Here is a 57,671-nt window from a genome sequence, read left to right as displayed (position 1 = left end):
ATACAAAATAGTCTAGTCCGACTCGCGCCGTCTCCGTTCAAAAGAGGGTCGGGTGGCTTTCCAAACCTGAACGGACGTGGCCACTTACTCGAGACTTACCGACCTTTCTCCCCTACCGAATCGTCAAAGGAAGACTCGGGCAAGGTGAACTCACCCGTCTCAGGATCGACGAAGTCCCGGCCAAAGAAAGACCGAAGCGCCAACTTTGCGCCGATATACGTGCCGATTACGACAATGAGAAACCCCATCGATAGTGTCAGGATCATATTTAGTTGTTAGTTTGATACAATATAAGCGTGCATAAGAAACCCGGTCACCCGGTTACGACGGCGACAGGATCATCGAGATGATTTTGCGTTCTGCCGCGCGTAGATGATACTGGAACGTCGACGGAGCGATGTCTTTGGTCGCGGCAAGTTCCTCGTTCGTACTCCGTCGTGGCCACTCATATCCACCACCGTAGTACGCCGATTGCAACGCATCGAATTGTTTTTCGGTCAGTTCGTTTAGTAGCTGTTCACGGAACGTCTCACGCGTCCCGACAGGAACTTCCTTTTCGCGCCGGGCGACGAGCTCGGTCTGTGAATAGGCACCCTGAAGCTGTTCGATTATCGACCGAACGTCGACCGTCTGGATGAGCGCGATAGTAGCGGTCGTCGTAGTTCCGGCACTCTCGAGTGACTGAATACGTCCACTACCCTGTACAATCGAGAACAGCTGTGGAGTGGTGATGGTGAGGTGACAAAGGTGCGTCCCGTCTTCGGCAAAGAGCTGCCGACTTTCGGATACAGCCTCCAGTTCGGAGAGTCGGTCTGTGATCGCGCCGCCATCGAAGCCCTGAAATTGGACGAAAACTCGAGCCGCGTCGCTTTCGACATCGACGGCGCCGACAAATTCGACAGTTGCATCCAACCGCTGAGCGAGTCGATTCGTGAACAAGCGTTCGTCGGTGATTTCGATCTCGATCTCGGTGTGTTCGTTCGTCTGCAACCCGTGCAATCGCTCGACGTTACCGAAGGCGTAACCGATCGTTTCACCAAGTTCTTCGAGGACCCGGACCTCCTCGTCGTCGAAGATATCGTCCGCAGTCGCGTGAATAACGATGACGCCGTCGGTACGCCCATTTCTCGAGATCGGAATCGCCGCCACAGCACGGAATCCCTGATTCAGCGCGTCTCGGCGATAAAGCTCCCACTCGGGTTGTCCCAGAACTTGCTTGGCGATGACGCTTTCGGCCGAACGAAACGCCTGATCGATCAGTTCTGCTAACGGCGTTTCGGGTGCTGTCTCCTCGAGATGGGCAATGTATTCGGAATCCACACCGCTCCAGGCCACTGGCTCGAATCCTTCACCGGCAGTGTCACGGGTACACAGCCAGGCGAATGCGTACTCGTCAGCGCCGGACAGACCCTTACAGACACGTTCGCTGATCTGTGCCCGTGATGCGGATCGGATGAGCGCCTGATTGATGTCTCGAATCAGTTCGTTGAGCCGATTCAGTTGCTCGAGCGATTCGTTCTGTCGTTGTAGCTGCCTGTCACGTCTTCCGAGGTCACGTTCCCGTTTGGCGTGGTCGAACGCCGCCGCCAAATTCTCTTTCATCAGGTGTGCAAACTCACGTTGTGTCCGATCGAGTGACAACTCGTCAGCCGATCCGATCACGAACACGCCGTGATTTCCGACCGGAAGAACCAGCGCAGTTTCGATCGAAAAAGTCTGTAATACGGTCCCTTCGGTTTCCTCGAGAAAGCGCGATTCTCCATCGGCGAAGGCTTCCCACAGGTCACTCTCGTTTGTATCTACGGCAGGACGGTCAGACTGTGTCCCGTCGAGTGGCGTCGGCCCTGCGAGCGGAACGAGCGAGTTGCCGCCGTCGAATTCGAAAACCACTGCCTGTTCCAGATCGAGCAGGTCGTCAGTCGCCTCCACAGCAATGTCGGCAATCGTGTCCGTCTGGTCCGCTCGAGTCATCTCCCGTGTTCGCTCGTGCAGCGTCTTCAACATCACTTCGTACCGTCGTCGTTCGGTGATATCCCGGCCGACCCCAACGAGTCCATCGGTCGCCCCTTCAGAATCAGTCAACCTCGCGCCGGTGAACTCGTAGGGAATGCTGTCACCATCAGCGGTACATAACGCCGACTCGATGACGGCAGAACCCGTTTCCAGTGCATCACTGAAGGCAGACAGTATCCGTTCCTGTTCCTCCGGCGGAACGAAATCCGCGACCGACATCTCGTCTATATCCTCGTCACGATACCCGGTGACAGACGAAAGCTTCGAGTTCCATCGACGTATCTCCCCATCCCTGTCGAACACGTAAAACACGTCATCGAGCGCATCGAGAGCCTGGTCGATGAATACGCGCTCTTCCCGGAGTTCGTCGGTAATACGCTTTCGTTCGGTGATGTCCGTAATAAACCCCTCAATGGCTTCGATTTCTCCAGCGGACGAATAGATTCCCTGCCCCTGTTCCCAGACCCATTTTAACTTCCCGTCCTTCGTTCTGATTCGGTACGTGAGCTCGAACGATTCACGCTCCTGGAGAGCACTTTGAACCGTTTCCCACACCATATCTCGATCAGCCTCGTGGATAAGTTCCTTGCCGTACAGTCCACTATTACTCGTCAGTTCTGACGCGGTATACCCCGTTAACGTCTCGACCTCGCCGCCCACATTTTCCATCGCCCATCCTCTCTCGTTCAGTGACCGATAAGCGATACCTGGGAGATTATCGACAAGCGTCTCGAGTTGTCGGAGATACTGCTTTCGCTCGCTGATATTTCGACCCTCCGGGATGAGTAAGGTAACTTCTCCCTCGTCGTTCGTCACCGGCCGTACGGAAAAGTCGATAACGATTTCGCGGTCAGCACCCCGTACCGTGATTTCGTCGCGGTACATCGTCCCGTTTCTCGCCTGCTGTATCGCCGCTCGAGCAGCCCGCTGTGTCGCCTCCGTCCCCCTGAACCAGTAGGTCTCCCAGAGCGGCCGATCGACGACCGATTCCCGATCGACGCCGCCGAACGACAGGGCTGCTTCGTTCGCTTCGAGCAACGTTCCATCGGGCTCCATCAGCCCGACGAACGTATAGGTGTTATTGAAAATGGCTTCGAACCGTCGCTTTCGCTGTTTCGTATCGGAAACATCCTGCACCGTACACACGTACCCGTCTTCGCTCTTCTCAATCGTTTGTGCGCCAACGAACGTCGTGCCGTCTGCTCGGAGCCCGGTCGTCTCCCCCTGCCAGTCACCGTTCGCCTCGACAGTCGGGAGGATCGATTCGTGCAGTTCCTCGGTATCGGCTTCCGGATGAACCAGTCCCCAGGATTCGCCGACCATCGATTCAGCTTCGTATCGGTACAGATCAGCGTACGCCTCGTTAACGTAGGCGAACTCGTCCGATTCGTCGACGAGACAAATGCCCTCGTTGGCCGCCTCGAGTGCATCGAGCAGGTGCTGTTTCTTACGTTGTTGACGCGATTGTACGACGATTGCTTCGATGGTCGCTGTGACCCTTTCGGGAGCCTCGAGGAGGCGATTTCTGGGAACGTACTCGGAGATATTAGCCGAGACGGCATCGCGGAGGGGTTGTTTCGTTCCTTCTTTCGCATAGAGGATAAATGGCATCGATTCGTCCTCTCGACAAATATCCGAATATAAATCGAGACCGTTGCGTTCGGAAAGTTCGGCAGCCGAAAGTACACAGTGAATAGTACGTTCGGAGACGGCTGAGAGACCTTCTTCCACGCTGCCCGCCGTTTCGACAGTGAGTGCCTCGTGTGCCTGCTCGAGGGTAGTCGAAACCCTATCGGCGAATTCGGTCTCCGTCTGGACATGTAAAACACGGATAGGGTTACCCATGAATCTAACAAACACGATTCCAGTACATAATCGTTGACCCAAACTCGAGAGGTGATTGTGGAAACGTCGTGTCCGAACCGACATTCGGCTACAACCGAAACGGCGCTTGCAGCTTACTCCTCGAGTCGTTCCCGTTCGCGATCCTCGTATTTTGTGGCAACGTCGATCCGGAAATCCGCGAGAACGTCCCGTCCAAGCAACAGTGGATATCTACTACCGGGCCGATCTTCGACGGTGGCACTGATCGTCCGTTCGATGCCGGCAATGCCGATAACGACGTCGACGACTGGCTGACGTTTCTCGCTCTCGTCAACACTCTGCCCACCCGCCTGAATCGGCCCAGCACCGATTGCTGCCGCAAGTTGAAGATCGATTCGGGTCCTCGCGCTTGTCGGGTCGGCGCGACCGATGACGGCTCTCGTGTCTGTCGTCCCGCTGACGACGACACGCTCAGTCCGACCGACGACAGGTGATTCGAGGTCGATCGGTTCCACACGACTCGGTGCACTCGAAGGAACCGAATCATCAAACGTCGCTGCTAGCGCGCTGACGCGCTCGTGGTCGACTGACCCGCCGGCGCGCTCTATTGCGAGTTTTGCGATGTAGGGTGCCGGACTGCGCCCCGTCGCCGCGAACAGCCCCTTAAATCCCGCCGTGGGATTGACCTCGAGAACAACCCATCCGTCAGGCCCTTCGATGAGGTCGACACCGGCACAGTCGAGACCGACCGCCTCTGTTGCCTGGAGAGCAATAGACTCCACACCTGTGGGAAGTTCGTCAGTCACGTCTTCGACCTCGCCCCCGCGTGCGACGTTCGTTCGCCAGTCGTCGTCAGCCGCGTATCGATACATTGCCCCGACGACCGACCTGTCGACGACGTAGACGCGAAGGTCCCTCGGTCGCTCACGGCAGGCCCCCACGAGCACCTGGAGAAACGCGCGACGTCTGCCGACCGTTCCGGTGAGTAAATCGTGCTGGTGAACCTTCCAGGCCCCGCCTCCGTGCGTGCCGACGATCGTTTTGTAGACAAATTGGTCACCGAACTCCGGGCGGATCCGAGAAAGCGTCGTCGCGCCGAGTGGAAGCGCCGTTTCCGGAATCGGGACACCCTGTTCGACCAACGCAGCCGCAGCACCGATTTTGTGTGACGCGAGTGCAGCAGCGTCGGGATGGTTCACGATCGGGCGAAACTGGGCAATAGCGTTGGCAATGCCGACGGCTTCGACGGGTTGTTTCGTCGTCGAGAGTAGCAGACGGTTGATAACGACGTCGACGTCCGGTTCCATGACGAACGCGTCCTCGAGAAAATGGAGTAAGACGTTGTGTTCGCGAAGCCAGACTGGCTCGTGACCGAGGTTTTCGACAGCGTTGAGAATCGCCTTCGATTCTTTGCTGTCGTGAAAACTCAGGACACCAACACGAAGCGGGGGTTCGGACATGGCCTCCAAAACCACGTACAGCGCATTTAAACGTGCACCTCGAGCGGCGGCGAAGACGATCGTCGTCGAGTATTGTAAAATGCAGGTCAACGCGCTTCTGGCGCTTTACCTGTCTACAACAGTTCGGGTTTGGGAAGCCACTAGAGACCGTACTGCTCACGAACGAGATGGTCGATGTTTCTCGCTTCGAGCCGGTCCATCGGTGCCAGCATATCGAGTTGCACGACGCCAGGAAGCCGTCCGATCTGGACGCCACCGGTGAAGGTACACCGTGCTCTCACTTCGCCCTCTGTCATGTCCAGCAGTGACCCTGCACGCTCGAATGCGTTGTCAGTCGCATCGTTGATCGTCCCACCCGAGCCGATCACCTGAATCGGGCCCATGTCCGCCTCGAGGTCGACACCGTGAGTTGCAGCCAGGTCTCGACCCGCCTGGCGTTCCTCCTCGCTGTAGGGCTTGCTAATGAAGGGCAGGTCTTCCTCGTTCGGGAGCAATACCGGCCCGTCGATATCGAGTCCCTTGATCACTTCGACATCCATCGTCACCGTCCCACTGACGTCCGTCGTGTGCAGCGATAGCTCGCCATCGCCCTGATTGGCGTGGAGGTCGCCAACGTACACCCCGCCACCGTCGACCTTGACTGGGCAGAGCAACGTGGCACCGGCGCGCACCTCCGGAACGTCCATGTGCCCATCAGTTCGTTCTTCGAGTTCTGCCTCACTCGAGAGACCCCACTCGTGGTCGGCACCGATGAGGAACTGACCGAAGTCACCAGCGTTGTGGGAGTCCGGAAGCTCGATGGGCGGGGTCGTCCCCACGTTGCCGATGAACGGGCGGAGTCGCCCGAGCGTGCCGGGCATCTCCGATGGCTCGTACAGGAGGATTGGATGTTGCCTCGAGTTCGGGGGAATATCCATCACAGACCGGGCTTCCGTCGCGAGTTCGTGAGCGCCGTCGGCATCCATCGTGAGGCCAACGCTTCGTTCGTCATCGAAGACAACGGTGTAACCGTACTCGAAGCCGAATGCGGAGGCGTTCTCGCCACATTCACGGCAGCGAATCGCACCTTCTCCAGTTCCTTCGACGACAGAGTCGGGCCATTCGGTGCCACAGCCGGGACACCGGTGGTCGACGAACGGGTCATCGCCGAACGCGCCCTCACGCTCGCGCATGGTGCCAGTACTCGTCGCCATGCTCGTCACCTCGACGTCCCTGATTTTCAGGGCTATCGCGTCCCCGACTGCTGCGTTTTCGACGCGGATTGGTCGAGTGACCTCGTGACCGCCGCGGAACTCCGGCGTGATCATCGGTCCCCAGCACGCCGGTGGCGTGTACGTCTCTATCGTACCGCCGTCTGCGACGGTCCCCGCCCAGTCCTGATCCGGTCCGACGAGGCCTAGCGTATACTGGTCGACGGACAAGCGTTGTTGAATTTCGTGTTGTGCCATACCATGGCAGGGTACGATGCTGCAGAACGTAAAACGGCTTCTCAGGCCAACGTGATTGTCAATCACTGGAGAGCGTTTCTCAAGTGGATTCCCAAATCTGAACGCCTGCGTGGAATCGATTGTGTGTATCGGGTTTCAGGCATGGGTCGACGTGTGGGCGGGGCCAGTGATTCGTCACGCCTCAACTGTAAAACGAGCCGATAGCGATTGTCGGGTTCGGCTCACACGTTCGGGCTTGCGGAGCCACTATTCGGGTTGGAAGCCTCGAGATCGCGCTCGAGCGACCGGTACCGAGGCTGGATGAAAACATGTCTTCGCACCGGAGGTTTAAGTCAATATGCGCCGGAACTTGTTCCATGGTATCATCCACCAAGATGATCGGTCATCCACTCGATCCGCTACAGCCATCGGAGATCGAAGCCGCGTATGACGTCCTCGTCACCGAACACGACCTTGGCAAGGCGAGCCTCTGCATCAAAGTCGAACTCGATGAGCCGTCGAAAGAAGCCATGCAGGCCTACGATGACGGAGGTGAAAGCCCAACCCGGCGCGCCAGAATCGTCATCCGGAAAAGCGCCGACCGGGAAACCATCTCTGCCATCGTTGACCTCGATGCCGAGTCGGTCGTCACCCTCGAGCACGTCGACGGACAGCCCTCGATTGCCATCGAGGAGTTCATCGAGTGCGAGGAAACCGTCAAAGCCCACGAAGAATGGCAACAGGCAGTAAAAGCCCGTGGTGTCGAGAACACTGATCGGGCGATGGTCGATCCCTGGTCGGTCGGCCACGAGTTTATCCCTGAAAGCGTCGATCGGTCGAAACGGTTGGCCCACGGCTTGACGTTCCTCCGACCCAGTGAGGACGTCGGGGACGAGGGATATGCTCACCCCATCTCAGGACTACACACGTTCGTCGACCTCGACCGCATGGAGGTCGTCGAAATCGTCGACTACGGCCCACCGGATGCGGAGAATCCCATCCCACCAAAGGGAATGGCCTATCGCGAGGGGGAGGTCGATCTCCGGGACGATCTGGCTCCGTACAACGTCGATCAGCCCGACGGTCCGAGTTGGAGCGTCGAGGGACGCAAACTCGAGTGGCAAAACTGGCACATGCGCGTCGGCTGGACCCAGCGCGAAGGGCTCGTCCTCCACGAAATCGGCTACGAAGACGACGGCGAGGTTCGCTCAATCATCGACCGGGCCTCCTGCGTCGAGATGTCGGTTCCCTACGGCGACCAGAACATCAACGACCGGTTCAAAAACGCCATGGACGTCGGCGAGTACAACATCGGTCGACTCGCCAAGTCCCTGACAAACGGCTGTGACTGTCTGGGCCACATGCATTACTGGGACGCCGTGATGAACACGGCCGAGGGAGAGGTTAACCGCCTCGAGAACGCCATCTGTCTCCACGAGGAAGACAACGGCACGCTCTGGGAGCGAAGCGACTGGCGTACCCAGTCCGACGAAGTTCGACGACGACGCCGACTCGTCGTCTCGTTCGTCGCAGCCGTCGGAAACTACGATTATATCTTCAACTGGTATTTCTACCAGGATGCGTCCATGGAGGTCGAGGTCCGGCTAACTGGGATCGACAGCGTCTCCGCCGTCGGCCCGGACGAGGATCCCGAAGGCTACGGCGAACTGCTCGCACCGCAACTCAACGGCCCCATCCACCAGCACTTCTTCAATTTCCGGCTCGATATGAACGTCGACGACGGGCCAAATTCACTCTATCGCGTGCAGAACCAGCAGGTGCCCGTTGGACCGGGCGGACTCGATCCGATGGGTGATGCTGACGAGCGGACGACGAACCCCGGCGGGCAAGCGTTCTATGCCGACCGGACGAAACTCTCAAGTGAATCACAGGCCAAAGACCTCATCGACCCGCTCAAGGGCCGATACTGGCAGGTCGTCAACCCCAGCGCCGAAAATTCGCTCGGGAAGTCGACGGGCTACCGACTGCTGCCCGGTGGCAACGTCGAAGCGGCGATGCAACCGGGTTCGAGCGTCCTCGAGCGTTCCGGCTTCATCAAATACCACCTCTGGGCGACCCCCTATCGGGAGAACGAACGGTTCCCGGCCGGCACGTTCCCGAATCAGCATCCCGGCGGTGCCGGTCTACCTGCCTGGACCGAAGCGGATCGAAATCTCGAGGAAGAAGACCTCGTGCTCTGGTACACCCTCGGGGTCAATCACGTGACTCGACCGGAGGATTGGCCAATCCTCCCCGCACAGGTCTACAGCTTCAAGCTTCAGCCCGTGAACTTCTTCGACGAGAGTCCGGCTATAGACGTCCCGCCACAGCACGCCATCGACGGGCAGGACGTGCCGGGGCATGGAAGTTGTCACGTGGACGCTGAGGACGACTGATAGGGATTCCTGCGCAATACGTCCTCGAGTTGACGGATTTTTCGTGACTGAACGATCATCCCACTCGAGAACGCCATTTCGGTATGTAGTATCCGTGCGTTTTCGCACATGCGTTTCGAATGCGAAGGGAGGTCCTCGAGATAGCGGATAGGGTGTGTTTGGTACTATGACACAAAGCTAAATCGAGAGTAGAGGTTCTGAGACAGCCGCTCACGCAATACTTCACAGACCAATCACATTGTTCCTTTAATCTTATAGTAAGAATATTTTAAATAATATAATAACAATCGCGCTCCCAGGTCACGATATGTCCCAAACGGACACCTCAAAGACGGCAGAATTCCTCAAGAACCACCCCCGGCTCATTGGCATGATGTTCGCAGCGATGATCCTGCTCTCACAGGTGGGGACAGTTGTCGCTGGCGGTCGATCTGGTACAACAGGCGGTATCTAATACCGAATCGTTCACAAACGCTCGAGTAACGTCGAACTCCATAGAAGTTCACCGGCATATTTCACAGGCATATCGCTCATTGTTAGATAGTTTTGTAAATCAGATTTGTCTATAACAATATCTTTGATGCTCCCCGAGGTTAGATATCTTTTATTCACACCAGGTATATACGGTGTGAAGAGACAACCCATATCCAGCGTATTATTGGGGTACGTTTCAATCTCAATGTCATAGAGGCCATCACCACGCTCCATGATTGAACAAACGTTTGGTGTGGCGTCCTCTCCATCCACAATCCGTACCTCACCATCTCCGATCACCAGATACTGATTGCCGATTAATCGCTCTTCAGTGGCGATGTTTGTCGCTGCTCGAAGCGAAAAACCATCAGACAGCAACCGTGCGAAGGTACCACCGATCTCGACGGCAGGTTCATTTAATACAGGTGACGCTGTCACAACTCCACCAATACATCCGCCCTGAATTAGCGCTTCACCCTGTGAATACGACTGACAACTGTTCAAAATAAACGCATCAACGTCATAGTCCCCGCAATCAGTCGCATCGAAATACGAATCGGCACACTCGAGGCCGCGACCATCGACGTGCCCGATGTAGTGGACGAAATCCAGATTCGACTGGAAGATGGAACGTAACCGATCGCTGGTGATATCCTCGACAAAACGCACACTCGCCCCGGTCTCTTCGAACCGGCGATAGGCGTCCGAGACGATATCACCCTCGGCGCTCATTTCCTCGTTGTTCACGACGACAACCACCTCCATGTCCTCGGGTTGTTTCAACGAGCGGTCGAACCTCGATTCGAACGACTCGAGCGTCGCCTTCGAGGCATCGAGCGGGTTGGAATCGCCGACGAAGGTCTGCTCGAGCGAATCCGCTCGCGGTGTATCGATGAACTCCATGTTCGGGTGCTCGAGCGATCCATCCCTGAAGAAATCCTGTAGTGGCTGAGGTGTTTCACGAACGTTCTCGACAGGTGTTGGATCGGGACACCGAATCGTCGCGAGGTCAGCGACCAAAAACGGCAAACTCTCGAGGTAGTCAGCGTCCGGCTGGACGTCTGCGGTGAGTCTCCACTCCGGCAACAGGTGTTCGAACGCCTCGAAGGGAACCTCGAGATAGCGCTCGATGCGTTCGGCAATCGGTGCCTCGTACAACGCGGCGAAATCGAGCGCGTCCGGACCCGCATCGTGGCCGGCGAGCGCCCGTTCAAACTCCTCTCGTTCGTGGAGCGGTACCTGGAAGTACCCCTCAGTTCGGGTAATACAATCGAGGAAGAAAACCTGCTGGAGTAACTGTGAAACCGCACTGTCGTAGGGCTCGTCGATACTGGAAAACGGCGTCCGTTTCGATGGCGTTCGCAACTGTGGCGTTCGACTGGGCAACACGTCAGCCCCGAGATAGAACGCTAACGGCGCAATGGGGTACAGATGTTGAAAGTCCGGCGGCACCTCGAGATAAATGTCGGTATCGGGTTTTTCCAATCCCGCCGTCGCGTTCTCGAGTTCGGCCTCGTCCTCGGTTCGCACGAGTTGGGGTGGATGACCACGAAACGTGGGGAACGACCGTTCGGGGGAGAGCGTTTTCAGCGAGGAGGCGAGGAAGGGAATCGCCTCGAGCAACGAATAGGGGTCGTCACTGACCGGAATCTCACCGGCTGGATGAGTGTGAAACGAGCGGACGCCGAGCGTGACGGTGTTCGTCCCACCGAAGAAAATCGACGTTTCGGCCTCGTTCGATACGACCTGGAGAGTCGTCCCGACCTGGAAATACGTCTTGATCGGGCCGGTGATATCGAAGATATACTCACCGGGTGGGAGAAACAGCGGGTCGCCGTTGGTCGATTCTGCGACAAAGTCGCCGTTCAGCGTCCAGACGTGCACGTCGTGTAACCCATCGCATTGGATCTCTGCGGTCTGAAATTCGACAGCAGCATCGACGGGGAACGCCATCGCCTCGGGATCGACTGGCTCGAGGGATACCGGGTCGGGAACGGTAAACCCCATCGAGGACCGTTCGATCGGGTCCCACAGGTCGATTTTCGCCCCCCGTCCACGAATCTCCGGGTGATTGAACTGGTTACTCATGTTTCCCCCTCATAGTTTGTGCCATGGTGTGATCGTATCCGCGTCTGGAAACCGCCATCGGGTTTCGGCTGACCCACCGTCAGGATTCCGAAGTTGAATCTGTACGTCGAAGTGGTCGATACACTCCTCGACCAACGGCGATTCGTTCGCAACCGGAAGATGATAGTGTGCCATTCCGGAAACGCCCTCGACGACGTCGGTCACCACCCGCAAAAACTGGCCCGCCTCGTACGAACAGTCGTTCTCGAGAATAGGGCGTAGTGTCAGAAAGGCCAGACGGAACTGCGATGGCTCGAGGCCATCCACGCTGGCATCGATATCGGCGATCGACTCACAGAGATTCCGTTGATACGATCGAAGCCAGCTCGATTGGGACGTGAGCGTGTGATCGATCGGTGAGTCGACGGTCGTCACCCCACGTTCGATGCCGCTTGTCGTGACTCGCTCGGGCGGTTGCTCGTAGCCAGTCAACAGATAGTGATTTGCCGGTGGCTCGAGGTCGGTACACGCGAGGAGTCGCTGTCGTGGAGTCTTCGCCTGGTCCGCCCCAAACAGGTTTCTCGTGGCGTGAAACGTCACTTCAGGAGCGACGGATCCGGTCACGAGAAGGTTACACCCAGTCCCTTTCATCAGCTCTAAACGAGATTGTAAAAACCCTGGCGTGCATTCTGTTGGGGACTCACCCCGAACAAACGCTTCCTCGTGTCGGTCCATTCAACCTGACATTCAATATAATTTACTATAAACGTATCGACCGATATTCCTTTTCGGGAGCGGTTAGCCTCCAGTATTGTTAATGGTGATACCATCAGAAGAGCATGTATCCAAAGGGATTTCGTTGCGATGTCACGGCATGAGGCAGTTCGTGTCACACGTTTAACCGTCTCGGGGTGGAAGTCACTCGAGATCGACTATGACAACGTTCCTCGTCCTCTATGGTACTGGCGAAGGCCAGACATCGAAAATTGCCACTCGAATCGCAGAACTCATCGACAACCGTGGTCACGACGTACGGCTGGTGGATGGTGGGGACGTTCCGGCAGCACTGTCTATCGATGATTTCGAAGCAGTCATCGTCGGCGCGTCGATTCACGCTGGCGCGCATCAATCCTCGGTTCGAGAATTCGTCGTCGATCATCGTGAGGCCCTCGAGCGGAAGCCGACTGCGTTCTTCCAGGTGTCGCTATCGTCCGCAGACGAAGCCGGTGAGACAAAAGCAGCAGAATACGTGGAGGGGTTCCTCGAGGAAACCGACTGGAACCCCGACCGAATCGGACTGTTCGGCGGCGCGTTACGATACTCGAAGTACGGCTTTCTGAAGCGATTGATGATGAAACAGATCGCCAAACGAGCCGTCAGCGAAATGCCAAAGGCGGATGCGGCCGGCGACATAGAATTCACTGACTGGAACGAGGTCGAGGCGTTCGCAGCCGATGTCTCGGCGTTCGTCGAGGGAAGGCTGGGGAGTTAGGTTGGCTCGAGCATGATCAACCACCACCGTCGGTCGTCGGTGACGAATCACTCGAGACACCATACTCAGCCCGTTGTGCCCACAGAATAAGCAAACTTGGAAGGACAAAGACGCTCAGCAGGAACGAAACGCCCAGGGCAAGTGCGACGATGACGCCGAACGACGTGAGTTGTGGCTCGGGGACGAGTATCAGTAACGAGAACGCACCGCCAGAGGTGATAGCGCTGCCGAGCAAGGCACCACCGGTGCCAGTGACCGCCTCTCGGAGTGCAGTAACGGTGTCCTGACCTCGCTCCAGTTCCTGGCAAAATCGGTCGCTGAGGTGAATGTTGTAGTCAATACCCAGGCCGATCGTAATGCTGACGAGCAATGCAGTCACCATCGTCAACGGCTGACCGACGAGATACATCCCGCCAAAAACGAACCCAAGCGCCAAAGCGATGGGAATCACGGTAATCGCACCGAGGGTAAAACTCCCGTGCACGAGCCGGTAAACGATCGACAACGCGACCAATACGCCAGCCAGAGCGAGCAATAACGTCCAGACGATACCGTCTGCGATTTCGCCCATCTCCGCTTCGTTGAGTGTTCCGGGTCCAACGGCTGTGACCTCGAGGTCGGAACCAGCAGCCATATCGCCAGCGATATCGTTCATGACGGCTGCCCGATCAGACCCATAGGTTTGCGTTGCCGGCACCTGCACCAACATCGATTCGTACTGCCCGTCATCGGTTCGCTCGAGGACCGCATCGGCCGCTTCAGGTTCGACCTCGTAGAGTTCGTCGAAGACCGCATCGACATCTCGGTCGGGAACTCCATCGTCGTTCGTGTCTGCAGCCTCGAGCGTCGCCGCGAACGACTCGTTTTCGGCAGCCGCCATCTCCATCACGGTGAGTACCGAGATCACGCGGACCTCACCGTTCTGCGAGAGAACGATGGTCTCGTCCTCCTCGCTTGCACGTTCGTGGCCGCGCTCGAGCGCCGTCATCCCTTCAGCAGTTGCGACACCAGCGTCGTCACTGGTCACGAGCATCGTCGTATAGCCAGTTCCACCGGCAGCGAGACCCTCCTGGTCGGTCTGGAACGACGTTTGCACGTACTCCATCTGTTCGACGAGTGGTGACTCGTGGCTTTCAACTGCCATCGGCCCCGGAAGCTCGGTCTGCCAGTCCGGAACGTCGTCGGGGTCGAACTGCTGCCAGGCCTCACGGTCGAGGTCGCTGAACGCCAGTCCACCGGCCAGGCCAGCAACCAGGACGAGAGCGATAACGGCGACGGGGGCCCGCCGAGCGAGTGTCACACCAATTTCAAGCACGCCGCTGAGATGTCGGCCTTTGCCGAGCGCCGTTTTCCGTCGGTCGTAGCCAAAGCGTTCCCAGAGTCCGTCAGCACTGACTTTCAATGCGGGAACCAGCGTGGTGAAGATGACCAGCGACGCAACCACGCCAAGCGTGATCGCAACACCCAGGTCACGGATGAGCGCGACGGGGCTGAACTGATTCGAGAGGAATCCGATTGCCGCCGTCACTGTGACGAGGACGAACGCGACCGCTACAGCGGCCGTCGACCGACGCAACGAATCTCGAATCGGATCTTCGGGCCCGCGGCGCTCCCTGTATCGCATGAAGACGTGGAAACCGAAGTCGATACTCAATGCTGCGACGAGAATGGGTGCGATGATAGCCGTCGTCTGATTCAACAGTCCCATCCACCCCATGAGGCCAGCCGTCCAGATGAGAGCGACCACAGTGCCGGTAAACCCGATCACGACGTCGGTGAGATCACGATAGGCGAAACCGAGTATCACGAGCAATAGGGCAAGGACCGCGGGGATAACGAGCCAGGCGATTTCGCTCAACAGCTGTTGGTTCAACTCGGCCCACACTGGCTGTCCGTCGACGTAAATCGCCGGCGAGTCGTACGCCTCAGCCGTCTCGAACAGTTCCTGTTCGATTTCGAACGCCGGGCTTCCGGTTTCCGGATTACCGGCCGATTCCTCGAATTCGAACGTCATCCGAAATGCCTCGGCGTTTGCTTCCCCGGGATCGGCCGTGGCCGGCAAGTAAAAGGCCGCGAACTCTTCGTTCGCGAGCACGTCAGCTATCGCCGCACCGAGTTCCTCGTCGCTGGCTGACTCGAGCGCTTCGTACTGTGCCCCGAGGTCCGCGTCCGGATCCTCGAGGAGTGTCATCGCGACTCGGTTTTGGACGCCGTCGACCCCATCAGCAACGAGTGGCTCGTCTACCGTCTCCGACTCCAGGACCTGTTTTTGATACTCGAGAGCCGTCAAAAGCGCCTCTCGCTCGAGTGCGTCTCCGTCATCGGCGATGACGTACACGTCCGTCGTGACCGTAGAATCGGCATCACTCTCTGCTGCTCCATAGCTAGCTTCGATGTACTCGAGAGCACCGTAGACGTCGGTGTTCCCCATGGAATCGTCGTCGATTCCCTCGTCGACGTCCCCCTGATCCTGCACGATACCAAAGCCAACACCAGCCGTCAACACGATCATGACGACGATGACCAGGCGATTGTGCGTCGTCACGAAATCCGTGAATTGGCGTGCTACGTCTCGAGTCATCGACCACCCCTCATTGGTTTGCCCCAGTCGATTATTTCTACTGCGAGACCCCAGTCCCTCATCATAGGCTAACCTGATCGTGGCATGTCACATAAATGTTTCAATAGTATACTATTAGAACACATACATTGTACAGACTTTGCTATTGGGTAAAATGAAGCGCCGCACCTACCGCCGCACCGTCTCGATTGAACTAACGCTCGAGAACACTTCAATTTCACCTCAAATTGGCAAGTCGTGTCGGTCACAAACGGGGATGTTCCATGTGCCCACGCTCGGCTCTCGTTACGACGATTGTGGCCCGCCACCCGTTTGGGCCTCTTCAGCCTCGCCCCAGCCGCCAGCATCGACGACTTCGAACAGTTTGCGCCAGTTCTCGTCGTCCTGGCTTTCGGGCAGTTGTTCGCGTAGCTGTCGGAAATCGGACTCCGGGACCTGTGTGTGAACGAGGTCGACGATTACTCGTGCGTGATAGGCCGCGTCCGCTGGATCAGTTCGCTCGATTTCGCTGACTCTCGAGATGAACTCTTTCCAGTCGAATCGCTGACCGTGATCGTGGACAGCACCGGTCATATACCACTGGATTTCCATGGGTAACGACGCCGCAAGGTCGTTCGCCGCTCCCTCGGGGATTCGCTGGCCGAGCGTCATGAGTGTAGCCCGAATTGCACGGACCGTTTCCCCAGTCCCCGAAAACTCGAGACGATGCTGGATCTGTCCGGTAAACTCATCGAAGTTCATATCGGTTCATGGGTTCGACCACGAGCGGTGGTATAAACCCCGGGTTCAGAAGGTGTCTGCGGCCTACGGACTCGAGGCTGTTCCCCGTTGGTCGACACTGGGGCGCAGCCACCAGGTAGAACGCATCCTCGAGCGTTACTCACCCTCGGTGAACGCACCACGTACCAAGGTCACCGGGTTGGTTGCGCGCCTCGAAACCGTTTCGGCGACACTACCGGTAATGATCCTCGAGGGAAGCGACCGCCCGTGACTACCCATGATAATCTGATCGAAATCCGCCTGCTGGGCCAGCTTCTCGATCGTTCGGGCGGGTTCACCAAACTGGAGTTCGGTCTCGACGACGAGCGACTCGTCAGCGACGACCTCGAGCGCGTCCTCGAGTATTCCTTCACCTTGCTCGGTCAGGTCGTCGACCAACGGTTCGAGATAGGTGCCTTCGATAGCCCCTGGCTCGGTGTCGAAGGGGAACGTGATCGTGTGCAAGAGGGTGAATCTGCCGTCCGGAAACAGCGTTGTCGCGTACTCGAGGGCGGCGAGCGATTGCTCGGAGCCGTCCACGGGAACGAGGATTCGGCCCGGAAGATCACGCTCACGTAAGGCCGAGTCGGGTTCGGGCACGATCGTCGTCGAGACGGAAGCGCGCCTGACGACAGCTTCGCTCACGTGCCCGAGAAACGGCCGTACGATCGGTGATTCGCCGTGACTCCCCATTACAACGTGATCGACGTCCTGGTCCACGATGTACTCGAGGATCGTCGAATGCGGGGTGCCGTGCTCGAGGATCGTCTCGAGGTCGACGCCAGCGTCGTCGGCTACCTCGAGCGCGTCCTCGAGAATCCGTTCGCCCTGATCTCGCCACCGCTCTTCGTTCGTCTGGGACGATCCAGCACTTCGATACGAATCACGATCCGTATCGATGACGTAAATAGCGGTGAACGTGGCGTCCGGAAACGAAACGAAGGCGTACGTAAGGCCAGCACTCGAATGCGAGGAGCCGTCGACCGGAACGAGGATATGTCGGGTCATGGTGTGGGGACCTCACATCGGTGATTCCCGATGAGAGATAGAGAATCGACACCATCCAGGTAAATAAAGCACAGACCCTTTATCCGAAGGATCGAAGCAGGGTATCTCGCAGTGGGTGTTCGAAATGAACGGGAGGTCCAGATTCCTGTCTCGAGACGTGACCAATCCTTCGAGCCGGAATCACACCCTCGAGTCGTCAGCTGTTCGAACGAGACGATTCGAAGAGTCAGTCGACTATCGGCCCACAGAACAGCCCATGGTCGTTTGATATACCCAAATATTAAACCGAGTGGCTGTGATAGGCCAGCAATGACTGCGTCAGAGGGGCGCCGAATCCAGACAGTTTTGAAGGCATTCGAGATTATCGAGGTGCTCAAGGAACTGGATAGTGCACCGATTCGCGAACTCGATACACACGTTGATCTATCGAAAGGGTCCCTTCACACCCACCTTGCAACACTCTGTGAAAGCGGCTTCGTTACCCAGGACGGCGACGAGTACAAACTGGGTCTTCGCTTCGTCATGATGGGAGAGTACGTCCGCAACCACATTCCGGTCTACATGGCTGCCAAAGACGAAATCGACGCCTTCGCAGAAGAGTGTGGTGAATACGCCCACCTCATCGTCGAGGACGACGGCCACGAGATTGCGCTGTACGAATCACGCGGCGATCAGGCAATCGCGACCGACTACCACATTCAACTCCGAGAAGATCCACAATTACTTCACAACAGTTCAGCCGGAAAAGCGATTCTCGCATCACTTCCGGAGTACCGCGTCGACGAGATTATCAAACAAAAGGGACTGCAAGCATCGACGCCAAATACGATCACCGACCCCGATGAACTCAAGCGGACACTCGAGACCGTCCGAGAACAGGGGTATGCACAGAACGACGAAGAGGAAATGCGCGGCATTCGGGCCGTGGGTGCACCAATCCGCGGACCGGATGGCGGGGTTAGAGGTGCAGTCAGCGTGACCGCGCCCACGAGTCGCCTCTCTGGAGACCGATTCAACGAAGAGATTCCAGCGATGGTGATGCGAACGGCGAACGTCATCGAGATCAATCTCGCAACCAAGGATTTCAACGACCGTCGGTGAGACAGTTACTGACACTATTTGCTGGTGATTGCCGGCCTGATAGGACAATCCCTCACAGAAAAATATAATAAATTGAAAATTGGGTCCAGCTGGTAGTTGTAGGTGATGAATCAATTGTCATTGCACCCGAGTCGATCTCGGACGGTTCCACTGATCGAGACTATTATATTTGCCTGCCGACACACGTTTCCCCCAGTCTGAAGAGTAGTTAATACTAAAATGTTTATTGATTGCAGTATCTTATAGGAAATAACGAGGGTCAATCGTCGGTGCACCCTCGCTATATTCCCTTTGAAGGCAACTCGGCAGAGTGATACGAAAGGCCAGCGATATCGAGCCATACCCAGCAGTGTCCAGCCGCAGGGTCGATGATAGCAGACCAGTTTTATTGAACCTACCATATTGATAGGTATTTCGATTTTATTACTTGTCCTCAATGTAAGGTTTTACCCGCCCCTCTGTTTTATCCACCGAAGCTAATCAAACCTATTGTTGGATTTTTACACTAAGTAGAGGGAATAATTATATTACATATGTAAACTGCTGGTGGCTGAAAACGCTTCACTCCAGGCAATTCAATCTTGTGTTCGGCAATTAAGATAATGCAAGCCTTGTACAGCAATCGGTGGTTTTTACGAAATGAATTGAGTTCAATAAGGACCGGATCTGATGAACCAAAATTGGAGGAAAAGTGACTTTTCCTAACTAATAGTAAGTCAAAATTATCTGTCTGTTTCTAATATACCTATAATATAATACCTGTTTGGAAATGAATGTTTGTAGGAGTAAGTCATATTTCCGTCCCCCAGACGAATAAAGTGCGTTTTTGTCAACCAAGACATGGTATAGTCGCAAGGTGTCAATCAACTTAGAGGGGTGCTGGCATCATTTATCTAAGTTTTCCCCAAGAGTTACAAAAACAAAAATTCCCGCAGTTATGTTTAATTTGTTGGCACTTCCTCCGGTATTTGGCAAACGAATGTCAGCAACATTAAACAGTTGCATGTATCATTTGCCACGGCCAAATCGACTCGGTAGCGGGGTGCTGGTGAATCGCTACGACCGCAATCGTTGCCTTCCTCCCCGCGTTGAATAGTAGTTGCCGATCCAACGCGGACGACCAAGCGACGGTGGTTGATCCGACAACATGGATTCCGAGGCAACGACAATCTGGGGAGAAAAAGAGACTAGAAGCGAAGAAACGCCACTGCTGACGGCGTTTTTTCACTCCCTCTCTCGCATAGATCGTTTGAGGGCTGCAATCCAAATGGTTGAACGACTAGCTTTGCTCGCCCTACGCGTTGGATCGGCAACATTGTGAAGGGCGAGGTTTTGCGCCTGTTCATCCCATAACTGGTGGACGAAAACGGATACTAGCCATCGGTTTCACCATAGGTGCAGGATTGGAAAGCCATTAAACGACGGCCTTCAGTGAAAATCCGGCTCTCGAGGTACAACGCTGGAACGATCGTGAAGACACCTTCGAGGGATTAGTCGGAGACGTAGCGATTGACCAGTCACAGAAAGACAGCAGAACACCACAAACCATTGCAGCCTGGTGACTCGCCAGAGATGTTAGCTGTAATGTTGGTCCGAAGTAGCTGGTCCGCTAAACAACGAGTATAGAAAGACGAAATAGCCGATGATGATCGGTATAAAGATTACCGCAAATATGGACGTTATATTGAGTGGGAGCGGAGAGACGATGGCATCATTAATCATCAAGCCCGCAGCAGGATCAATCCATGGGTACAACAAGGTCGCAATGAAGACGACTAACGTAGCAGCAAGACCAGATGCCGCTAGGAAAGACCCATGATAGCGTTCTCGTAACGTTGTAACAATGTTAGCGATGGCGAAGAACAATGTTACTAGAACGATCATCGCTGTCGATTTAGATAACAGGTCAGCCCGTATATCAGGGTATTGACTGAACAATACGATTGCCGTTGTCACAAACAAGAGAACGTAAGCCCCTGTAGCCAACTGTCCGCGCTTGACGACTCTATCACGAAGAGTTTCTCGAGTTTTGACGCCGAGGAAAGCACTTCCAAGAACGACAGTAAGCGCCACGACAGTCAGTCCGACTACCATCGGACCCGCCGCGAGTGCCGACTGTTCACCGAGGATCCAGCTAGCGACAAACATACCAAGGAGAAACGGCGAAAACGCACTCCCAGCAACGAAACAGCCGTCCCAGAACGTAACCCACAGCTCGTCGTCTCGTTCCTCCCTGAGTTTCGAACCGAGCCCACGGAGCGAGAGTGCGAATATTATCGCGAACACCAACAAGTAATGTCGTGAGAGTATGTTGGCATAGACAGCCGGAAAACTGGCGAACAAGACCGTCCCGAAGAGGACGAGCCACACCTCGTTTGCTTTCCACAATGGGCCAAACGCGGCGAGCATGAGAACTCGTTCTGATTCGTCAGCTTCAGCGTACAGGATACCGAGCCCGAAATCAAACCCATCGAGCAGGATATAGACACCTAGAGAGAAAACGACAAGTCCGAACCACAGTTCTGGGAGCGAATCGAGGATGTATGCCGTGTCTGAAAACATATCAGTCATCTGCGGGCACCCCAGGTGAATCGATTTGATCGTCCTCGTCAATGCCAACTTCGTGTCGTTGAGCCTCCTCGTTGACAATCCGTCTCAATATGTGAAGGAAAACACCGATTAATAAGATGTATCCAACGACGAACGCGATTAGTGTCAGTGTTGCTTCAGTCCCTGTCAATGGTGGAGAGACACCGTCAGACGTTTTGAGGACACCTTGAATAATCCAGGGCTGACGGCCGATTTCGGCGACGTACCAGCCAGTGATCAGGGCAACAAAACCAAGCGGTGAGGAGATCATTAGTGCTTTCAGAAGTCGATCATCGTGAGCGATACCTCCCTTCCATAAGCGATAAGTCCCCCAGCCACCGAGTGCGATGAACCAAAAGCCAAGTCCAACCATCGCCCGAAACGACCAGAACACCCAGGCTACTGGTGGGGAATCGTACTCAAAATCGTTGAGTCCAATTACTTCAGCGTTCGGATCACCACCGCTAGCAAGGAACGAGGCGAAGTGGGGAATGCTTATTGTGTAAAGGTTGTCGGCTCGAGGGTCAGTAATCGCTTCAAAATCCATTGGAATGGCAACGATGTGTAAGTCCGCAGCTCCTGTCTCGTAATGCGCCTCCATCGCAGCGAACTTGTGAGGCTGGGTTTCGGCAACGTGGCGACCATACATGTCACCATGAACGGCCTGGAACATCGACGTCAAGAAGAGGACGACAACGGCCACCCGAAGTGCAGTTTTCCAAACATCACTGTCACGATTCTTCCAGACGAAATAGGCTGCAATGCCCGCAATTAGCAACGTAACAGAGATGACAGCAGCGTTCTGCATGTGGACGTACATCCACGGGAAGCGTGGATTGAAAAATGCCGCCAGCGGATCGGTGAGTTCAGCGATCGGGACGCCCTCTTCCATTACGATTTCGTAGCCGCGCGGTGTCTGCATCCAGGAGTTGACGACCAAGATCCAGAACGCCGAGAGCCAGGCACCGAGTGCAACCATAAACGATGAGAAGGCGTAAAACCGATCTGACACCCGTTCACGACCAAACAACAGGACGCCGAGAAAAACCGCCTCGAGGAAGAAGGCCATCTTGGCTTCGAATGAGAGCGGGCCCCCAATCAGTTCCCCAGCAGTCTTGGAAAACGCGGCGAAATTGGTCCCGAACATAAATCCCATCGGAATGCCGGTCACGGTCCCCATGATGAAACCGACCGCGAAGATCTTTGTCCAGAACGCTCGGAGTCGTGCGTATCGTTGCTCGCCAGTTCGAACTTCTTGGACGGTGAAATAAACCAGAAACGGCGCAAGTCCGACAGAGAGCGACGCAAAAATGATGTGAATTGTGATTGCCCATCCAAACTGAATACGACTGGCGAGTTCAGGTGAGAGAAATGTGAGTATCGGCCATAGTTCGGTTATCAAAACCATCAGTACGGCATCAATTGTTGGCAGCGTTTCACTAAGGTGCATCTATTGTCACCAGATATATGCAGAGATGGGTTTCAGCGAAGGTAAGGAGCACTTCGTCTATGTCCAAGTTTCGACCATCAAACCAATACATCTATTATTCACTGGCCGGTGTTCGATAATAGTCTCGAAAAAATACACTATCTTTTTCGAAGATCAACAGTGAGATATTCACTGTGAATAATTCTATGGTAGCCAACTCATAATATAGATGCTTATACTTTATTGACATATAGTGCAAGCTTTCCGCGTCTTCAGGCAAGGGCTTAATTGCGGAGGAATGAGCGAAATAGATGCACGATTAGAGGTTTACCGAACTCATTAGCCAGTGAAATTCAGTGTACATACTATCGTATGACAGCGTCGTGGTCGGTGTGTGAATCGTATCACTGGTTACTGTATATTCGTCATTCCGATGGTGTGGCCGCACTGTGAGTCGTCGCTGAGACGAACCACGAGCCAAATACAATGAAAATACCCGTAATGGCCAGAATGAACCCAACTGGTGGGTTAATGAAAAATAACGGAACCCCACCAAAGAGAACTAACGCTCCACGCTTTCTCACTACTCGCTTGGGCGCATTCCCGCATTCTAGACACGCGCTTGCTCTCGCCTCGAGGGGTTCGCCACAGGACTTACACGAGGTCGCTTGCTCTGTTTCCATGCTGGCTGGAACACCCTGGAGAGTATTAACCGTTAGCCCCAATTTGATTCGCATCGGAATCAAATCCCGAGAGACTTGACCTGCTCTCCTGTAGAAGGGGCCTGAATGGAGGCATATCTGAAAAGCCGATTTTCAGGACATATGCTATTATTGTGCCATCTTTATTAGATTCGGAGTGGGGGACAGTACCATGGAACGCAACAGGTTTTCGATTACTCGAATGACTAATTGCTCAAAACCCGGTCAGTTCTTCGCCTGATACAGATGGTGACGGATCCAACAGGTGTTCAACGAGTCGTCGTCATCGGTGGTGGAACTGGTGGCACGGTCGTCTTGAACAAACTCTCAACAGCGTTAGAGGACGGACTGGCGGATGGGAACATCGAATTGGCCCTCGTCACCGATACCCTCGAACACGTGTACAAGCCACTCTTCTTATACGTCGCGTTCAATAGGAAAAAAGTGGCCAACAGCCGTCGGCCACACCAGGAGTTACTCGACAGACAGGTCGAGGTTCGACTAGAGCACGTCTCGGATATCGATACTGACTCGAAACGGCTCACATTTGAGAGTGGCAGTGAACCGCTCAGGTACGACTACCTCGTCATCGCGATCGGTGCAAGGCTCGTTCCGGAGACGATCGACGGACTGGAGGATAGTGTACATCACTTCTATAGTGCAACGGCAGCCGAAGCGCTCCGTGACGAACTCGCCACGTTCACGTCGGGACACCTGGTCTCGAGTACCGCTGGAATGCCACACATGTGCCCCGCAGCACCGATTGAGTTCGTTCTTATCGCCGACGAGTGGTTCCGCGATCGAGGGTATCGGGACGACATCGAAATCACCTACACGTACCCACTCGAAGATGTTCACGGCAAACAGGCTATCGCTGACTGGGTGAGGCCACTGTTCGAGGAGCGAGACATCGCAGTCGAGACGTCGTTCGAAGTCGAATCAGCCGAGTCAGATGAAAAACAACTCGTTGCAGGGAACGGCCGGACCCTCAATTATGACCTCCTCGTGACGATACCGCCACACGCTGGTGGTCCTCTCGTCGAGCGAGCAGAGCTCGGCCACCAGTGGATCGAGGTCGACAAGCACACGCTCGAGGCGACACATGCAGACCACGTATATGCACTCGGGGACATCACCGACGTCCCGACAAGCAAAGCCGGGAGCGCTGCACATTATCAGGCCGGAGTCGTCGCCGAGAGAATCCGGAGTGAGGTCCATGGTCAGCCGCCAACAGCGACATACGACGGCAAGACGCTCTGTTTCGTCGAAACCGGTCTTGAAAAGGCTACGTTCGTCTCGTTTGGCTACGACGAGGAACCAGTTGTCCGGCCACCCTCACAGTTCGTGCACCTGGCAAAGCTCGCGTACAACGAATCCTACTGGCTAACTGCTCGAGGGTTACTCTGAATATGACAGACGACACAGTCACCGAGAGAGAAGCGACCGAACGGCGTCTCATCGATGCCATCAAGTCAGATCCCGAGGCGGTAGCCACGTTCGTTCACCAGCATGGGCACACTGAGAAGTTACTCGACAGGACAACGACATCCAGTGACACCACGGCCGCTAAAGACATAACGGGCGAGAAGGACCGACTGAATCAGGTGGTCGAAGACAACACCGGCGAACTGGCCAACGGCCTCGAGCGGGTTGTGCAACTCGAAAGAGACGGTGACCTGGAGACGCTTGTCGGTCTTGCCAACACGGTATCCTTGCTCGCCGCCGCGGTCGATGACGATATCATCATGTCCGTTAGTGAGTTGGGGAGTTCGCTTGGCGAGATTGCAGATACGACGGCGAATCCGGACACGGTCGTCGGCATCCAGGCGCTAATGAACGGAATCGGTGAAGGTGCGAACGGCTCGACGGGACGGATGGGCATCATCGGACTCGTCCGTGCACTTCGCGACCCGAACGTCCAACGGGGCCTCGGTTTTCTCATCGCAGTCACCCGTTCGACAGGTGAGGACCTACAACAGCAGTACGAGGGGATCGAATGAATTCGAGAACACGATCAACCAACGGAAAATGAGACGAGAACAGATAGTTGTCAAGCGAGAACGCATAGACACAGTGAGGTGACAACGTTAGATGTTCGATTCACTCATAATCGACCCACTCTTGATCGACCCCGAGGTAGGCAGTCGTATTCAATTCGGCGGCACATTGTCGGTCCATATCGTCTTTGCAGCCCTTTCGGTCGGGCTTGCACCCTACATCGTCTATTTTACCTGGAAGGAGGTTTCGACCGGTGAAAAAAAGTACAAACGGTTACGCTCGTTCTGGACAAAAGTATTCGCGATTGGTTTCGTTATGGGGACCGCAACGGGGATTCCGATGAGCTTCCAGTTCGGGACCAACTTTCCGGAGTTCTCCGAGTTTGCTGGCGAGTTGATCGGCGGCCCACTCGCATTCGAGTCGACAATGGCCTTCTTCCTCGAGGCCGTTTTTCTCGGCATCCTGTTGTTCGGACGTGACCGAGTCAGCGACCGGGTCTACGTTCTCTCGTCAGTGCTGGTGATGATCGGCGCATGGCTGTCAGCGTTCTGGATACTCATTGTCAACTCCTGGATGCAAACACCACAGGGATACGAACTCGTCGAAGACAACGGCGTGGCAGGAGTCGTACTCACGGATCCACTCGCGGCCTACTTCCCGCCGCGATTGTTCTGGATGTACGTCCACATGCAAAATGCCGCAATCATATCGGTGACGCTGTTGGTCGCCGGTGTTGCAGCCTACTTCGTATGGGCGAATCCCGAGAGCGAGCCCTGGCGCGGGACACTCAAACTCTCGGTCGGCGTCCTCGCGATCACCTCGATATTCCAGGTAATCCATGGCGACATGTATACCCGCCACGTCGTCCAGACACAACCGATGAAATTCGCCGCGATGGAGGCACTCTACGAAACGAAAGAGGGGGCACCCTTGCATCTGCTAGCATTTCCACGGAACCTTGCGGATATCACGGACCCGCGGGCCGAAGATTTGTTTACGATCAGTATTCCGTATCTGACATCGATTCTGGCCGAGGCTGATCCAACAGGTGTGGTCTACGGCCTCGAGGAGTTCGATGTGAAGAATCCACCTGTCGCGTACGTCTTTTGGTCTTTCCGGACGATGGTATTTCTTGGATTCTGGTTTATTGCGCTCGGACTGTGGAGTGTCTACCGAATTCGAAAGGGGGGACTCTACGAACGTAGCTGGCATTTGAAAGCGCTGATGGCATCGATTCCGCTTGGTTTTGTCGCGACCATCGTTGGCTGGTACGTCACCGAAATCGGCCGTCAGCCATGGATTATCCAGGACGTTCAACTGACCAGCGAGGGGGTCTCCCAGACGCTAACATCGACACAGGTGACAGTCTCGTTGACCGCATTTGCGATCGTGTATACGATACTCGTGGTCGTTTTTCTTCATGTGATGAAATGGATAATTGATGATGAACTCGAGCGAGTCCAGCGAGACGAACTCGAGCGCACTGCTAGTGAGAAGTCAACTGAGTCAACAGCAGGTGGCTCCGGGGAGGTCTAATACAATGATGAGCACTCTGGTACACGGGTCGAGTTTTGACGGCCACGTACTGTTTGGACCAGTCGTACCAATCGACAGATATTTGCTACCGTGGCTTCCCGAATTCTGGTTCGGTATCCTGTTGTTCACACTGACTATGTATGTGTTCCTCGACGGGTTTGACTTTGGAATCGGGATACTCTACGCAACACGTAAAGAAGTTCAAGATCGCGAGACATTACTCGCCGCGTTCGGTCCTGTCTGGGACGCTAACGAGGTATGGCTCGTCGCGTTCGGAACAATACTGTTTGCGGCGTTTCCATCGGTATATGCGTCGTTGTTGAGTGACCATTACTTACTGATTTTTGCAATCGTGTTCTCATTGCTGCTACGTGGCGTCACGCCGGAACTCCGAGAACAACGCGATGACCCGTCCTGGCAACGTGCGTGTGACCGTGGGTTCGTCATCGGTAGCATCGCATCCCCGTTTTTCATCGGCACTCTCACTGGAAGCTGGGTGTTCGGGACGGGAATGATCAGCTTGCCGAGTGTAATGACCGGTGTAGCGATCGTGTTCCTGTCGCTGTCGTCCGGTGCAGCCTACCTCGGGATGAAGACGACCAATGATCTTCGCAGGGAGATGGCCTCGTATGGGATTTACGCGAGTCTGGGGTATCTAAGTGCTATAGTCCTGTTGCTCACAATCGTCATCGTCACCGATCCACTCGGCGTTCGTGAAACGCTGGTTTCGATCCCCGTTGTAGTAGTCGTCGTCGCAACAGTGGTGCTGCTGGTAGCTGGAGTAGTTGCTGCTGAGAGAGGCGAGGTCGTTAGGTGGTTTGCAGCCACTGCTGGAGTTGCCGCTGCACTTATGATACTCGTGGCCATCCTCTTGTACCCGGTTATCTACCCTGCAACCGGACAGACCGTTCGCGAAGCTATCATCTCACCACTCGCGCTCAATGTGCTAACGATCGTTGTCGTACCTGTGCTTGCCCTCGTACTGATATATTTTAAATATCTGTACTCGGTGTTCTCGGGACCAATTGAAGACGATGAAGGATATGGGACCCCTGACTGATGGACACCACCATTGAAACGCTGCAACAGAATTCCTGCCGCTCGACCCGTGCCTGAAGGTTCGGGTATGCACTCGCACCATATATCAGAATGGCCACAACATTTCAGTGCCGCCAACCAGAGCAACTGATCACATTTGGCACCTGTCCAAACACGTCATTGGATGATATGATCAATTACCCAATGCCTCGTCACTATCAACTTCTGAGTGCCGATCCAGATATCGTTTAACGAGTTTGGATCCGGCCATTCGAAGCCGATATGAGAGCGTCGACTTTGGGACACCTAGTTCGGTGGAGAGTTCTTCAACCGTAACTTGACGAGGTCTTTCGTAGTATCCTCTGGCTGCTGCCTGTGTGATTGCCTCACGTTGTGAACCGGTCAATTCATCATCGACAAAGGCATTTCCGTGCCACTCCGTTACCTCTCCGAGTTGATTAGCTTCAACGGTGACACCGTCACGACAGGAAGCGTCGATGTGCTCGAACATTGTACCGACCCCCTCATCGGACCGCATCAATAGACGCCATTGTTCCCGGCTAGCGTATTGCCTTCGTTCCATAATCGTACCCCGTTGGAGATGTTCCGAAGCAATATTATAAATACACTCACAGTCACAGATGTCTTCGACGTAGACGTATATCAATCGCTTCCTCGGAGCACACTCGAGCCGATAGGAGGTGCTCGACCCACAGCATTCTTGTGATCCAATCTCTCGCGGAAGGTAGTCACGGTCCTCGAGCATCGTTTGGAGACGATCAGTCACTTCTGGCGGACCCGTAAGTTGAACGAGTCGCACAAATGATCTTTTGCCAGTCGTGAGGTCGATTGTCAGGGCACGGAGATTAGAGTGGTTGTGAAACATGTCAGAAACTAGGTCTTCCCCTTTTTTATACCTCAACGTAAACCTAAACTCGCGGAGACGGTCCGTCTCATTCATAGTGGAAAGCAGACAGATAGCCTGATTGGATACAATACGTAATCTCTTGTGACGATCGATACGACAGGTTCTCAGAGGGGTCAATGGAGACCATTCAATTAGATATTACGGCCTGGTAAATCCTAAAGTAGTCGGACAGGACGATTTTCGTGCGATAGCAGAGTGACACCGAAGATAGCGGAAAATATTGTCGATAAAAGATTCTGTTGTGAAGCCTAAATGGTTGCCCAGGGCCGATTTCACAAAATTAGAAGCAGTAAGGCCGACCGGCAGTGTCTAGTTAGGCCAGTTTGAGGAATGAGCAGGTCGTGGAGAGAATTTGGAATAATGCTCGTAGACCTGCTCAACGAGTCCTACGCAGCGGAATTTGATGAATGTTGGGAGCGTGAGCGGACGGCGACGCCCATCAGGGTGTTCGCCGTCCGGCTCCACACGACAGGATGTTCGCTCCGAGAGACACAAGCAATTCTTCGCTTAATCGGCGTTGAACGCTCTCATCAAGCGATCTGGCAGTGGGTGCATCGGCTGGCTGACAGCGTTCCAGACCCGCCGACGGCGAAGCCGTCGCGGGTCGCAGTTGATGAGACTGCTGTCAAGATAAACGGCGACTGGTCTTGGGTGTATGCTGCAATCGATCTCGACTCACGGTTGATTCTTGATGTCGAAGTGTTCGGACGACGCGGCACCGATCCAGCTGCCGCGTTCCTGCATCGATTGACCGAGAAACACGATCTCTCCGACACCGAGTTTCTCGTCGATGGCTACGGATATCTGACTGCCCTCTCTCGGTTAGGATTGGGCGGTCACCTCAACTACGTTGACCGAAACCTGATCGAAAAGTGGTTTCAAACGCTGAAGATGCGGGTCAACCGCTTTCATAATTCATGGGTGGGCAGTCGGGCGAGCGCTAGAGGTTGGCTTGAACAATTCGTACACTACTATAACACACAACGACCGCACCAATCACTCAACGGACAGACGCCAGCGGAGGTGCTAAACTAGACAGTGCCGGCCGACCCCTACTGTCACGAAACACAGAGAATTATCTTCGTGCCATTCCCTCAATCGGCCGATGTTGACAGACGATCCTCGGACCGCATCGATCGGATCGTACTGTAGATAATCGCACCACTGACAAGAAATGCCGAGCCAACGATTAGCAATAAGCCGGACATCTCGAGTGCCTCGTTTCCGAGATATTCGCCAATCTCGCCAACCGCAACGGCAATACTACCGAGCAACAGCATAATGCCAAAATAGATCTTTATTCCACCGCTATCGACGATTTCGGTCGACGCGGAGCCGACGCGTGCGCCCAGGGCGCTGCCGAGCAATAACGGAACGACTATCGAAAGGTCGACACCACCTTCTCGTGCGTAGAGGAACGACCCGAGACCACCCGAAAAGACGATTTCGAAAAGGTCTGTACCGACTGCGACGGGCACCGGAACACCGATAGCGTACATCATCGCTGGCATCCGGATGAAGCCACCACCAACACCGAGGAATCCCGAAAGCAGACCGGTTATAAATGCGATCGCCGTAATGATCCACGCAGAGATCGTTACGTCGCCACGGAGGGTTACCATCGGCCACAGGCGGATTGCTTGCATCTTTTTGGCGAACTCTGGCGGTTCAAAATTCTCGAACGACGAGTCGTTGCCGTCGTAACCACCATGTGCGGGTTCGGTTTCATCGTCATTTCCACCAAGAGACTCTTTTACAACAAAGAGTCCGATGCCACCAAGTAACACCACGTACGTAGTGCTAATAATCCCACCAGCTAGTCCAAGATCCTCGAGATAGTAGACGAGAATTCGACCAACCTCGATTCCAAGGGTCGTGCCAGCGATCATGATTACACCAAGTTTGTAATCAACCTGGCCTAGATCGTGGTGTTTTAACGTTGCGATGACAGCCGTCCCAAAGACGAATGCCATTCCGCTCCCAACAGCAACGGGGGTCGGATACCCCATCACCAGCAATGCTGGGGTGATGAGGAACGAGCCTCCCATGCCAAAGAAGCCAAAGAGAATACCTACGAGGAGGCCAAAAGTTACAAAGAAGCCGAACAGTTCGACTCCAATTCCAAGTAGTTCCATCCGTTAGCGCCTCCGCGTGTAGCTCCCAACTGCTCTCCGTACGAACGCCTCGAGCCAGCCGTAACCGACGTAGAGGACGATTGCCTGTACGAGAACGACCCCGACCATCGTAGCAGCCCCGATCGTTCCACCTTCTATTCCAAACATTATATCAAACTATGGTATGACGTTAGTCGTCTGCGACGGCGCTGTCTTGAGTCGCTGCACAACGGTTGGGGCCAAGTTCGAGTTCGTTGCGTTCGTCCTCATCTTCTGGTTTATAGATGCCAAGATTCGTCTCGATAACTTTCTGGTAGTTCGGCGGCTTTGACGGAAGATTGTCGAACATGTGCTCGACGAAATCGTCTTCCCCGAGCTGTATAATCTCGTTTTTCGCCCAGATCTCGCCGACGGTTGAAAACATCGGCATTCCAGGTTCAACATCGATGTACTCGCCGCAGTTAGTTAGCGAAAAGTGCCCAGGAAGGATTTTGATATGATCGGCGTTGGTCCCAATCTTGTGATGGAGTGTCTCGTACTGGATCCGAGCACCAGATTTCGCGTCTTCACCTGCAAACTGAAGTTCAGTCCGACCAATCGACTCGACAAATAGCGTGTCGCCCGTTAACAGAGCTTCATCCTCGACCAGATATGAAGTCATTCCCGTGGTATGACCGGGCGTATGAACCGCTTTGATATCGATGTCGCCGACGGCCACTGTTTCATTGGGCTGGAGAGCGTCGAACTCGAATTGTGGATCGCGTGAGTTAGCAGAAGCCCCAAGGTGGTATGGTACGCCGTGTTTATCAGCAAGTTCTCGACCCGCAGAAATGTGGTCAGCGTGAATATGGGTGTCGAAGACGCGAGCGATTTCGTAGCCGCGTTCGGCGGCAGCGTTCTCGAAGGTACCTGTCGCACGCGTAACGTCGATAAGTGCCGCTTTGCCCGTCCGCTTTGAGCCTACCAGATACCCTAAACAACCTTTCGCACGCCGCTGAAGTTGAAGAATTTCGAGATTATCTCGCTCCGTCACGATCGGTACGACATCGTAAACTAGACTCCACGCTTCCATCCCGTTCTCAACGTGAGCGACGTTCTCGAAACCCCGCTCTTCCAGGTACTTTGCGAACTTTTCCGCAGAGCGACCGGTCGCACAGGTAGTGACGATATTGGGGTCGTCGTAGGTGTTTGGATTGAAGTCGCCGACGAGTTCGTCATCAGAGCCCGAGTACTCGACGTTCTTTGCCTCGGCAATGTGCCAATCCTCGTAGTCCTCCGGTGCTCTTGTATCAAAAAGTACGTCCAGATCGTTGGCTTCGATGCGGTCTCGAAGTTCTGCTGCTGAAATAGTCTCAACCATACAATAGAGGTATCGAACCGTCCGTTATTAAGGGTTAGACCATCTGAAATTATTAGCTCTTTTTCGATGGGAACCACGGATTACCGTAAACAATCGACAGAAGTTGCCGCTATTCCACCTGTCGATCGATCACCTACGTCGAGGGGCGTGACCACGATGATCGGTCGCGGTCGACGCAAGCGAATCCGAGATCGACGGAACATCGTCGCTCGTGACTGCCCCTTGTAGATCGATTGCCTCGAGCGACCGCGGAAATGCCCGCAGTTCTTTCGAGATGGCGATCCCAGCGTTCGCACCTTCACCCATCGCAACAGGGATCTGATTGTGTCCAGGCGTAAGGTCACCGACTGCATAGACACCGTCGAGAGATGTTCGACCGTGATCATCGACGGCGACGGCACCGTCTTCCGTGCGTTCGAGGTTCAATCCGTCGACGATATCGTCGTTGTAGTCGGAACCGTACATCGGAAACCCGCCGCTGTAAGAGCGGACTTTTCCGTCCTCGAAAGCAAACGATTCGAGCCACCCATCGTTGCTTTTGTTCATACTGGTAATTTCCGCAGTGACGACATCGACCGGGTGTTGACCGAGCATCGTCCCAGTGTCATCGCTCCAAGTTGGATACTGGCCACGGGTGAGGATGTCGACATCGTCGGTGTAATTTAGCATGATCATCGCAACGTGGGCAGCAGCATCACCCGCCCCCATAACGTATACCGGTTCATCAACGAACATGTACGCATCACAGTGGAGACAGTAGTGCAGTCCTCGTCCAGTTGGCGGAAGCGGTGGCGCAGGACGTTCATCCGTAAAACCCATCGCGAGTACGACTCGGCAAACGTGATATGACTTCTCAGCGGTTACAACACGAAAGCCTTCGTCGGGCGTGTCACCGATCTCTGTCACCCCTTCCACAAATCTACGTTCGTAGTCGGCCCCATATTCCTGCACCTGTTCACGCGCAGTTTGTAGTAATTCATTGCCGGACGTTTCCTCCGTGACTCCGATTACGTTGTGCGTTTCGCGCATCATGGCTGCCCGCCCACCACCCCGGTCAAGCACCAACGTGTCCAGTCCGAGACGTGTTGTGTACAACGCGCTCGTCAATCCGGCGGGACCCCCACCGACAACTGCAACATCATACTCGAACCCATCGTCTGTATACATGAGTGAGTGAGGAGTGTCGGCCAATGGATAAAAAAGTATCTTCAACTGCGTCGTTACCTGACCAGCCAGCAGACGACTACATTACAGTAGAGAGCCAGATTACAGAAGATAGTCGTTTATTTTGCGTAGGGAAATATCGTCCCGCGTCGCGCCCATAACTAATGCGATACCTTCCACTGAGAGACCGATCTCTTTGAGCATACGTGCTTCTGCTTCCGCATCCGAAAGATTGTATTCGTAGTAGAGTTCGTTGATTCGATCGTGACATCTTCGAACGAGATCGAAAGCAAGCCGTTCGATCGATGGGGGTTCGTCGCTATCAGACTGATCGTCGGACGCCAGTTGGTTGATTCGCTCGACTAGCTCAGCAGTCTCTCTGCTTTCGACAGATTTGCCCATACGACGGTGTACGTATCGAAAGTATTTATAATCTTTCGACAAGCGAAATGTGATATTTCAACTCACGACAATATCCATTGAAACGCATTATATCTGTAGTCGGAAGTGAAACGATTTTCACACCGACCGCACCGCAAGCTTGTGAGCGGGTATGCTCTGACGTTCATTGGCTACGATAGTAGATAATCGATGGCTAGCAAAATAGTGACGATCGGATTAAATCACGCCTTCCACAGCGTGGTGCGGGTATATCAACCTTCGAGTTCTTTCAGGGTAAACCACCAATCGTAGGATTCGTAGCCCTCTTCGTTGGCCTCGGCAGTTCGCGCTTTGACTTCGTCAACGGTTCCCGGTGGCGAAAGTAACGCCTTGCTTCCAAAGTTCTTGTTGTCGGGCCAGTCAGCAGGAAGTGCAACACCCTCCTCCTCGTGGGTCTGAAGGGCTTTCAGCGAGCGAAGCACCTCGTCAATGTTTCGTCCAATCTCTTTTGGATAATACAGTACCAATCGAGTAATCCCATCAGGATCGACGATGAATACCGCACGAACAGTCGAGGAACCCTGTCCAGGGTGAACCATTCCGAGGGCTTCCGCAACATCGCCTCCTTCGTCGGCAATTATTGGGAAAGCGATATCCTCGCCAATCTCGTCGTTGATCCACTCGGTCCACTTGATGTGGGAGTGAACGCGGTCGATGGAGAGGCCGATCAGTTTCGCATTCAATTCCTCGAACTCCTGGCGGCGCTGTTCGAAGCTGATGAATTCAGTCGTACAGACCGGCGTAAAGTCACCAGGGTGACTGAAGAGGATGAACCACTGGCCTTCATACTCTTCTGGGAGCGTCTTCGATCCGTGTGTCGTCTCGACTTGCAGTTCGGGGAACTGATCACCGAGTAACGGAAATCCACTGCTGTTAGTTTCTTCGGCAGTCATTGCATTTGGGCATACGCACCACAGTATTATAACTCCTGTCTAAGCAGATATTTTTTCGGATTTCTAAAGATAGACAGTGTGATTCGGGAAATAATTTCGTCTATCCGGTACACGGTCGTGACGCGGAGAGGTAGAAAATGGCAATTGAGACGAATTACACACCGGTAGCAATGCCATCTTGCGATAGAGGCGTGTTAAATCGACGGTTACGATAGAGATGCCTTGAAAAATGATCAAGCTAACTTGAGTACGATGCACCCATTCGACGGAGGAACTCAACGAGTATGCCAAGCCCCTGTCGAACGTCATCATCGAAAAGCGCAGCGAGCATACCAATGAGACCGACGTTCTTCGGCGATTCGTCTTCGGTGAAGGCACCGAGGCCTGCCTCGACAGAGTTAATAAGCTTCTCGTCACCAAGCCGAGAGCCCAACACGAGCATGTTGCCGAGGTTCTGGCCAAGCTGATGGGGCTCGATATCCGCGTCAGAATACGCAGACGTCATACCGGCAATCATCATCCTAAATTCGGTGATTGGCTTTCGATTCTGCTGGACTACCGTGACTGCCTCGGGTATCAGGCCTTCCGCGAGATCGTACGTTACCTCGAGTAAATCGAGCAGTTCGATCAACGTCTCTTCGTTCTCACCCAGTCGCTCGAGCAGAATGATCGTCTCTTCGCGTTCCAGTGCCATCCTGATCCGTGCAAAGGTCTCGCGATTATCGCGGATGACCAACTTGAGTTCTGGAATCAGGTCACCAACGAGGCTGTCGACGACTTCCAGCGCCTCTAGGAGTTCGATAAGTGTATCAGCGTTCTCTCCAACTCGCTGAACGAGTACGAGCGTATCTTCATGTTCGAGCGCCGTTCGTAGCGCCGCAATGGGCTCACGGGACTCGTGGACGGTCCCGCGGAGTCCGGGTGCAAGTTCAGTCGAGAGTTCTTCGACGACCACCAACATCTCAAGAAGTTCGGCCAGTTCCTCGTCGTAGTCTTCGAGGGTGCGAGCGAGTTCAGGTGCGTCGACATCATCAATTTCGATTGGAGCGCGCTCGAATTCGTTTTCTACGGGTTGGTCTTTCTGAGCCATATTATGGGAGTGGGTCGTAACCTTTCATCCAGGCATCCCAGTAGACCGACGGGAGAACATTGACATCCATTATCCAGTTCATTTTGCTTTCGACGGGAGCAGAGATCGGTCCATCGTAGTCGAACTCCGCGACCATCGCCTTCCCCTTACCGGTGAGTAACGGGCAGGCAGCATAGCCGTCATATTCGGCGAGCATCGGCTGGCCCCGGATTAACGATGTTACGTTCTTGCTGACAACGTGTGCCTGTTTGCGTGCGGCAGCAGCTGTTTTTGAGTGAGGAGCGTTCTCACAGTCACCCAATGCGAAGATCTCCTCATATTCGTCATGCTGACAACTGTGTTTGTCGATAGTGACGTACTCACCATTCTCGGAGCCGTTAGCCAGCGGCGAGCCGTCGGTGATAGCCTTTTGACCAAACTGCGGTGTCACAGGCGCATAGAGGTCATAGTCAATCTTCTCACCATCAGCGCCGTATACGACGCCGGCGTCCGGGTCAACCTCACTGACGGAGAAATTTTCCCAGAACTCGATACCACGATCATCCCAAATCTCGTAGAGTTTGTCCCGATATGGCTGAACACCAAAGTGGTGTTCGGCATTTCGAGTCATGATGATATCGACGTCTTCCCGAACACCTTTTCGGCGGAAGTAGTCCTCAGCCAGCATCGTCAATTTCAGTGGCGCACCCGGACACTTTATCGGCGTATCTGGCTGCGTGACAAGGAAGGTTCCTCCCTCGAAGTTCTGTAAGGCCTCCCGCATCTCGAGAGCCGCCTCGTAGTGATAGAACGGATATACCGCATCCGTTTCTTGCCACGCCTCAACGAGACCGGGCATTGCAGTTGGATCGAGTCGATGTCCAGTCGCAACCACAAGATAGTCGTACTCGATGTTCGTGCTCTCATCGAGCGTAACGATTCGCTCATCCGGATCGATACCGACCACAGCATCTTGGACAAATTCAACGTCTGGCTTAAGGAGTTCGTCGATGTCGCGGGATTGATCTGGCTCAAGATACCCAAACGGAATGAGGTAAAATGAAGGCTGGTAATAATGATCAGTGCTCTTATCCACGACGGTGATATCCGCCTCATCTGTGTTTAATTTACGTCGGAGAAGATTCGCCGTCATTGCTCCTCCTGAACCGGCGCCTAATATGGCGATTTTTACCATATACTCCCAGGTTAAGGACTATTATTATCTAAAGGGATTGTTCCAGAACACATTTGTGGATAGACTCACCTCCGATCACAGTAGATGAAAATATTGCAGGATTAGTGGCGTAGTCACAGTGACCCTTCGAGACGTAATCGACGGGGAGTGCCTCGAAACCTCACTACCAGATACGTGGCAACGTAACTCCGCAAATGTCGGAGAGCAGTGTTCGACAATCTCTTCACATCAATAATATCACAAGAGAATTAATGCGCCCTACGGACGAGCGTGTATCACTTCTCGTTACTGCTTTCGACCGGCATGTCAATAAGGTTACCCCACTCGATCCAGGAGCCATCGTAGTTTGAAACTGAATCGTACTCGAGAAGTTCCGAGAGGACAAACCACACGATGGAAGATCGTTCACCGACGTGGCAATAGACTATAGTCTCCGTATCTGGGAGGATTCCTCGCTCACGGAATACACGTTTGAGATCCGTTGTATCCTTGAATTTTCCCTCGTCATCGATGATCTCGGACCATGTCATATGTGCAGTACCGGGAATGTGACCCGATGTGCGTGCTTTAGGCAGGTTTTGTTTTGGTGGACGTGCCCGATGCCCGTGATATTCCGCTGATGAACGGACATCAACGATAGTAACATCCTGTGCAAGCGCAGCCTCGACATCACTTCTGTATGCACGAATTCGTTCGTATGGGGGTTGTGCATTGTACTCCTGTTTAGAGATTTTTGGTTCATCAGTGGTGATTTCCCCGCCGATGTCCTTCCAGTATTGCTTTCCCCCATCAAGAAGTCTAACGTCGGTATGACGGTAGTATTTAAACAGCCAATACAAGTACGCCGCATACTGGTTCTCGTGGGCGCTATAGATCACAACTGTACTATTCTCGGTGATCCCGCGGGCACCGACGTATTTTTCGAAGCAGCGTTTGTCAGCGATCCCACAACCATCTACATCGATGAGATCGTTGAGGATATTTATATGAACAGCACCAGGCAAGTGACCGATGTCGTACTCATCATCGGCTTCTACGAGACACATATCAGGATCATCTCGCTCGAATTGTTGAAGTCGTTCGTCAACCCAATCCGGCGAAACTAGTGCTGGAATCCCGTTATCCAAGGAGTCGGTTTCACTTTTTATCAGCCGATAACACGTTTGGCGGCCGTCATGAAGAGCCGGGGAAGACTCGATAAAACCGGCATCATCGAGCTGGTCAAGCCCATATCTTACAGTCCGTGATGAAAGCAAGGTTTCCTCGGTCAATGTCTTGAGTGTCATCGGACCGACGTCAGATAATGTCTTATAAATGAATTTGGAGCTTGGCGGCAGATCTTCGAGAGAGTCATTCGCTTTGTTTTCTGCCATGCTTTGTTCTTGTCTCGTTAGCTATACAGCCCTTTCGGTGTTGATATGCGGTATGCTACCGAGCGGATTAGAAAAATATTGCTCCTTATTACAACCATATGTTAGTCATGGTTACAGAGATAGGCACAATATTTGTACCATACCGTTGGTGAGTAACACGGGTTGTACCCACGCATATTCTGCAAAATTTATGCCAATTTTACCCTCAACCGACAAGATACTATAGAGAATAATTTTGGGCGGGGAAACAAGTAGGGGAAGATAATCAAGTCCACGGGACAGATCATTGCCCAAATGTGAACGACGACGGTCCGAGTTCCTCGTGGAACGTCGCTTGTCACTATAGACACTGAAAGTACGATCGGAATAAGCATCTCGATTACTATAAATACTGATATGACCCATCACCTATCAGTTTTAATAGATACAGATGTGAGTTGGTAGTCTCTTTGTGTAAGGAAGAGTTTAATGAAATATTTGTGGCCAGGACGGTCATTCCGCCTCAAAGAGGAGCCAGAAACTGGCTATTGATATCGAATTGACTCAAATAAATGTTATAGTAGCCAGTGAAATTCATTGTCCACCCAACCGCTAGACGGCACGGCGGTAGGTGTGTGATCGTTTCACTGGCTACTTTAGAGAAAGAACGAGACCTAATCCGAACGGGTTGATTTTGCCTATGGTGACATCAAGCAGTTCACAGGCCAATCTACCGCAGTCTCCTCTGACTATCGGCGGAACTGAAAGACGCTAATATGTAAGCTGCTATCGCTACTGATGTGGAACGGCTCATAGGCAGCAACACTGCGCCGATCAGACGAGATTTTTCGTTATAACGATGAAATGACGGTATAGAAAAATGCATTAGCCACCTATTTTTTGACATGCATGAATATATGACACGTCACTATAGCAACTATATTTTTGATGGTTCTTCGGACAACTTCTTGCGGAAACGGCGGTTGAGTGCTGGTTTCAGCTAGACGGCTGCATCGGTTAGAAACTGCGACATTACGAATGTCCAACTCTCCGTAAAAATTCCGTCGATACAAACGCTCGTGAGAAGACTCCAGACACGGATTGTAAATTCCATTTTCAGCTCACGTCCGTAACGCAAACCGACGCATGTTACAGGGAATCAAAAAGCCGTACGCTTTCATAGTTCACGGAAATCGAGGATATCCACCGTCCTGAGGCACTCAGTGGTTCGTCACGCCTGAACGTGTGGGCCGAACCGATAGCGGTTGTCAGGTTCGGCTCACAGGTCGACGCTTGACGGAGTACTCAGCCCGCTTCGCCCGTTGATAGTAGCTGTATGCATTGCCAACACGTATCCACGGCGTCTGTGGCACCAGCACGAACCGAAGTCACGCATCGAAGCCGAGCAACCGTAAGCCGATCAGGCTGACAAGAACCGTCGACCCTTCGTGACCGATAACGGCTACCGGAAGCGGGATGCCAGCCGTGAGGATCGCGACCACCATAATTGCAATCGCGCCGAACGCAATAGCGAAGTTGATATACAGCGTCCGCCGGGTTTCACGGCTCAGGGCGAACACGTAGGGAAGCCGATCGAGTTTATCCGACATCAGGATAATGTCAGCCGTCTCGAGGGCAACGTCCGTGCCTGCACCACCCATGCCGACGCTGATGTCTGCCGTCGCGAGTGCCGGCGCATCGTTGACGCCGTCGCCGACCATCGCGACGGCCTCGTGGGTTTGCTGTAACTCCTCGATATGGGTCACTTTTTCTTCCGGTAGTAACTCAGCGTAGACCTCGTCGATCCCGAGTTCGTCGGCGATATACTGAGCGACGCGTTCGTTATCTCCAGTCAGCATGACGATCTGTTCGACGCCCCGTTCACGGAGTTCCTCGATCATGCTCGCAGCATCAGTCCGAATCGTATCGGTAAACGCCAGCCAGCCACAGACGCACAGTCGATCGTCGGTCTCGCTAACGACGAGCACGCTGGTCTTGCCCTGCGACTCGAGTTCACGAACCGCCTCGAGACCCCGCTCGAGTCCGTCGATCTCTCGGTCGCCAGTGACCGTCTCGAAGTAGCGTGGGTTGCCGATGTGAACCGTCTTCCCGTCTACCTTCCCGTGGACACCCTTGCCAACCACCGCATCGAACTCGGTCGAATCCGGAATCGCAAGGTTGCGTTCAGCTGCCGCCTCGACCGTGGCCTCGGCCAGATGATGTTCGGAACGCGACTGGACGGCAGCCGCGAGCGCCAGGAGACTGTCTTCGGTAAATTGGCTGCCCGGCGTGTACCCTTCGAGTTCAGTTACTCGTTCATCACCATCGTGTGCCGGAGCCTCGAGTGTTGGCTGCTCGAGCACAGCGACGTCCGTCAATCGCGTGTTCCCTTCGGTCAACGTCCCCGTTTTGTCGAACGCGACGGCATCGACGTTGCCCGCAGTTTCGATGTGTTCGCCACCCTTGAACAGGACGCCCTGACGACCACCGGCTGCGATAGCCGACAGGACGGCTGCCGGCGTCGAAATAATGACCGCACACGGCGACGCGGCGACCATGAGCGTCATCGCCCGGTAGAACGTCGGTTCGAACGGATGGTCGAGCAGCGTGATCGGTAACGCGATGGCAACCGCCGTCAGCGCAAACACGCTCAGTACGTACGGTTGTTCGAACCGATCGATGAGTTGCTGGGTTGGGGCTCGCTTGCTCTGGGCCTCTTCGACCATGTGGATAAGCCGCGAAATCGCAGACTCCTGTGCTTCGCGGGTGACCCTGACCTCGAGGCTACCAGTCTCGTTGATCGTGCCGCCGAACACCTCGTCTCCCGGTTCTTTGGGCACGGGAACGGATTCGCCGGTGAGCGACGACTGATCGATCGTGCTCTCACCCGATTCGACGACGCCGTCGAGTGGCAACCTGTCACCGGGTTTGACGACGAACACGTCCCCGATTTCGACGTCGTCGATGTGAACGGTCACCGTCTCGCCGTCACGTCGGACGCGAGCGGATTCCGGGCGCATCTCGATGAGCGATTTGATCGCCGTTCGTGACCGACCGATAGCGTACTCCTCGAGGACTCCAGAGAGCGAGAACAAAAACAACAACATCGCTCCCTCGAACGGCGCCCCAATAAACAGCGCGCCGAGGGCGGCGAGAATCATCAGCAGGTCGATTTCGACGACTGGTTCCCGTATGGCATGAATGCTCGCTTTGAGTCCGTACCAGCCGCCAAACACGTACGCAACGGTGTAGCTTCCCCAGACGACTGTCGACGAGAGTCCAAACCAGCTTCCGAGCAAGCCGACCATCATCCCGACGAACGTCAAAATGACAAATACCGCTTGACGTCTCAGCATCGGTCGCTCTGCAAGCGGCAGCAATTTCCCGACGGATTTCGCTGTCGGTCCGGAAGCCGTCTCCATATTTTGGATATGGAGTTTGTTCTGATAAGCATTTGCGTACACTCGAGCGAAGTCGTTCGGGAAAATACACGGGACTAGTGAAACGGTCTGTGAAACGCTTTCCGTCTCGAGTGGCCCGAACCATGCCGTCGAGAGTCGATTTCGTTTGTTAGGGTCTCGAGCTTTTTCGTTGGGAATCTTCTAGTGGGACATGACAGACGTAGTCGTCGTTGGCGGCGGTATCGGCGGACTCTCTGCCGCACACGAACTCGCCGAACGCGGATTCGACGTGACGGTCCTCGAGGCGGCCGACCGCTTCGGTGGCAAAGCTCGATCAGTCCCAGTCGATGATGGGGAAGCGCCACTGCACGGGGAACACGGATTCCGGTTCTTTCCAGCCTTCTATCGCCACGTCATCGACACGATGACCCGAATCCCGGACGGAACCGGAACCGTCGAGGACAATCTGGTCGAAACGGAAGCAACCCTCATCGCGAGCACCCATCGGCCCGATATCGTCGCGAACACGCGAACGCCTGCAACGGTTTCCGAGTGGCTCGAGGCACTCAGACCCGCTTTCGCTGAAGACCTCCCGCCAGCGGACGTCAGATTCCTGGTCGAGCGCCTGCTGTACGTCCTGACCGCCTGTGAGGAACGACGTGAACACGAACTCGATGATATCTCCTGGTGGGAGTTTATCGACGCCGACAACCGCTCCCAGGAGTTCCGAGAGCGACTGGCCTTTGCCGTCCAGTCGTTGGTTGCTTTGCGGCCACAACTCGGAAGTGCCCGGACCATCGGGACGATCTACTTGCAACTGCTGTTCGGACAACTCGATCCCCGGAGACCGGCCGAGCGAATTCTCAACGCCCCCACGAGCGAGGCCTGGATCGACCCCTGGACGACGTACCTCGAGTCACTCGACGTTGCGCTCCGTGCAGAAACACCAGCACAGGAGCTATTGTTCGACGGTCGCCGGGTGACTGGCGTTTCCCTCGCCACCGGCGAGACCGTGGTCGGCGACGAGTACGTCCTCGCCGTTCCCGTCGAGGTCGCTCCGTCGTTTTTCACCTCCGAACTCACGCGAGCGGCTCCCGCGCTCGGTCGAATCGACCAGCTCGATACGGCCTGGATGAACGGCATCCAGTACTTCCTCACCGAGGACGTCGAAATCACTCGCGGCCACCAAGTGTACGCCGACGCCCCGTGGGCGTTGACCTCGATTTCACAGCGCCAGTTCTGGCCCGAGTTCGACGTCGAAACCCGCGGCCCCGACGGCGTCAACGGCGTGCTTTCGGTCATCGCCTCCGATTGGGATACGCCCGGAATCCTGTACGACAAACCCGCCAGACACTGTACCCGTGAGGAGATAGCCATGGAAATTTGGGCACAGCTCAAAGCCCACCTGAACACCGCCGAAACGACCCTGAGCGACGAAATTCTCGTCGACTGGTTCCTCGACCCGGCACTGGTCGAAACCGACGACGGGGTCGAGAACCGCTCACCGCTGTTGATCAACACGGTTGGGTCACTCCGGAACCGTCCACCCGCAGACGTTGGGATCGAAAACCTCACACTCGCCAGCGATTACGTCCGCACCAACAGTGACCTCGCGTCGATGGAGTCGGCCAACGAAGCGGGCCGGCGAGCAGCAAATGCGATCTTCGAACGCCACGGACGTTATGAGCGGGCGCAGGTCTGGTCGCTCGAGGAACCGGCCGTCTTCGAACCGTTCAAACGCCAGGATCAGATCCGATACCGACTCGGATTGCCCCATCCAGCTACGGTCACGCACTCGATCCGGGGTGTCTCGAGCGATATACAAAAATTAATAGCCAATATGTAGTAAGCTAGTATGAATAGCATAGTTTCAATCGCAAATTGGTAGCACTCACGAATGGTGAGGGCTCCGGTATATTTTCTAGCGTTCTATTTCCGATTAATAATCATAACTCTGACATACTTTTCCGTGACAGGATAGGCTACTTTCAGGTAACTTTGTAGTTACCCTCCAGTAAGTGTAATATTTCCGGTAACTTTATTGTGGGCGTATGTCTTCGGTATGCATGCAACAGTCTGCAGCAGGGACAAAAGGAGTAAACGGCACATCGGTCGGCAGACGACGATTTCTCGCAACCACGGCAAGCATCAGCGCTGGGTCGATAGTAGGGCTCTCGAGCGTCGGCACCGTCCGAGCCAGCGGAAACGAACTGTGGTCGTTCCAGACCGATGATTTGGTCACTGGCTCTCCGACGGTCGTCGACGGGACGGTTTACGTTGGCAGTAGCGATCACAACGTCTACGCGGTCGATACAACCAGCGGCGAAGAAGTCTGGTCGTTCGAAACCGGTGACACCGTCTGGTCGTCACCCAACGTCGTCGACGGGAGGGTGTACGTTGGCAGTGGTGACCACAACGTCTACGCGTTGGAAGCGGCAACTGGTGAGGAAGTCTGGTCGTTCGAAACGGGCGACAGCGTGGGATCTTCTCCGTCGGTGTTCGACGGCGTCGTCTACGTCACTAGCCAGGATGGTAACGCGTACGCCATGGATTCGACAACCGGCGATGAGGACTGGTCGTTCGAAACCGATAGTTGGTTTTCCGATGCCCCCGTGGTCGTGGACGAGACAGTGTTCGTCGCCTCTAACGATCATACACTGTACGCCCTGGATACAACCACTGGCGACGAAAACTGGTCGTTCGAACTCGAGAGTGGAATACCCAGCACACCAACAGTAGTCGGTGAAACTGTCTATTTCGGATTCTTTGACCATGTTTATGCGGCTGACGTAACTGCGGGTGAAGAGCTATGGTCGTTCCAGATCGACGGTCCATTAGATTCCTCGCCGACGGTGGCAGACGGGACAGTCTACGTCGGGAGTACAGACGCCAATGTGTACGCGCTGGACGCCAGCGATGGAGCAAAGGTCTGGTCCTTCGAAACCGGCCGCTGGGTTTATTCGTCGCCAACGGTAGCAGATGGAACGGTCTTCATCGGTAGTCACGATCGCCACGTGTACGCACTCGATGCAACAGACGGAGCGGAGGTCTGGTCGTTCGAAACCGGCGGTCAGGTCGATTCGTCACCGACAGTGGCCGACGGAGTACTTTACGTCGGCAGTCGCGACGGCAACGTGTACGCACTGGACGCGGGTGTCTCGGGCTCGAGTGAGTGCTCTCGAGTAGCACAGGGTTCCCTGGGACACCACGACGAATGGGCCAGTGTCGCCGCTACTGCCGAAACGGAAACTGATTCCGATGGTTCCGACGAGAGTACACCGAGTGGCGACGACACAGACGACGGAGAAACAGCCGGTAGTGACCGTGATGGAAACGGAGTGACCGATGACAGTGAGCCAGACGATGGACTCCCAGGATTCGGTATCGGTAGCGCATTCGCCGGACTGGGCGGCGCTGCCTACATGATGAGACGACGGTTCAACAACGATTCCGAGTAACGAGAGATTGTTCAAAGGGAGTCTGGACTCGAGGGAGTGGGTGCAAATATAGTAGCCAGTGAAACGATTTGCACACCTACCGCGACACCCGCTTGCGATAGGGTGTGCAATGACTTTCACTGGCTACTATAGATGAGGACTGGGAACCCCCGTCGTCAACGTATGACGATTAACCACACTCGAGGCGGGACAGTTACCATGTGGTGACTGTGTCAGTTACTTCCTGGTTAGCGTGAAGCTATATCTTTTGAGAGAGTTATCCCAGCATGTATTATCAGGAGAAGCAAACCCCATTACTGATCCGGATTTTTGCCATCGTATTTTCGGTTCTCATGGTCGGCTCTATCGTCGTTCCTTTCGTATCTATTACTGGTTCTGCCAACATCACAGAGGACTGTCTTGTCGTGGGTCCGGGTGAGAGTATCCAGGACGCCATCGACGCGGCAGACCCCTGGGACACGATTTGCGTGGGGACGGGAACGTACGACGAGAACCTGCAGGTGACGACTGAGGGGGTCACCATTGCGGCGACATCGGGAGCCAACCCGGTGTTGCAGGGTTCTTCAGGGACGGGTGTCCACATCGACGGTGCATCCAACGTCACCGTCGAGGGCCTCGAGATCCGCGGGTACGCTACCGGGGTCCGGATCGAGAACAGTCCGAACGCGACCATCGCATCGAATACGATCACCGAGAACGATCAGGCGATTCGCGACTTCGATACCACCTCACACGATATGGTGATCGTCGACAACGTCATCGAACACAATCCGATTCGGGGCGTCTCTATCCAGGGAAGCGATCGCGTCCAGATCACCGGGAACCACCTCGAGGCGAACGGTAACTCGGCATCCGGCACGGGACTCGGGATCTACATTCGAGGCGGGGCCGGTGGTGAGGAAGTCACGATCGAAGGGAACACGATCGCGAACCACGACGGGGGGCTCTCCGTCTGGACGCCCAATGCAGTAATCAGCGAAAATACGATCACCGATCACACGGTGTACGGCATCAACCTCAGAACTGGGCTAAACTCCCAGAACGCACACGACGCCGTCGTCGAGAGCAACACCTTCGACAACGAGGGAACGAGCATCCAGGCGTCGTCGGTCCGGAATACGGAGGTCCGGAACAACACCTTCTCAGGACAGGGGACCGACGTTGATTTCGGATCGGTCCGGGACGCCGTGATTATTGACAACGATTTTTCGACCGGAATTCTACTCAGCGGAGGTACGCTCGCCCACTTCGATCACGATGCATCCGGAAACACGATCGGCGGCGGTCCGTTCGTCTACATGACCGGAGAGGACGACCCTGCGATCCCGACTGACGCTGGACAGATCATCGTCGTCGATTCGACGAACGTCGACGTCAGTGGATTCGAGATCGATGGAGTCGCCGCGGGGATCCAGATCGCGTACAGCCCCGGCGTCGTCGTCACGGACAACACCGTGACGAACACCACCGGACACGGCATCCGGCTCTGGGCCTCGAGCGGGGCAGTCGTCGAAGACAACGTCGTCAGCCATGCAATGCTCGGATCGGATACTTCGGGCCCGGCAATCGGTGTCAGCGGGTCCTCGGGTGCAACGGTCGCCAACAACGACATCACGGAGACTGACGGACGAGCGCTCAGGGTAACGAGTTCTTCGAACGCGGAAATCCGGGGGAACACACTCACCGACAATTACGGCGGGCTATTCCTGTCCGGTTCTGATGACGCGACGGTCGCGGATAACACGATCTCAGGGACTCACCACGGCGGCGGTAACGTCGGGAGTTTCCGATCTGCGATCCTCGTGACCAGCGGCGAACGAATTCAGTTCACGGGTAACCACATCCACGACAACGCCGGGAACGGAATCCACGACAACCGCGGTCCTGGCGCGCGATATGCCGTGATGACTGACAACGTCATCACGAATAACGGAAACGACGGTATCTACTGGCGGAACAGTCGCGATGCGACGTTCACCAACAACACCGTCTCGAACAACGACCGGGCCGGGATCGCCGGGCCCTTCGGAGCCACGGTCACTGAGAATACGGTTGAACACAACTCGGGGGCGGGGATCGACGTCTCGCACGAGTCGCTCGTCGAGGCGAACCTCGTCCATAACAACGCCGGGAACGGCGTGATGGTCAATCGGAACGCTGTCGTCCGCGACAACACGATCACCGACAGCGAAGGTGCAGGGATTTTCCTTCGATACTTTGGTGACCAGATCATCGAGAACAACGATATTAGCGGCCACGATACCGACCTGGTCATCTTCGAAACCGAAGCCGTCACCGTTCGGGACAACACGTTCGAGACGGGCGTCCTGCTGATCTCGAGTTCGAACCCTTACTCGACGCTCGAGGAGGATCTTTCGACTCACTCGTTCAGCGGGAACACCGTTGCCGGCAAGGAACTGTACTACGAGACGGGCGTGGACAATCCCCAAATTCCCGCCGACCCCGGACAAGTAATCATCGTTAACTCAACCAGCGTTACGGTGAGCGACCTCGAGTTCGATGGCGTGACGGCACCGATTCAGATCGCGTTCAGTGACGCGACCGTCACGAACAACACGGTCTCCAACAGCACGGGCTCTACCGTCCAGCGAGTGGGAGCGATCACGCTCTGGGCGTCCGATAACAGCCTCGTTGCCGACAACGTGGTGACTTCGAGTGCGTACGACGGCCTGCGAGTCGTCGAGAGTGAGGGTGTCGACCTCGCGCGAAACACGGTTACCGACGGCGATCGAAACGGGATCCGCCTCGAGGGTGCGACGAACACGACTATTACCAACGATACGATCAGCAACGTCGGCTCACGCGGACTCTACGCCGAACGAAGTGCCGGTCTCGTACTCGACGGCGTCACCGTCGAGAACAGCGGTGGTGACGGGGTTTCTCTGGACAGGCAAGCGACGATCCGCGAGTTAACGATCGTCGCAAGCGGTAATGATGGCCTCTCGCTTGGCAGCGGTACTGGGACCCACATCGAGAACAGCACGATCACAGACAGCGGAAACAGCGGCGTCCGGGCGACTAGAGCGGACTACGCAACCCTATCCGACAATAGCGTCACCGGTAACGCCGCAACGGGAATCGACCTTGGGTGGAGTGGAATCGAAGGGATCGAGCTCACGTCGAACACCGTCAGCGGCAACCAGATCGGGGTCAGGGTAACCAACGACGTCGTCGTGACTGACAACGTAATTGCCGACAACGTCGATGCCGGGATACTCGTGTCATTCCAGCCCGACGGGATACAGATTAACGGAAACGAACTCGAGAACAACGGTATCGGCGTCGATTACGACCGCGGCACGTGGAGCAACTACGAGCCGGTGGATGCGACCAACAACTGGTGGGGCGCAGCTAACGGCCCGAGCGGCGGGGTCACAGATCCCGTCACCGGAACGGTAGCGAACGGCGACGGCGATAGCGTCACCGAAAACGTTCGGTTCGAGCCGTGGGTCGGAGACAACGTGGCGATCGTCGACGTTACACTGGACAAGACCGAGGTTGGAGTCGACGAAGACGTACTCGTTACGACGATCCTCGAGAACACCGGCAGCGAGACGGCGAGCATCACGCTCTCGCTGGAAGTCGATGGGGCAACTGTCGATAGCCTGAGCGTCCCGGTGGACGCAGGCGAGACCGATACCGCCGAGTTCGTCCATAGCTTCGGTGAGGACGGTGAGTACGTCGTGAGTGTCAACGGCGTCGCGGCTGGAACCGTCACCGTCGTGGCCGAATCGGTCGACATCACGTACGCCGATCTCAGCCTCTCGTCGACGGATCTGTACACCGGCTCGACGGTGGTCGTGAGCGCTACCGTGGAAAACGAGGGAAGCGAGGACGGTTCCTACGAATCGCTCCTGAGCGCCGATGGCACGGTCGTTGACCAACAGAGCGGAACACTTGCCCCCGGCGAGTCGCGAACGCTGACCTTCTTCACCCAGCTCGAGACGAGCGGCGAAATCGAGGTCACGGTCGCCGACCTTCCGGCGGAGACGGTTACCGTAACGGCCGCGTGGACCCAGGAGGGCTTTGGTGACAACAACGTCGGCCACGGCGCTGAGCTAACTGGGCCAGTCCTCTCGCCCGACGAGCAGTGGCAATACACTGCGGGCAGCCAGAGTTGGCACTACGTCCGCTCCGCTCCCGCCGTCGTTGACGGGGTCGTCTACGTCGGAAGCTGGCCACCGATGGTCCACGCCGTTGACGCGGCAACCGGCGAGGCCATCTGGACCGTCGACACCGATGGAGCGGTTGTCACCGCGCCCGCAGTCGCTGATGGCGTCGTTTACGCGACGAGCAACCTCGGAACGGTCTACGCGATCGACGTCGACGATGGAACCATCCTGTGGAGCGAGTCGATCGGCGAACCGCTCACCTCGCCGCGGATCGTCGGCGGAGAGCTGTACGTCGGCAGCGAGGACGGGAGCCTCTACGCGCTGGACCCGGTGGACGGATCGGAGCTGTGGAGCTTCGACACGGACCGAAAAATCGACACGACACCTGCCGTCGCGAACGGCGTCGTCTACGTCGCGACCAGCCCCAGATCGGGGCAGCCGATAGACGAGCGAGTGTACGCCATCGAGGCGGCAAGCGGAACGGAACTGTGGAATGCTGACGAACCGGTGCTGGTCAATACGGCACTGACCACCGTCGACGGCGTCGTCTACGTCGCAGACTTCACCGGAATCGTTTACGCGTACGATGCGGAAGACGGCACGCTGCTGTGGGATTCGCCAGTAAGCGCGAGCGCGATCAACGGCGCACCGGCCGTCGCCGAGGGCGTCGTCTACGTCGGCAGCAACGACAACCACGTCTACGCACTCGAGGTAGACACCGGAACCGAGCTGTGGAGCTTCGAGACCGGTGGCGACGTTCGATCCTCGCCTGCGGTGGCGAACGGTGTCGTCTACGTCGGCAGTTTCGACGATCACCTCTACGCGCTCAACGCGAACACCGGCGACGAACTCTGGGCATTCGAGACCGGAGACAGCGTCTGGTCCTCACCAGCCGTGCTCGACGGCGTCGTCTACGTCGGTAGCCAGGACGGTCGCCTCTACGCAATCGGCGAAGGCGAGCTTCCAGCGGCGTTTACGATCATCGAGGCCTTCGTCTCGGACCGGACGGTAGTCGTCGGCGAGTCAGTGGACACCACCGTCCAGGTAATGAACCAGGGTGGCTCAGCGGGCGAGTACACGGCTGAACTGCAGGTCGATGGGGTCCCCGTCGCAACCGAGACTGCGACGATCGAAGCCGGAGAGATCGTAACCCTCACGCTCACCCACCAGTTCGACGACCCGGGCACCTACCCCATCGCCGTCGACGGCATTAGTCTGGGATCGATAGACGTGATGGCTGGTGCACAGGAGCCGTTCTTCGCGGTGACGATCGACGGCACCAACACGCCGGTAACCGAAGGCGACGCGCTCGAGGTGGACGTGACCGTCCAGAACACCGGTACCGTTGCCGGGACGCAGACGGTGTTGCTGGTGCCCGATAACGGAGAAGCGATCGTGGATGCTTTCGATTCCCAGAGCGTCTCGCTCGATCCGGGCGAGGAAACGTCGTTCACGCTCTCGTGGGCGACTGCGGACGGCGACGCGGGTGAAGATATTCCACTCGCCGTCACGAGCAACGATGCCACAGCAACCACGACAGTGACCGTTACCGGGGCGGCATCCGCCCCGACGCCGTCACCAACACCCTCGCCCGATCCCGCGTTCTTCGCAGTGACGATCGACGATGCTCCCTCCCCGATCCTCAGCGGTGAAGTCCTCGCCGTCACCGCGACGGTCGAGAACACCGGCGACTCCGCAGGCACACAGACGATCGAACTGGTCGTCGACGGAACCGTCGTGGACGCGACGAGCCTCACGCTCGATACGGGCGAGTCGGCACAGCTCCCGCTGTCGTGGACAACTCCGGATGCGGGAGACGAGGTCGATATCGAAGTCAGGAGTGACGACGACGTCGATTCGGCCACCGTGGTCGTCGAGGATGTCGATCCCGAAGCGAACATCATCCTCTACGGCGCAAGCGCGGACCGCGATCACGTGACGATCGGCCAGTCAGTCGTCGTGACGGCGGACCTCTACAATGCGGGAGACCTCGCCGGGAGCCGGACCATCGCGCTTTCGGTTGACGGCGACGTCGTCGACGAGACGACAGTCACCGTCCGTCCTGGAATCGCCCGGGGCGGCGTCGAACTCGTCTGGACACCCCAGGAAGACGACCTTCCAGCCGGTGAGGACACCATGGACGTGACGCTCTCTGTCGACGGGCTGTTCGTCGAGACAGTGACGGTCGAACACCAGTACACGGACATTCGGGTTATCGCTGCTTCCGCATCCGAAGTCGAGCTGGTCGCAGGCGAGCAGCTGTACGTCGTCGGGAGCATCCACCAGGCGGGCACTATCGAGGGTCCCGAGACGATCGAACTCACTGCGACCAACATCGATACCGGCGAGTCTGCGGTCGTCGGTACCCAGGAGGTAACGCTCTCGCCTGGATTCTACCACCTCGGCGCACTCAACGTCACCTTCCAGCCGGAGCATGCTGGGACCTACGACCTCGAGCTCGGTGGCCGCTCGGCCGGCACCGTGGAGGTTCAGCCAGCGTTCTCCGACATTCAGGTGATCGCAGCGTCACCCTCCGCAATCGAGCTGGTCGCAGGCGAACAGCTGTACGTCATCGGGAGCATCTACCAGGCGGGCACTATCGAGGGTCCCGAAACGATCGAGCTCACCGCGACCAACGTCGACACCGGCGAGACTGCGGTCGTCGGTACCCAGGAGGTAACGCTCTCACCGGGATTCTACCACCTCGGCGCACTCAACGTCACCTTCCAGCCGGAGAGTGCTGGAACGTACGACCTCGAGCTCGGTAGCCGCTCTGCCGGAACCGTGGAGGTCGAAGCGGCCGTCTCGGACATTCAAGTGATTGCAGCATCGGCCTCAGCGGTCGAACTGGTCGAAGGCGAACAGCTGTACGTCATCGGGAGCATCTACCAGGCGGGAACCGTCGAAGGGCCCGAGACGATCGAGCTCACCGCGACCAACGTCGACACCGGCCAGACAACGGTCGTCGGAAGCCAGGACGTGAGCCTTTCGCCCGGCTTCTACCATCTGGGAGTCCTCAACGTCACCTTCCAGCCGGAGAGTGCTGGGACCTACGACCTCGAGCTCGGTGGACGGAGCGCCGGAACCGTGGAGGTCGAAGCGGCCATCTCGGACATTCAGGTGATCGCAGCATCGGTCTCGGCAGTCGAGCTGGTCGAGGGCGAAGCGGCCTACGTCATCGGGAGTATCTATCAGGCCGGAACTGTCGAAGGGACCGAAACGATCGAACTCACCGCGACCAACGTCGATACTGGCCAGACAACGGTCGTCGGAAGCCAGGACGTGAGCCTTTCGCCCGGCTACTACCATCTCGGTGCGCTCAACGTCACCTATCAGCCCGACCATCCCGGAACCTACGACCTCGAGCTCGGCGGACGAAACGCGGGGACGGTCACCGTCGCGGAATCCGAAAGCGACATCGTGGTCATCGCCGCGTCAGTGTCGGACGTCGAACTGATCGAGGGCGAGGGGACGTACGTCATCGGGAGCATCTATCAGGCAGGCACGGCAGAGGGTCCAGAAACGATCGAACTCACCGCGACCAACGTCGACACCGGCGAGACGGAAGTCGTCGGGAGCCAGCAGGTAACGCTCGCTCCCGGCTACTACCACCTCGGCGCGCTCAACGTCACCTTCCAGCCGGAGAGTGCCGGGACGTACGAGCTGGAACTCGGCGGCCGAGAAGCAGGAACCGTCGCGGTCGACGAAGCGCTCACCGACATTCAGGTGATCGGGACCTCGGTTTCGGCCGTCGAACTGATCGAAGGTGAACAGCTGTACGTCATCGGGAGCATCTACCAGGCCGGTAACGTCGAAGGAACCCAGACGATCGAGCTCACCGCGACCAACGTCGACACCGGCGAGACGACCGTCGTCGGAAGCCAGGACGTGAGCCTCGCGCCCGGCTACTACCACCTCGGTGCCCTCAACGTCACCTATCAGCCAGAGAGCGCCGGCACCTACCAGCTCTCGCTCGGTGACCGCAACGCCGGAACGGTTGAGGTCGAAGCGGCGTTCTCCGACATTCGAGTGATCGCGGCGTCTCCCTCCGAGATCGAGCTGGTCGCAGACGAACAGCTGTACGTCATCGGGAGCATCTATCAGGCCGGAACGGTCGAAGGCACTGAAACGGTCGAGCTCACCGCAACGAATCAGGAAACCGGCGAGACAACGGTCGTCGGGAGCCAGGACGTGAGTCTCGCGCCCGGCTACTACCACCTCGGCGCACTCAACGTCACCTTCCAGCCCGACGCCCCAGGGACCTACGACCTCGAGCTCGGTGGCCGATCGGCTGGCACTGTCGAGGTCGAGCCAGCGTTCTCCGATATCAAAGTGATCGCGGCGTCACCCTCCGCGATCGAGGTAATCGAAGGCGAACAACTGTACGTCATCGGGAGCATCTATCAGGCGGGTACGGTCGAAGGCACTGAAACGATCGAACTCACCGCGACCAACGTCGACACCGATGAGACGGAAGTCGTCGGTACGCAGGACGTGAGCCTGGCACCCGGGTTCTATCACCTCGGCGCGCTAAACGTCTCCGCTCAGTTCGACGCCCCCGGGACCTACGACCTCGAGCTCGGTGGCCGCTCGGCTGGTACCGTCGAGGTCCAGCCCGCCGTCTCCGATATCAGAGTGATCGCGGCGTCGCCCTCCGCGATAGAAACGGTCGCGGGCGAACAGCTGTACGTCATCGGCAGTATCTATCAGGCGGGAACCGTCGAAGGTCCCGAGACGATCGAACTCACCGCGACCAACGTCGATACCGGCGAGTCTGCAGTCGTGGGCACGCAAAAAGTGAGCCTGAGGCCCGGATTTTACCACCTGGGCGCGCTCAACGTCTCCGCCCAGATCACCACCGTGGGAACGTACGATCTCGAACTCGGCGAACGTGATGCAGGCACCGTGACGGTCACGCCAGCGAGCATCGATCCGTCGGTTGCTGCCGTCATCGGTCATTCGACAGGCATCGACCTCGACACCGGCGACGAACTCGTCTTCGCGAGCGACGAGGCAACCGTCGAAGTAGACGTGACGGCGGATCTCGACGTGGCCGACGTGACGCTGCTCGTCGAGTCGCTCGAGACCAGCTACGCCGTCAGCACCGCTGGAACCCACCAGGACGGGGACCGATGGATTATCGACGTCCCGATATGGAACATACCGGATGACGGCCGCTACTCGCTGTCGGTGTTCGCCGTGGATGTCATCGGAACGGCTGGCATGGACGTCGCCGATGAGATACTCGTCGTCGACCGCAACGGCCCTTCGATGGCCGCCAGTCTCGAAGACGTCACCATGTCGGATGCGACACTCGTCGTCGAGAGTGACGAGCCGCTGTCTGGCGTCCCGACGGTCGTCGCCGAGTTCGTCGCCCCGGACGGCACGACCTCGCCCGCAACGGTGACGATGGACGACGCTGGTCCCTCGCCGACGCGTTTCACCGGCACCCTCGTAGTGGACGAGCCCGGTGAGTACGTCGTGACCGTCACCGGAACCGACAGGGCCGGAAACGAGGCGACCGACGAAGCCTCAGTCGTCGTCCACACGAAGTTCACCCTCGCAGACGGGCGGATAACGTTCCCGTCCGGTTCCTCGATCGATTTCGATCTGATCGACGACGCCGACCAGGCGATCAAGTCCCAGGAGCTGTTCCTGGCACTGTCGGAAAATGAGATGAATCCGAACGTCAATGGTGGTGACCTCGGCGTCGGATTCATGACGGCCGATATGGACAGTTTCATCGATTACTACCTCGAGGAAGGGACAATCGAAAGCGCGACGATCTCGATGGCTATCGACGAGGAATCGCTTCCATCCGGTGTCAGTGCCGACGCCGCACAGATGCACTACTACGATGCATCCACAGACCAGTGGGACCCGGTCGAAACCGAGGTTACCGTCGTCGATGATACACCGTTCCTCGTTTCGACAGTGACGCACTTCTCGACGTACGGTGCGTTGATCGCCGACGATGAACCGCCTCGACTCGTCGATATCTCGACGTTCGAGTCGGCCGACGGCGTCACTGTCCGATTCGAGTACGAGGATGCACTATCGGGCGTGGACGTGCGCTCGGTGTCCCTGCTACAGGACGGGACTGACGTGACTGCAAACGGGCAGATTACGTCGTCCGCCGCCGAGTACACCGTCGAATCTACCGCCGGCACCTCACACACAATTGCGGTTGTCGTGGGAGATAACGCAGGCAACGACGCGACGTACGAGACGACCGTCACGTTCCCTGTATCAGATTCCGATTCGGTATCCGAAGATGCCACTGATACGGATGGGGATTCGACAAGCGAACACGACACCGAACAGGAAGACGATGGAGATACGGATACGACGAGTCAACACGACACCGAAACCGATCACGATCGCGACTCCAGTATTCCCGGTTTCGGCGCGTTGGCAGCGCTGCTCGCACTGTCTCTCGTCGCACTGCTGTCCAGACATCGGCAGGATTAGTCATCGACCCACGACTGATGTCGTGGGCTTCCTCCTCGCATTTCTGTGAGGACGTGGCCCTTGTCGCCCTGGGTGCGAGAGGAAACGAGTAAAGGAGTCGCTCGAGGCGGTTATGGAAAATATATAGCGATAATATATTTATCACGAACTACCGTCCGAACGCATCTTCCAACCGATCACGCATAAATTTACGCCGATACCTCCGTCGTTCGGCTTCCGAGAGATAATTGTTCAACACGACGGAGGGGTCCGAACTCCCCTGCTCGCCAGCGATGACATTGAGGCTGTCGAGCAGTTGCTTCTGCGCCTTGAGATACGTCGTGTACCAGAACCGACGTCCCATCTTAGAGGTGGGCACCTCTCCATCAACCCGCACCTCGGCTCGATGGGCGAGTTTCTGGAATCGACGTTGTACAGTCTCACCGATGATATGACCACTGTTGGAAGCCCTCGAGGGGAGTACGTACCCGTTCCAGTCCCGATCACGGCCACCCAGCCAGTCGATTCGATCAACCAGTTCATCGACGCCGTACAACAGGGCAACCGTACCAGGGCCGTTCTTTCGGTTCTCGAACGCAATATGTGGGTCGTCGGTCTCGAGGACGAGCTGGGAGTGATGCAGCGAGGCCACCTCGTTTCGCCTGAGCCCCCAGGCACACAGGCCCAAGACGATAAGTTTCTCCCCCGGATCGACGGCTGCTTTGTACAGACGACGAACCTGTCGCGTAGTGAGCGGCTGGTTGTTCGGATCGCCGCGTTGCCAGTTGTACTCGGCTTTGATTCCCGCGACAGGGTTGAACGCCGCTTTCGCCCGTCGCTCGAGGTGGTCGTAGAACTGATTCACGTCACCGTAGTACTTCAACTTCGATGCGTCGCTCTCGAGGTCGTGGTGAAACGCATCGAAGACAGCGAGGAGGCGCTGGATTTCTTCCTGCCGATTTGTCCCATCACCCACTCGTGCTACCAGGTCGGCCTGGCCGTGGATATCCGCGTACACGCGGGCGAACTGAGCGAGTCGTGCTCGTTTGGTGTCGACGGTCGACTGGGCGAGCCCTCGACGCCGATCAATCGTTCGGACGTACGCTTCGAGTTCGTCGATGGTCGTTTCGTCGTCTATACCCCAGGTGTAAGCGTCCGAAGAGGCGTCTGTATAGCCGACTGTGGCGAGAAACTGCGAGAGCGTCATATCGTGGTGCTCTCGGAGCGCGTACGCAATCCCAGAGTAGCCTGCTTCGGTAATCTCCTCGTAGGTCGGCTTGCGCTCTGGGTCGAATCCCTCGCGCTTGAGTTCGAGTTCGACGTGAGTGTTCCAGTAATCCTGTAGTTCCTCGAGCGACATTCGTGACCAGTTGATCTGATCTGACTGACTCACCGTTCTACCACCTCGAGTAACCCGAAATCTTCTGTTCTGGTGTATTCCTTATCTCGCATTTTCACGTATTACAGCATACGTGACATTCTAATAAAACTACTGCTTATTGGTTTGTCGCAGTTGAGACAACGGGAATAAGTAAAATACAGAGAACTGGTACGAAGACCGCCATAAACTAAATAACGCTATATCAAATTTGTGAACATCCCGTCCGATTTGGAAGACAGAGTCCTGCAGATCAACACCGACCTGAATCCAATAGAAATGAGGGTGAAAATAACCGATACACCCCATTACTGGTGATGTTTTGCCATAATATGTTGAGGGAGACAGCAGCGTGGCGAGTTTCAAAGATTTTGGAAGATTGAAAATTATTCCTCCGCCGAGCAGAGATCACTACCTTTCCGGCTGGCTCAGTCCAAAACTG

General features: G+C 55.9%; 35 protein-coding genes. 12 read left to right on the top strand and 23 right to left on the bottom strand.

Translation table 11 applies throughout. From position 1 onward, the window contains the following. Window positions 1-95: 95 nt before the first annotated feature. The 4 genes from NLK60_RS18595 to NLK60_RS18580 all read right to left on the bottom strand — a co-directional run bounded on the left by NLK60_RS18595 (window position 96) and on the right by NLK60_RS18580 (window position 6,745). Window positions 96-266 (bottom strand): hypothetical protein, encoded by a 171-nt coding sequence (locus NLK60_RS18595; RefSeq protein WP_254811081.1) that lies wholly within the window; start codon window positions 264-266, stop codon window positions 96-98. 55 nt (window positions 267-321) lie between these two features. Beyond that, window positions 322-3,858, bottom strand: coding sequence for a PAS domain S-box protein (locus NLK60_RS18590; protein WP_254811080.1), 3,537 nt, complete (start codon window positions 3,856-3,858; stop codon window positions 322-324). 113 nt (window positions 3,859-3,971) lie between these two features. Then, complete coding sequence (locus tag NLK60_RS18585; protein WP_254811079.1) at window positions 3,972-5,297, bottom strand: RimK/LysX family protein; 1,326 nt, start codon at window positions 5,295-5,297, stop codon at window positions 3,972-3,974. Between the two features lie 140 nt (window positions 5,298-5,437). Then, window positions 5,438-6,745 (bottom strand): acetamidase/formamidase family protein, encoded by a 1,308-nt coding sequence (locus NLK60_RS18580; RefSeq protein WP_254811078.1) that lies wholly within the window; start codon window positions 6,743-6,745, stop codon window positions 5,438-5,440. 356 nt (window positions 6,746-7,101) lie between these two features. On the opposite strand from NLK60_RS18580, the gene NLK60_RS18575 reads away from it, so the two are divergent. Then, window positions 7,102-9,120: a primary-amine oxidase gene (locus tag NLK60_RS18575; RefSeq protein ID WP_254811077.1), complete on the top strand. Its 2,019-nt coding sequence runs from the start codon at window positions 7,102-7,104 to the stop codon at window positions 9,118-9,120. 307 nt (window positions 9,121-9,427) lie between these two features. Then, window positions 9,428-9,574 carry a DUF7503 family protein gene (locus NLK60_RS18570; RefSeq protein ID WP_254811076.1) on the top strand — a complete coding sequence of 49 codons (147 nt, stop codon included), beginning with the start codon at window positions 9,428-9,430 and terminating at the stop codon, window positions 9,572-9,574. An 11-nt stretch (window positions 9,575-9,585) separates the two neighbouring features. Here the strand turns inward: NLK60_RS18570 and NLK60_RS18565 are convergent, their stop codons facing one another. Both NLK60_RS18565 and NLK60_RS18560 read right to left on the bottom strand, forming a co-directional pair. Then, the gene (locus tag NLK60_RS18565; RefSeq protein WP_254811075.1) at window positions 9,586-11,682 is read right to left on the bottom strand and encodes a hypothetical protein; all 2,097 of its coding nucleotides are present in this window, start codon (window positions 11,680-11,682) and stop codon (window positions 9,586-9,588) included. A 9-nt stretch (window positions 11,683-11,691) separates the two neighbouring features. After that, window positions 11,692-12,312 (bottom strand): DUF7504 family protein, encoded by a 621-nt coding sequence (locus NLK60_RS18560; RefSeq protein WP_425499106.1) that lies wholly within the window; start codon window positions 12,310-12,312, stop codon window positions 11,692-11,694. Window positions 12,313-12,595: 283 nt separating this feature from the next. Between NLK60_RS18560 and NLK60_RS18555 the strand changes: the two genes are divergently transcribed. Then, window positions 12,596-13,153, top strand: a complete 558-nt coding sequence (locus NLK60_RS18555) for a flavodoxin domain-containing protein (RefSeq protein ID WP_254811073.1) — start codon at window positions 12,596-12,598, stop codon at window positions 13,151-13,153. A 16-nt stretch (window positions 13,154-13,169) separates the two neighbouring features. Here the strand turns inward: NLK60_RS18555 and NLK60_RS18550 are convergent, their stop codons facing one another. The 3 genes from NLK60_RS18550 to NLK60_RS18540 form a co-directional block, all read right to left on the bottom strand. Next, window positions 13,170-15,734 carry an efflux RND transporter permease subunit gene (locus tag NLK60_RS18550; protein ID WP_254811072.1) on the bottom strand — a complete coding sequence of 855 codons (2,565 nt, stop codon included), beginning with the start codon at window positions 15,732-15,734 and terminating at the stop codon, window positions 13,170-13,172. Window positions 15,735-16,019: 285 nt separating this feature from the next. Next, window positions 16,020-16,475 carry a DUF2267 domain-containing protein gene (locus NLK60_RS18545; RefSeq protein ID WP_254811071.1) on the bottom strand — a complete coding sequence of 152 codons (456 nt, stop codon included), beginning with the start codon at window positions 16,473-16,475 and terminating at the stop codon, window positions 16,020-16,022. 135 nt (window positions 16,476-16,610) lie between these two features. Continuing rightward, window positions 16,611-17,501 (bottom strand): universal stress protein, encoded by an 891-nt coding sequence (locus NLK60_RS18540; protein WP_254811070.1) that lies wholly within the window; start codon window positions 17,499-17,501, stop codon window positions 16,611-16,613. Window positions 17,502-17,810: 309 nt separating this feature from the next. Between NLK60_RS18540 and NLK60_RS18535 the strand changes: the two genes are divergently transcribed. Next, window positions 17,811-18,602 (top strand): IclR family transcriptional regulator, encoded by a 792-nt coding sequence (locus tag NLK60_RS18535; protein WP_254811069.1) that lies wholly within the window; start codon window positions 17,811-17,813, stop codon window positions 18,600-18,602. Between the two features lie 1,575 nt (window positions 18,603-20,177). On the opposite strand, the gene NLK60_RS18530 is transcribed toward NLK60_RS18535, so the two are convergent. Further along, window positions 20,178-21,173, bottom strand: coding sequence for a cytochrome d ubiquinol oxidase subunit II (locus NLK60_RS18530; protein WP_254811068.1), 996 nt, complete (start codon window positions 21,171-21,173; stop codon window positions 20,178-20,180). Beyond that, window positions 21,166-22,599, bottom strand: a complete 1,434-nt coding sequence (locus tag NLK60_RS18525; RefSeq protein ID WP_254811106.1) for a cytochrome ubiquinol oxidase subunit I — start codon at window positions 22,597-22,599, stop codon at window positions 21,166-21,168. The genes NLK60_RS18530 and NLK60_RS18525 overlap by 8 nt, the downstream gene beginning before the upstream one ends. Before the next feature lie 968 nt (window positions 22,600-23,567). On the opposite strand from NLK60_RS18525, the gene NLK60_RS18520 reads away from it, so the two are divergent. The 4 genes from NLK60_RS18520 (at window position 23,568) to NLK60_RS18505 (ending at window position 27,915) form a co-directional block, all read left to right on the top strand. Then, window positions 23,568-24,728 carry an NAD(P)/FAD-dependent oxidoreductase gene (locus NLK60_RS18520; RefSeq protein WP_254811067.1) on the top strand — a complete coding sequence of 387 codons (1,161 nt, stop codon included), beginning with the start codon at window positions 23,568-23,570 and terminating at the stop codon, window positions 24,726-24,728. A 2-nt stretch (window positions 24,729-24,730) separates the two neighbouring features. Beyond that, window positions 24,731-25,321: a helical membrane plugin domain-containing protein gene (locus tag NLK60_RS18515; protein WP_254811066.1), complete on the top strand. Its 591-nt coding sequence runs from the start codon at window positions 24,731-24,733 to the stop codon at window positions 25,319-25,321. Window positions 25,322-25,412: 91 nt separating this feature from the next. After that, a complete protein-coding gene (locus NLK60_RS18510) occupies window positions 25,413-26,855 on the top strand; it encodes a cytochrome ubiquinol oxidase subunit I (RefSeq protein WP_254811065.1) in 1,443 nt (480 codons plus the stop codon). A gap of 4 nt (window positions 26,856-26,859) precedes the next feature. Then, on the top strand, window positions 26,860-27,915 hold the full coding sequence (locus NLK60_RS18505; RefSeq protein ID WP_254811064.1) for a cytochrome d ubiquinol oxidase subunit II: 1,056 nt from the start codon (window positions 26,860-26,862) through the stop codon (window positions 27,913-27,915). Window positions 27,916-28,086: 171 nt separating this feature from the next. Here NLK60_RS18505 and NLK60_RS19750 read toward each other — a convergent pair whose 3' ends face one another. After that, entirely contained in the window at window positions 28,087-28,854 is a 768-nt protein-coding gene (locus tag NLK60_RS19750) for a helix-turn-helix domain-containing protein (RefSeq protein WP_425499105.1), read from the bottom strand. A gap of 327 nt (window positions 28,855-29,181) precedes the next feature. On the opposite strand from NLK60_RS19750, the gene NLK60_RS18495 reads away from it, so the two are divergent. Next, window positions 29,182-29,856 (top strand): IS6 family transposase, encoded by a 675-nt coding sequence (locus tag NLK60_RS18495; protein ID WP_254811062.1) that lies wholly within the window; start codon window positions 29,182-29,184, stop codon window positions 29,854-29,856. Between the two features lie 59 nt (window positions 29,857-29,915). Here NLK60_RS18495 and NLK60_RS18490 read toward each other — a convergent pair whose 3' ends face one another. The 10 genes from NLK60_RS18490 to NLK60_RS18445 form a co-directional block, all read right to left on the bottom strand. Next, window positions 29,916-30,956 carry a sulfite exporter TauE/SafE family protein gene (locus NLK60_RS18490; protein ID WP_254811061.1) on the bottom strand — a complete coding sequence of 347 codons (1,041 nt, stop codon included), beginning with the start codon at window positions 30,954-30,956 and terminating at the stop codon, window positions 29,916-29,918. Between the two features lie 3 nt (window positions 30,957-30,959). After that, a complete protein-coding gene (locus NLK60_RS18485) occupies window positions 30,960-31,103 on the bottom strand; it encodes a DUF7512 family protein (RefSeq protein ID WP_254811060.1) in 144 nt (47 codons plus the stop codon). Between the two features lie 22 nt (window positions 31,104-31,125). Next, window positions 31,126-32,295: an MBL fold metallo-hydrolase gene (locus NLK60_RS18480; RefSeq protein WP_254811059.1), complete on the bottom strand. Its 1,170-nt coding sequence runs from the start codon at window positions 32,293-32,295 to the stop codon at window positions 31,126-31,128. 129 nt (window positions 32,296-32,424) lie between these two features. Continuing rightward, complete coding sequence (locus NLK60_RS18475) at window positions 32,425-33,462, bottom strand: NAD(P)/FAD-dependent oxidoreductase (RefSeq protein WP_254811058.1); 1,038 nt, start codon at window positions 33,460-33,462, stop codon at window positions 32,425-32,427. A gap of 99 nt (window positions 33,463-33,561) precedes the next feature. Then, window positions 33,562-33,861 (bottom strand): hypothetical protein, encoded by a 300-nt coding sequence (locus NLK60_RS18470; RefSeq protein ID WP_254811057.1) that lies wholly within the window; start codon window positions 33,859-33,861, stop codon window positions 33,562-33,564. Window positions 33,862-34,112: 251 nt separating this feature from the next. After that, the gene (locus NLK60_RS18465) at window positions 34,113-34,793 is read right to left on the bottom strand and encodes a peroxiredoxin (protein WP_254811056.1); all 681 of its coding nucleotides are present in this window, start codon (window positions 34,791-34,793) and stop codon (window positions 34,113-34,115) included. A gap of 238 nt (window positions 34,794-35,031) precedes the next feature. Then, window positions 35,032-35,883: a helical membrane plugin domain-containing protein gene (locus tag NLK60_RS18460; protein ID WP_254811055.1), complete on the bottom strand. Its 852-nt coding sequence runs from the start codon at window positions 35,881-35,883 to the stop codon at window positions 35,032-35,034. Between the two features lies 1 nt (window position 35,884). Continuing rightward, window positions 35,885-37,057: an NAD(P)/FAD-dependent oxidoreductase gene (locus NLK60_RS18455; RefSeq protein WP_256530404.1), complete on the bottom strand. Its 1,173-nt coding sequence runs from the start codon at window positions 37,055-37,057 to the stop codon at window positions 35,885-35,887. Between the two features lie 275 nt (window positions 37,058-37,332). After that, entirely contained in the window at window positions 37,333-38,430 is a 1,098-nt protein-coding gene (locus tag NLK60_RS18450) for a rhodanese-like domain-containing protein (RefSeq protein WP_254811054.1), read from the bottom strand. A gap of 1,367 nt (window positions 38,431-39,797) precedes the next feature. Next, window positions 39,798-41,831: a heavy metal translocating P-type ATPase gene (locus NLK60_RS18445; protein WP_254811053.1), complete on the bottom strand. Its 2,034-nt coding sequence runs from the start codon at window positions 41,829-41,831 to the stop codon at window positions 39,798-39,800. Window positions 41,832-42,021: 190 nt separating this feature from the next. Between NLK60_RS18445 and NLK60_RS18440 the strand changes: the two genes are divergently transcribed. The 3 genes from NLK60_RS18440 (at window position 42,022) to NLK60_RS18430 (ending at window position 55,872) form a co-directional block, all read left to right on the top strand. Continuing rightward, complete coding sequence (locus NLK60_RS18440; protein WP_254811052.1) at window positions 42,022-43,656, top strand: hydroxysqualene dehydroxylase; 1,635 nt, start codon at window positions 42,022-42,024, stop codon at window positions 43,654-43,656. 220 nt (window positions 43,657-43,876) lie between these two features. Next, on the top strand, window positions 43,877-45,268 hold the full coding sequence (locus NLK60_RS18435; RefSeq protein WP_254811051.1) for an outer membrane protein assembly factor BamB family protein: 1,392 nt from the start codon (window positions 43,877-43,879) through the stop codon (window positions 45,266-45,268). A gap of 404 nt (window positions 45,269-45,672) precedes the next feature. After that, window positions 45,673-55,872: a right-handed parallel beta-helix repeat-containing protein gene (locus NLK60_RS18430; protein ID WP_254811050.1), complete on the top strand. Its 10,200-nt coding sequence runs from the start codon at window positions 45,673-45,675 to the stop codon at window positions 55,870-55,872. Between the two features lie 148 nt (window positions 55,873-56,020). Here the strand turns inward: NLK60_RS18430 and NLK60_RS18425 are convergent, their stop codons facing one another. Beyond that, window positions 56,021-57,211 (bottom strand): tyrosine-type recombinase/integrase, encoded by a 1,191-nt coding sequence (locus NLK60_RS18425; RefSeq protein ID WP_254811104.1) that lies wholly within the window; start codon window positions 57,209-57,211, stop codon window positions 56,021-56,023. Window positions 57,212-57,671 lie beyond the last annotated feature (460 nt).

This window comes from Natronosalvus amylolyticus (assembly GCF_024298845.1).
GTDB classification, from domain to species: domain Archaea; phylum Halobacteriota; class Halobacteria; order Halobacteriales; family Natrialbaceae; genus Natronosalvus; species Natronosalvus amylolyticus.
The sequence above is the reverse complement of the archived record's forward strand: the minus strand, read 5'-3'. Positions and strand labels throughout refer to the sequence as shown.

Excerpts from the sequence above, each read along its gene's own strand:
- NLK60_RS18595 (WP_254811081.1), bottom strand. The coding sequence starts at position 266 with ATGATCCTGACACTATCGATGGGGTTTCTCATTGTCGTAATCGGCACG.
- NLK60_RS18590 (WP_254811080.1), bottom strand. The coding sequence starts at position 3,858 with ATGGGTAACCCTATCCGTGTTTTACATGTCCAGACGGAGACCGAATTC.
- NLK60_RS18585 (WP_254811079.1), bottom strand. The coding sequence starts at position 5,297 with ATGTCCGAACCCCCGCTTCGTGTTGGTGTCCTGAGTTTTCACGACAGC.
- NLK60_RS18580 (WP_254811078.1), bottom strand. The coding sequence starts at position 6,745 with ATGGCACAACACGAAATTCAACAACGCTTGTCCGTCGACCAGTATACG.
- NLK60_RS18575 (WP_254811077.1), top strand. The coding sequence starts at position 7,102 with ATGGTATCATCCACCAAGATGATCGGTCATCCACTCGATCCGCTACAG.
- NLK60_RS18570 (WP_254811076.1), top strand. The coding sequence starts at position 9,428 with ATGTCCCAAACGGACACCTCAAAGACGGCAGAATTCCTCAAGAACCAC.
- NLK60_RS18565 (WP_254811075.1), bottom strand. The coding sequence starts at position 11,682 with ATGAGTAACCAGTTCAATCACCCGGAGATTCGTGGACGGGGGGCGAAA.
- NLK60_RS18560 (WP_425499106.1), bottom strand. The coding sequence starts at position 12,312 with ATGAAAGGGACTGGGTGTAACCTTCTCGTGACCGGATCCGTCGCTCCT.
- NLK60_RS18555 (WP_254811073.1), top strand. The coding sequence starts at position 12,596 with ATGACAACGTTCCTCGTCCTCTATGGTACTGGCGAAGGCCAGACATCG.
- NLK60_RS18550 (WP_254811072.1), bottom strand. The coding sequence starts at position 15,734 with ATGACTCGAGACGTAGCACGCCAATTCACGGATTTCGTGACGACGCAC.
- NLK60_RS18545 (WP_254811071.1), bottom strand. The coding sequence starts at position 16,475 with ATGAACTTCGATGAGTTTACCGGACAGATCCAGCATCGTCTCGAGTTT.
- NLK60_RS18540 (WP_254811070.1), bottom strand. The coding sequence starts at position 17,501 with ATGACCCGACATATCCTCGTTCCGGTCGACGGCTCCTCGCATTCGAGT.
- NLK60_RS18535 (WP_254811069.1), top strand. The coding sequence starts at position 17,811 with ATGACTGCGTCAGAGGGGCGCCGAATCCAGACAGTTTTGAAGGCATTC.
- NLK60_RS18530 (WP_254811068.1), bottom strand. The coding sequence starts at position 21,173 with ATGACTGATATGTTTTCAGACACGGCATACATCCTCGATTCGCTCCCA.
- NLK60_RS18525 (WP_254811106.1), bottom strand. The coding sequence starts at position 22,599 with ATGGTTTTGATAACCGAACTATGGCCGATACTCACATTTCTCTCACCT.
- NLK60_RS18520 (WP_254811067.1), top strand. The coding sequence starts at position 23,568 with ATGGTGACGGATCCAACAGGTGTTCAACGAGTCGTCGTCATCGGTGGT.
- NLK60_RS18515 (WP_254811066.1), top strand. The coding sequence starts at position 24,731 with ATGACAGACGACACAGTCACCGAGAGAGAAGCGACCGAACGGCGTCTC.
- NLK60_RS18510 (WP_254811065.1), top strand. The coding sequence starts at position 25,413 with ATGTTCGATTCACTCATAATCGACCCACTCTTGATCGACCCCGAGGTA.
- NLK60_RS18505 (WP_254811064.1), top strand. The coding sequence starts at position 26,860 with ATGATGAGCACTCTGGTACACGGGTCGAGTTTTGACGGCCACGTACTG.
- NLK60_RS19750 (WP_425499105.1), bottom strand. The coding sequence starts at position 28,854 with ATGAATGAGACGGACCGTCTCCGCGAGTTTAGGTTTACGTTGAGGTAT.
- NLK60_RS18495 (WP_254811062.1), top strand. The coding sequence starts at position 29,182 with ATGCTCGTAGACCTGCTCAACGAGTCCTACGCAGCGGAATTTGATGAA.
- NLK60_RS18490 (WP_254811061.1), bottom strand. The coding sequence starts at position 30,956 with ATGGAACTACTTGGAATTGGAGTCGAACTGTTCGGCTTCTTTGTAACT.
- NLK60_RS18485 (WP_254811060.1), bottom strand. The coding sequence starts at position 31,103 with ATGTTTGGAATAGAAGGTGGAACGATCGGGGCTGCTACGATGGTCGGG.
- NLK60_RS18480 (WP_254811059.1), bottom strand. The coding sequence starts at position 32,295 with ATGGTTGAGACTATTTCAGCAGCAGAACTTCGAGACCGCATCGAAGCC.
- NLK60_RS18475 (WP_254811058.1), bottom strand. The coding sequence starts at position 33,462 with ATGTATACAGACGATGGGTTCGAGTATGATGTTGCAGTTGTCGGTGGG.
- NLK60_RS18470 (WP_254811057.1), bottom strand. The coding sequence starts at position 33,861 with ATGGGCAAATCTGTCGAAAGCAGAGAGACTGCTGAGCTAGTCGAGCGA.
- NLK60_RS18465 (WP_254811056.1), bottom strand. The coding sequence starts at position 34,793 with ATGACTGCCGAAGAAACTAACAGCAGTGGATTTCCGTTACTCGGTGAT.
- NLK60_RS18460 (WP_254811055.1), bottom strand. The coding sequence starts at position 35,883 with ATGGCTCAGAAAGACCAACCCGTAGAAAACGAATTCGAGCGCGCTCCA.
- NLK60_RS18455 (WP_256530404.1), bottom strand. The coding sequence starts at position 37,057 with ATGGTAAAAATCGCCATATTAGGCGCCGGTTCAGGAGGAGCAATGACG.
- NLK60_RS18450 (WP_254811054.1), bottom strand. The coding sequence starts at position 38,430 with ATGGCAGAAAACAAAGCGAATGACTCTCTCGAAGATCTGCCGCCAAGC.
- NLK60_RS18445 (WP_254811053.1), bottom strand. The coding sequence starts at position 41,831 with ATGGAGACGGCTTCCGGACCGACAGCGAAATCCGTCGGGAAATTGCTG.
- NLK60_RS18440 (WP_254811052.1), top strand. The coding sequence starts at position 42,022 with ATGACAGACGTAGTCGTCGTTGGCGGCGGTATCGGCGGACTCTCTGCC.
- NLK60_RS18435 (WP_254811051.1), top strand. The coding sequence starts at position 43,877 with ATGCAACAGTCTGCAGCAGGGACAAAAGGAGTAAACGGCACATCGGTC.
- NLK60_RS18425 (WP_254811104.1), bottom strand. The coding sequence starts at position 57,211 with ATGTCGCTCGAGGAACTACAGGATTACTGGAACACTCACGTCGAACTC.